The organism is Streptomonospora halophila (genome assembly GCF_039542725.1).
Taxonomy (GTDB): domain Bacteria; phylum Actinomycetota; class Actinomycetes; order Streptosporangiales; family Streptosporangiaceae; genus Streptomonospora; species Streptomonospora halophila.
In genome coordinates, this window is the sequence record NZ_BAABIK010000011.1 from 114,559 (window position 1) to 171,319 (window position 56,761).

Consider the following 56,761-nt stretch of genomic DNA (forward strand, 5'->3'; position numbering starts at 1 on the left):
AAGACACCTCGCAGGACGGCGACGAAGCCGCCCCCGCCCGGCGTCGGCGCACGGTGCCGCTGCTGATCGCCGTCCCCCTGGTCGTCGTGGCACTGGTCGGCGGCTACCTGCTCGGACGGCCCGCGTACCCGGTCGACGGATCCGCCGACGCGGGATTCCTGCGTGACATGAGCGTGCACCATTCGCAGGCCGTGGACATGTCGCTGATCGTGCTGGAGGAGGCCGACGACCGCGTGCTGCGGACCCTGGCCACCGACATCCTCCGCACACAGCAGGAGCAGATCGGCCGAATGCAGGGCTGGCTGGTCGAGTGGGGCCTGCCCGCACGCGGTGCGCAGCCGTCCATGGCCTGGATGGAGGGCCACGGCAGCCACAGCGGGCACGGCGGCAGCGGGGGCGGTGACGGCGGCGAGGGCTCGGCGCGGATGGCAGGCATGGCCACGGAGGCGGAGATGGACGAGCTCCGCGCGGCGGAGGGCGAGGAGGCCGAGGTCCTCTTCCTGCAGCTGATGATCGACCACCACGAGGGCGGCGTCGACATGGCCCAGGCGGAGGCCGACCTGGGCGGCGAGCAGATGGTCGTGGACTTCGCCCAGGGCATGGTCGAGGCGCAGAACAGCGAGATCGAGCTGATGGAGCGCATGCTGCGCGACCGCGGCGTCGATCCCGAGTAACAGCGGGAGCGGCCCCGCTCCGTATCCGGATCCCCGGATCCGACCGCGTTGCGGCGGGTCCGGGTGATGTGTCCCTCTCCGAACCCGGTCGACTTACGACGCTCTGTAGAACTACAGTTTGTAGTACTACGGGCCGTCTACATAAGGACCCTTGGAGAGGCGGGCATGGACGCTCTGGATCTCGCACGGTGGCAGTTCGGCATCACGACCGTCTACCACTTCCTGTTCGTGCCGCTGACGATCGGGCTGTCGGTGATCGTCGCCTCGCTGCAGACCGCCTGGCACCGCACCGGCAGGTACCGGTACCTGCGGGCCACGAAGTTCTTCGGCAAGCTGTTCCTGATCAACTTCGCCATGGGCGTGGTCACCGGCATCGTGCAGGAGTTCCAGTTCGGGATGAACTGGAGCGAGTACTCCCGCTTCGTCGGCGACGTCTTCGGCGCCCCACTGGCGATGGAGGCGCTGCTGGCGTTCTTCCTGGAGTCCACGTTCATCGGCCTGTGGATCTTCGGCTGGGACCGGCTGCCGCGCCGGGTCCACCTGGCCTGCATCTGGGCCGCGGCCGTCGGAACCAACATGTCGGCCTACTTCATCCTCGCGGCCAACGCCTGGATGCGGCACCCGGTCGGCTTCACCCGCGACGAGGAGACCGGCCGCGCCCAGCTCACCGACATCTGGGCGGTACTGGGCAACACCCAGGCGTGGTCCACCTACCTGCACGTGGTCTCCGCCGCGTTCATCACCGCGGGGATGTTCGTCGCCGCGGTCAGCGCCTACAAGCTCTGGACCTCACGGCCGAGCGGGCCGGGCGGGGGCACCGACGGCGAGGCCCCGGCCCCCGGGGCGAACACCCCCGCCGGCCGCGAGCGGGAGCTGTTCCGGACCACGCTGCGGGCCGGCATGGTCGTCACCCTGATCGCGGGCGTGCTGGCGGTCTACTCCGGCGACCACCAGGCCAAGCTCGCAGCCGCCTACGAGCCGATGAAGCTGGCCGCGGCCGAGGCGCACTGGGAGACCGAGGAGGGCGCCCCCTTCTCGACCTTCGCCGTCGGCGACACCGACGAGCGGCTCAACGTCGTCGACGTCAACGTGCCGCACGTGCTGAGCTTCCTGGCCACCGGAAAGATCGACGGCACCGTCGAGGGCATGAACGACCTGCAGGAGCGGTACGAGCAGACCTACGGAGAGGGGAACTACATCCCCAACGTCTTCGTCCTGTACTGGTCCTTCCGGCTGATGATCGGCCTCGGGCTGTTCGGTGTCGGCGTCTCCGCGCTGGGCCTGTGGCTGACCCGGCGCCGCCGCCTGCCCCGGACCCGCTGGTTCTACTACGCGGCGGTCCTCGCGCTGCCCGCCGCCCTGGCCGCCAACATCCTGGGCTGGGTCCTCACCGAGATGGGCCGCCAGCCCTGGACCGTGCACGGCGAACTGCTCACCGCCGCCAGCGTCTCCCCCGGCGTCAGCCTGGGCACCGTCGCGTTCTCGCTCGCCGCCTTCACCGGGATCTACGCCGTGCTCGCGGTGGTCGAGGCCGGGCTGCTGTGGCGCTACGTCAAGGCCGGCCCGTCCCACGTCATCCCCGACCGCGACGACGAGGACGAGCAGACCGCCGACTCCCCCGTGCCGGCCTTCGTCTACTAGGAGCCGACGACCATGGAACTGCCCGACATCTGGTTCATCGCCATCGCGGTCCTGTGGACCGGCTACTTCGTCCTCGAAGGCTTCGACTTCGGCGTGGGCGTCCTGCTGCCCCTCATCGGCCGGGATGACACCGACCGGCGGGTGATGATCAACGCGATCGGCCCCGTGTGGGACGGCAACGAGGTGTGGCTGATCACGGCCGCCGGCGCGATGTTCGCCGCGTTCCCCGCCTGGTACGCCTCGGCGTTCAGCGGCTTCTACCTGCCGCTGCTGATCGTGCTGCTGGCGCTGATCGCGCGCGGCGTCGCCTTCGAGTACCGGGGCAAGGGCGACACCGACCGCTGGCGCGCCTGGTGGGACCGCGCGATCGTCTTCGGCAGCACGGCGCCGGCGGTGCTGTGGGGGGTGTTCTTCGCCAACCTCGTGCGCGGTGTGCCGATGGACGCCGACGGCATCGTGACCGCGGGGATCACCGACCTGCTCAACCCCTACGCACTGTTGGGCGGGCTGACGACGCTGGCGGTGTTCACCCTGCACGGCGCGGTGTTCCTGACTCTCAAGACCTCCGGGCCGGTGCGGGCCCGCGCCCGCGCGGCCGCACTGCGCGCGGCGGCCGTCGCGGTGCCCGCGGGCGCGGGGTTCCTGGCGTGGACGCAGTACGCCTACGGCGCCGCCTGGACGCTGCCGGTCGCCGCCGCGGCCGCGGCGGCGCTGGTGGCCGGCGCGTTCCTGGCCGCCGCGGGGCGCGAGGGCTGGTCGTTCACGGCGACCGCCGTCGCGATCGGCGCGGCGACGGTCACGCTGTTCGGGTCGCTCTACCCGGCGGTGCTGCCCTCGACCACCGACGCGGCCTACGACCTGACGGTGGCCAACGCCTCCTCGGCCCCCTACACGCTCACCGTCCTCTCGTGGGTGGCGGTGGTCTTCCTGCCGCTCGTCCTGGCCTACCAGGCGTGGAGCTACTGGGTCTTCCGCAAGCGGGTGAGCCGGGAGCAGATCGACCCCGCCCCCGCCTATGGTGGCCGTGAGCCGGCACGCGCGGGCGGCGGGGAACGCCCGGACGCCGGGACGCCGTCCGCCCCGGCGCCGAGCCCGTCCGGCGACTGACGACCCGGGAGGACGTGGTCCATGAAGCCCCTCGACCCCCGCCTGGTGCGCACCGCAAGCGCCGTTCGGGTGCACCTGGCCGTCACAGTGGCCACCGGGGCCGCGGTGACCGGGTTGATCCTGGTCCAGGCGTGGCTGCTGGCTCGGGTTATCACCGGTGCGGCGTCGGGGGCGGGCACGGCCGAGCTGGGCTGGGCGATCGGCGCGGTCGCCGCCGTGGCCGTGGCACGGGCGGCCATGGCCTACGGCGCGGAGACCGCCGCCCTGCGTTCGGCGGCGAAGGCGAAGTCGCAGCTGCGCCGGCGGCTGGTGGCGCACGTGACCGGCACCGCCGGTGCGGACGGCCCCCGGGAGGGCAGGGGGGATGACGACTCCCGCGGGCCCGCGCAGGGCTCGGGGGTGGAAGCGGTCTGGTTGTCAGGGCAGACCGGTTCCGAAGAGGGGACGAGCACCCCACGCGCCGGTGAGTTGGTCACGCTCGCCACTCGTGGCCTCGATGCGCTGGATGACTACTTCGCCCGGTATCTCCCGCAACTGGCGCTGGCGGCGCTCGTCCCCGCCGCCGTCCTCGTCGTCGTGGCGAGCGCGGACTGGATCTCGGCGGCCGTCATCGCGGTGACGCTGCCGCTGATCCCGCTGTTCATGGCGCTGGTCGGCCTGCACACGCAGGCGCGCACCCAACGGCAGTGGCAGCTGCTCAACCGGCTCGGCGGCCACTTCCTGGACGTGGTGGAAGGGCTGCCGACTCTGGCGATCTTCCGCCGGGCCAAGGCGCAGGCCGCCATCATCCGCCGCATCACCGACGAGCACCGGCGCACCACCATGTCCACGCTGCGCGTGGCCTTCCTGTCGGCGTTCGTGCTGGAGCTGCTCTCGACCCTGGCCGTGGCCCTCGTCGCGGTCGAGATCGGCATCCGGCTGATGTACGGCATGCTCGACTACCAGACCGCGCTGCTCGTGCTGATCCTCGCTCCGGAGGCCTACCTCCCGCTGCGCGAGGTCGGCTCGCGCTTCCACGCGAGCATGGAGGGGGTTGCGGCGGCAGAGCAGGTGTTCACCGAGCTGGAGAGGCGACGAGCGAGCGGAGTGGACGACGGCGACACCGAAGGCGACACCCGGCGTCCGCGCAGCCGAGCGAGGAGCCGAACGCTCCAAGAAAACACCGAGCTGGAGAGGCGACGAGCGAGCGGAGTGGACGACGGCGACACCGAAGGCGACACCCGGCGTCCGCGCAGCCGAGCGGACGCCGCACCCGCAGGTCGCCGCGATGCGGCGTGGATCCGGCTGGAGGACGTCCGGCTCGTCTATCCCGGCCGCGAGACTCCCGCGCTCGACGGTGCGAGCCTGCTGATCGAGCCGGGCCGGTCGGTGCTGCTGGTGGGGCCGAGCGGGTCCGGCAAAAGCTCCCTGCTCTCGCTGCTGCTGCGGTTCACCGAGCCCGAGTCGGGCCGGATCGTGGTACGCGGCGCCGATGACCGCCCGGGTGCCGGCGGCGCCGAGCACACGCCCGACGGCTCCGCCGCCGACGGCGCGGAGTGGACCCCGTTGCAGAGCATTCCCGCCGACGCGTGGCGCAGGCGCATCGCGTGGGTCCCGCAGTCGCCCTACCTCTTCGACGACACGGTCGCCGGCAACATCCGCCTGGGTTCGCCCGAGGCGGGCATCGACGAGGTCCGGCTGGCCGCTGAGCGCGCCGAGGCCGACGAGTTCGTCCGCGCGCTGCCCGAGGGCTACGAGACCCGCCTGGGAGAGCGCGGCGCCCGCCTGTCCGCCGGGCAGCGGCAGCGCATCGCCGTGGCGCGCGCGTTCCTTCGCGACGCCCCGATCGTGCTGCTGGACGAGCCCACCGCCCACCTCGACCCCGACAACGCAGCGGCGGTGCGTACAGCGGTGACGCGGCTGCTCTCCGGCCGCACGGGCGTGGTCGTCGCCCATGACACCCGCTGGGCCGACGCCGTCGACGAGGTGGTTTCGGTGCGGGAAGGACGCGTCGAATCGGGGGTGGCCTCGTGAGCGGCGACAGCATCCCGCAGTCCCCCGCCGGGGCCGCGGCGCAGGCCGGGCACGACGCCCGTCCGGCCGCTCCCGGCCGGGACCCGCTGTGGCGGATGATCGCGCTGGCGCGGCCGCGCAGCAGCCGCTTCGTGCTCGGGGTGGTGCTGGGCGCGCTCGCGACCGGGTCGGGGGTGGCCCTGCTCGGCGTCGCCGCGTGGCTGATCGCGCGGGCGGCCGAACACCCGCCGATCACGGCGCTGAGCATCGCCGTCGTCGCCACCCGGGCGCTGGGCATCTCCCGTGGCGTCACGCGCTACCTGGAGCGCCTGGTGACCCACGACGCCGCGTTCCGGACGCTGGCCGACGTGCGGGTGCGGGTCTACCAGCGGCTGGCCCGCACCGAGCCGGTCCGGCGGTTCCGCTCGGGCGACCTGGTGTCGCGCCTGGTCAGCGACACCGACGCCACCCAGGACCTCCTCGTCCGCGGGTTGACGCCGCCGCTGGCGGCGGTGCTGACCGGCGGCTCGGCGGTGGTCTTCTGCACGGTGCTGCTGGTGCCGGGCGGCCTGGCGCTGGGCGCGGGGCTCGTGCTGGCAGGCCTGGCCGTGCCGCTGTTCGCGGCGGCGCTGGGGCGGCGCCCCGGGCAGCGCCAGGCCGCGGCCCGCGGCGAGCTGGCCACGGCTCTGGTGGACACCCTTTACGGAGCGCCGGACCTGGTGGCCTACGGGGCGATGGACCGTGCGGTGGCCCGGGTGAACGACGCGGACGAGGAGCTGACGCGGATCGCGCGGCGCGACGCGGCGGTCCTCGGCTTCGGGGCGGGCGCCGTATCGCTGATCACCGGCCTGACGGTGTGGGGCACACTGCTGCTCGGCGTCGCGGCCGTGGAGGGCGGCTCGTTCAGCGCCGTCTCGCTGGCCGTGCTGGTGCTGACGGCCCTGGCGGCGTTCGAGATCGTGGCGCCGCTCCCCGCTGTCGCTGCGCGGCTCGGGTCGATCCGCGCGGGCGGCGAGCGGCTGTTCGGCATCCTGGACACCCCGCCCGAGGTCGCACCGCCCCCGGAGCCGGGGCGCCGGCTGCCGTCGGCGGAGGGCTCGGGCGGCACGGACGGGTCGGACGGTTCCGACAGCGGCGGCGCGGTGGAGGGACTGCGCGTTCGCTCCCTCAGTGTCCGGTACGGACCGCAGGAGCCGTGGGCGCTGAAGGGCGTCGACCTCGGCGTCGCACCGGGAAGCACCGTCGCGGTCGTCGGACCCAGCGGCGCAGGGAAGAGCACCCTGGCGGCCGTGCTGCTGCGGTTCCGCGACCCCGACGACGGCACAGTGGAGCTGGACGGCGCCGACATCACCCGCTACGACGCCGACGAGGTCCGCGGGGCCGTCACCGGCGTGCCCCAGGACCCGCACATCTTCGCGAGTACCGTGCGGGAGAACCTGCGGCTGGCCGCACCGGCCTCGGACGACGACCGGTTGTGGGAGGCGCTGGAGCGCGTCCGGCTGGCCGGCGATGTGCGGGCGATGCCCCGGGGGCTCGACACCGAGGTGGGTTCGCACGGGATGCGGCTGAGCGGCGGCATGCGGCAGCGGCTCGCGCTCGCGCGGGCGCTACTGGCGGCGCCGCGGGTGCTCGTCCTGGACGAGCCCACGGCGCACCTGGACCCCGATACGCGCGACGCTGTCACCGACGACCTGCTGACGGCGGCCGAGGGGTACTCCACGCTGCTGATCACCCACGATCTGGCGGGCCTGGAGCGGGTGGACACCGTCTACGTGGTCGCCGAAGGCGAGGTCGTCCAGGTCGGCACACACGAGGAGCTGGCGGACCAGGACGGCTGGTACGCGCGCGCCCTGCGCGTGTAGGGCGTCGGGCGCGGCGCGCCGACCGGCGCCGGGGCGACGGACGCGCCGACCGCAGTGCGCGTCGGCGGTGCGTCGCGGCACGTCGGGGTCTCGAAGACGGGGGCGGTGTACCGGCCACCGGCCGCCCGCGACGGGCTTCCTCCAGGCCGGTGATCTTCACCCCTAACAGCGCCGCGCCCCACAGGCCGAGGCGGCGTGCGCACCGGCCCGGCGTGCGAGTGGGCTCGCCGCCGAGCCCGCTCGCCCCTTTCCACGCGTGGACGAGCGGGCTGCGGGCGTTGTCCACAGGCGGTGAATCCGGCTGGAGCCGCGGTGCCCGGCGCTTCGAGCATGGAGGTCGGTCGGGCGTCCATAAGGGATGTCCTCGGCTCCATCGGAGGTGCACCATGGGCATGACCGCCCGCGTCCTGTTCACTGTCCTCGTCTGCACAGTGCTCGCCGTCGGCATCGGGCCTGTGCCACCGCCGCCGGCCGGCGGCGCGGTCAAGGGGGTCGGAATGCACGAGCTGGCGGGCTTTACCGTCGGACACCTGCCCGAGGGCGTCGGCGGCCAGGTCTCCGACTTCCACACCGAGTGGGGCGGCGTGGCGTTCTCCTCGCGGGTGTGGGAGCGCGAACTCCCCGACGGCGGCTACACCGTCGACCTGAAGCTCAACGTCCTGCGGGGCGAGCGGCTCGGCGACCTCCCGTCGGTGCGGGCCTTCCTCTCCGAGTACCACGAGCGCGATGCGGCCGCCTGGGACCTGCGCCCGTTCCGCCACGGCGCGGCGGCCGGGCACCGGACCGACGGCCTGGTGTTCTGGCTGGTGGAGCCCGGGCTCGTGGTGGAGGTGCGTCTGGATCCGGCCCGGTTCGGCGAATCCGAGCTCACCGCGACCGCGCTCGGTGTGCGACGGGTGGAGCAGGCGAAGCGCAGCGGCTGACCTCAGCCGAGCGGACGCGGCCGACCAGGCCGGTCGGGCGCCGTGCGCGCCGCCGGGTCGTCGCCGCACGCGCCGTTGCCGCGGCGGGGCCGCGCCCTCACCACATCGTCCAGTCCACCCAGTCGTCCATCGGCCGCCGATAGCGCACCCGCAGCGCCCCGCCCTTGAGGCTGCCGGTGATCCGGAAGTGCGGTGCCGGCGGAGCGGGTATGTCGGGCACGGCCGAATCGCAACTGCCGAACCAGGACGTGTCCACGGCGGCGACGGCGGTGGCCGCGTCCGGGAGAATGATCTTGATAAAGCCCCAGGGGCCGTGCAGCACGATATCGACGGTGTCGACGAGCAGGTTCGCCTCGGAGAAGTCCAGGCGGGTGTCGCCGTAGGGATTTCCGATCTCGACCCGCTGGGGCACGCGCCAGTTTCCGTTCCGGACCACGGTTCCCGCCGTCGAACGGATCACCAGCGGTGTGGAGGGGCCGGTCGGCGCCGGCGCGCCGGCGCCGACCCGCGGTGCGGGCACCGGCGCGGGCGGCGCCACCCCCGCCACGGGGAGATCGGCCGTGATGGGCGCGAGATCGGCGTAGGTGCGGGCACGGTAGGTCAGATCGAGGCGTTCGTGCAGTTCGTCGAGCGTGATGCGGCCTTCGGCGACCGCGTCGCGCAGGAGGCGCGCCACCTCGTCGCGGTCGTCGTCCGACGCCCGCATCAACCGCGCATCGCTTTCCGGCTCCACTCCGCTCCCGTCGCCGTGCCCGATCGGGGCGCCGTCCGAGGCCGTGCGCGCCGCGCCGTTTCCGTGCCCTCAGCGTGCGCGAAAGTCCTGTCCGGTCGACCCGATATCACTTATAGCGGCAAATCATCCCAGAGGCCTATAGAGGGACGGAATCATCTCAAGGTAAGCAAAACAAGACCCTGAGAAAGGTGCTCAGGATTCCGCTGTCCATGCGATGATTGTTCGTCGATTGATCGGTGGGTGCGACGCGAGGACATCTCCCATGCCCGGCCCGGGCGCAGCCCGGCGGTCGGTGCCGCGGACAGCATGCCCGCGCCGCCGATGTGCCATGCGGATCGGTTCTTCGCATGCGGCCGCCCGCGCGCCCGGCCGGGAGCCCGAGTGTTCGGCCCCGCAGTGACGCCTGCCCGGCGGCGGCACGGCCTCCGGGCCGGAGGAGCCGGCCCACCGGACACGTCGGCTGAGGCCCCTGCCGGGGTAGGACGGGCCCCGGCAGGGCCCTGAGCCCTGCCTCCGCCTCCGGTGTCCGGTGCGCGCCCGGCGCCTGTCAGGCGGCGCCTGAGGACGTACGGGCGACCGGACGGCGACCGGACGCCGCGAGGCCCCCTCGTGCCGCAGCCCGCAGCGAGGCGGCACAGGCGAGCCGGCGGCGCTCGCTCGGCCGAGCGCGCACGGCCGCCGCCTTCGCGGGCGGCCGCCTTCGAGACCCCGCGCAGAGCCGTACCCGGTGGACGCGAGCCCGCGTGCGGGGCGCGCTTGCAGTCGACGGCACGGGAACGAAGCGCCGCCGGCGATCGGCGCGGCGGCTGACGAGCGGTCCGCGCGGCTCGGGGATTCGCCCCGGAGAGGCAGGCGGTCTCAAAGGCCCGGCTCCTCCGTCCCGCCTTTAACGGACACCCCTGACACCGCTCCCGCCCCGAGGACGGACCCGCCTTGTTCGGCTTGTCTCCGGGCGTTTCCGGATCAACCGCCCCGTTTTCGGTCATCCCGAATGACGCTTTCCGGACCCCACACGTCCCCGCTGATCCGGCCCTCACCACCCGCATAGGCACCATCCCGCCCACCGACTCGAAAACATCTCCGAAACGGGCGCCGTGACCTGCCTATTCATCGGCGACCACGATGCGCCGGAACCCGACCGACATCCGCTTTCCCGCCGCGTTTGCCCAAATTCCGCCGCGAGCATGTCTGTTAACGAACGCGCTGGTCGGCGGCCGATCCGCCCCGAAAACCCCTCCCCACCCGACCTCGACACAGCACCTCAGGAACGCGACCGGAGGAATACGCAGACGTGCCGAAGCTCGCCATTTCCCCGACCTTCCTCTCCGAATTCTCCCGACTCGACCATGCGATCCAGACCGCGGCGCTCACGGCCGTGCAGGCGTACATGACGGGCGACGACGCCCGGACCGAGACCGTGGCCGACGCATCCGACCCCCGGGTACGACTGCTGCACGTCGGCCAGGAGTGGAGCGGGGTGGTCGCGCCCGGCGCCGAGGGCTCCGCGTGGCTGATCGCGATCCGCCGGCACGACGACGCGGCCGCGCTGGCGCGGGACCTGCCCGCGGCGGAGCTTCCGTCGGCGTCCCGGGCCGGGTCGTCCCAGGTCGCAGCGCCCGACGACGGCACGATCGAGCTCGTCGAACCCGGCTCGGACGACTCCCCCGCGCTCACCGGGCCGCCCCGCGTGTCGGGCCCCGAGGAGCTCTCCGCCGTCCTCGACAAGTCCTTCGCCGACTGGCAGATCACCCTGTACCCGCGCCAGCACCGCATCGTCGACGCCCGCTTCGCCGGATCGGCGCAGGTCACCGGCGGTCCGGGCACCGGCAAGACGGTGCTCGCGCTGCACCGCGCCGCACACCTCGCCCACCGCGACGCGGCCCGGTACCCCGACGACGAGCGGCGCAGCATCCTGGTCACCACGTTCAACCGGGTGCTGGCCCAGATCCTGTCCCAGCAGCTCGACCGCGTCCTACCCGACCGCGCGCTGCGCGACCGGGTCGAGGTCGCCACCGTCGACAGCCTCGCCCGCTCCCTGGTCCAGGAGCGCAGCGGGCGCAGCCCCGAGACGCTCGGCCGCGAGGAGCTGAGCGAGCGCTGGCGCGACGCCGCCCGCGCCGACGGCCTGCCGTACTCCGGCAGGTTCCTCGTCGACGAGTGGGAGCAGGTGATCCTGGCGCAGAACCTCACCCGCCTGCCCGACTACATCCGCTGCGAGCGCAGCGGCCGCATGCTGCACCTGGCGCCCGAGCACCGCACCCGGGTGTGGGAGACCGTCCAGCGCTACACCGGCGCGATGGAGGTCGCCAACGAGTGGTCCTACCCGCAGGTCGCCTTGGAGGCCGCGCGCGTGCTCGGGCGCTCGGGCCCCCGCTACCGCCACGTCGTCGTCGACGAGGCCCAGGACCTGCACCCGACCCAGTGGCGGATGCTGCGCGCCGCGGTGCCCGCAGGTCCCGACGACCTGTTCATCGTGGGCGACCCGCACCAGCGCATCTACGACAACCGGGTGTCCCTGGCCTCGCTGGGGGTGAACGTGCGCGGCCGCAGCCACCGGCTGCGCGTGAGCTACCGCGTCTCCCAGGAGATCCTCAGCTGGGCGATGCCGATCCTGGGCCGCCAGCCGGCGCTGGGCATGGACGACAACGCCGACACCCTCGCCGGATAAAGTCGGAGGCCAAGCGGTCTTAGGAAGACAAAACAGGCAGTCAACTCCTTGGCTCACAGAACGACATGGCTACGATCCGACTGGGTGCGGGTGTGGCTCGAAGCCGGCGTCGCTCCCAGCTCGATCGCGGTGGCGGGCCGCAACCAGTGGGTGGTCCGGCACATCGCCAAGGAACTGCAGGCCCGCGGCGTTCCCACCGCTCCCCTGGACTCCGCCGAGGACGTCCGCGCGGTCCGGGTCGGCACGATGCACCGGCTCAAAGGCCAGGAGTTCCGGTGCCTGGCGATCGTCGGCATGAGCGAGCCGCTGCTGCCGCCCAAGGCCGCGGTCGACTCCGCCGAGGGCGACCCGGTCGCGCTGGAGCAGGTCTACCAGCAGGAGCGCAACCTGCTGTTCGTGGCCGGCACCCGCGCACGCGACGCCCTCTACGTCTCCTACGCCGGTGCGCCCAGCCGGCTCCTGCCGCAGGTGGAGGGCGCCGCCCCGCACGCCGGGGCGGCGGAGGCCGCCGGGGCGCTGTCCGGAGTCTGACGGGCTGAGCCGGCCCGGTCGGCGCGGCAGTGCGGTGGGGCGGTCCGCGGACCGCCCCACCGTCCGTTCACCAGCGGGGCGCCGGCCGCCGACCGCCACCGGGCCCGACGATGGCCGGCACCGTCGCCCCGGCCCTGCGCTCAGGGCTTCACCCGCTCATCGAGGCCGGTGATGTCCACCGTCTGGGCCTGGGCCAGCGGCTGGTCGGCCTCAAGGTCGGTGACGGTCATCGACGGCAGAAGCAGCGGGGGCGGGAAGTCCGGCGTGAACTCCAGCGGGATGCCCAGTATCCGCACCTTCATCCGGGTGACGTGCATGACGACGTCGCCCGACATGGTCATCGCGAGAATGTCGAGCGAGGTGGTGGTGCCGTCGTGCTCGCTCCACTGCCGCGCACCGCTGAACTCCGCGGTGTCCATGGTCAGCTTGAGGTAGCGCACGGTTCCGCCCTTCACGGGGTACTCCACCACGCCCTCGAAGGCCGCACCCTCCATGCTCAGCTCGTCGGCGCTCAGCCCGGAGGTCGCGGTGTGGGCGAGCCACCGCCCGTCGCCCTCGTGCACCTGGAACTCGGGCGCCTCGCCGTTCTCCTTGGCCTGCCGGCAGGCTTCGAGCAGAGCCCGGTACTCCTGCTCGCTCATGGAGGACGGCCCCTCGTGGACCTCGCATTCCGCGGCGGTCGGGGGCTCCTCCTCGCTCTCCTGCCCGGAACCGCCCTGCCCGTCCTGCTCGCCGGTGCCCGGACCGCCGTCGGATCCGCCGTCCGCGCCGCCCGAAGGCGACGGCGCGGGCGTGGGCGCGGGAGTCGGACCGGCGGAGGGGTCCTCGGGGGCGGGGGTCTCCTCACCGCCGCCGAACCAGTCGTCCCAGGGCCAGGTGACGGTCGCGGGCACAGGGACCGCGATGGCCAGCGCCGCGGCGACCGCGGCCAGGGAGTGCAGCCGGTCGCCGCCCGAGGGGCCGCCGGAGCCGCTGCTCCCCCCGGAGGCGGGGTCGTCCCGGCCCACCGAGCCCGGGCCGTGCCCGCTGTGCCGACGCGGGTGCCCGGCGGAGTCTTTGCCGGGCGGGCCCTCCGGCGACGTGAGGTAGGTGGCGCCGCCGACTCCCGCACCGCCCCGAGCGGTCCCGCCCGCGTCCTCGGCGTCCTCGGCGGGACCGCGCACCACATCCGCTTCGCCGCGCCCGGCGGCGCGCTCACGCTCCGGTGCGCCGGCGTCGGCCGGCTGCTCGTCCCCGCCGCGCGCCGCGGCCTCGTCACCGGCCGCGGCCTCGTCCTCGACCGCACCGCCGGAAGGCGGGACGTCGGTCCGCTCCTCACTGGCGGGCCCGCGCCGGCGGCCGCGCCGGCCCGCGCGCGCCGTGCGCTCGCGGTGGGGCACCCAGGCCGCGGCCAGCGCACCGCCGACCAGGCCGAAGAGCATCCCGAATCCGAACCCGCCGAAGTTCGAGGTGACGAAGGAGACGAGCGAGAGCAGCACCGCCGCGACGCCGTAGAAGACCCGCTGCGGCGGCTGGAGCCACACCAGTACGCCGACGGCCATCAGCAGCAGTCCGGCGAAGTACCCGGAGATGCCCGCGATGCCCTGCTGCACGATCAGGTCGAGGGGGTTCAGGGCGGGCGCCGCGACGATCACGATGCCGGCGAGGAGGACCAGCAGGCCGCCCCAGAATGGGCGGCTCCTGCGCCACACCCGAAACGCCGAGCGCGCGGTCGTCCACCCGCTGGAGGTGCCGTAAGGGGTCATCGAATCAGTAGCACTCGTGGTTGCCGGGCTTCACGCTCAGCTTCAGGCCGGTGAGGCTGAAGGTGCCCGCGTTGACCGACCATGCGGTCTGGCGGAGCCCGTCGATGGTGATGGTGTCGGCCTGCTGACCGAAGACGCCGGGCTCGCCGCTCTCGCCGCTGGCGTTCTCGACCGTGCTCGCGTCGCGGCCGATCTCCATCTCGGTGAACTCGGCGTCGCCGGACAGCTGCTGGACGTCGATCACCATGTTTTCGGCGACGGCCGGCTTGTCGCCTTGGCCGGCCCGGACCAGCAGGGTCACCTTCCCGACCCCGGTGTCCATCAGCACGGACTGGCAGAGGTTGCTCAGCTCGGCGTGGTCGATGACCGAGATGGCGACCGGGTGCTCGGTGCCGTCGGCGGAGGTCGCGGTGTCGGCGAACTGGGCGAAGCCGGACCCCTTGAGCTGGTCGGCGGAGACCTTGAAGCTCTCGCCCGAGACGGCGAACGACGCGGCGAGGGTGCCTTGGGCGGTCAGGCCGACGAGGACTCCCGCGGCGCCCAGCGCCGGGATGAAGGCGAGCGCGAACCGCTTCCAGGCGGTGCCTCCGGAGGCGCGGGGGGCCTCCGCTTGCGTCTCCTCTGCCATTGCACTTCCTCCTTTACGGACACCGATACCGGAGCCCGTGACGGGGCGAGGGGGTTGTGGGAGGTAGGCGGCGGTGTGTTACCCAGGACACCTTACCGGCCGGTAGGTGAGGAACATTACAATAGTCGATGTCACATTTCCAACCGCCCGACTCGCGCGCGCTTTCCGCCGCGAGGACGGCTTCAGCAGCATGGACGGTTCAGGAAGGCGAGGCCGTGGCAACGGACGACAAGAGCACTGAGCCCGGGGACGGCGCGGCCACCACCCCCGGAGCCGACGGGTTCGAGGACGACTTCGACTACGACGTCGTCGTGATCGGCTCGGGATTCGGAGGCGCAGTAAGCGCCATGAGACTGACCGAAAAGGGCTACCGTGTCGGCGTGCTGGAAGCGGGCCGCCGCTTCACGCCCGAAACGCTGCCCGAGACCTCGTGGGACGTCCGCAACTTCCTCTGGGCCCCCGCCCTGGGCATGTACGGCATCCAGCGCATCCACCTGCTGCGCGACGTGATGATCCTCGCCGGCGCCGGCGTCGGCGGCGGGTCGCTTAACTACGCGAACACGCTCTACACCCCCCTCGACGACTTCTACGACGACCCCCAGTGGCGCGACATCACCGACTGGCGCTCGGAACTGGCCCCCTACTACGACCAGGCCCGCCGCATGCTGGGAGTGCGCACCAACCCGACCATGACCCCCTCTGACGTGCACCTGAAGAAGGTCGCCGAGGACATGGGCGTGGGCGACAGCTTCCACCTGGCGCCCGTCGGCGTCTACTTCGGCGATAGCGAGGACGGCGACGGCCGCCACACCGCCGCCCCGGGCGCCGTCGGCGGCGACCCCTACTTCGGCGGCGCGGGTCCCCGGCGCCGCGCGTGCATCGAGTGCGGCTCGTGCATGACCGGCTGCCGCCACGGCGCCAAGAACACCCTCACCGAGAACTACCTCTACTTCGCCGAGCGCGACGGCGCGGTGATCCACCCCCTGACCACGGTCGAGCGCCTGCGCGAGCTGCCCGCCGAGGGCGGCCGGGGCGCGGGCTACGCCGTGGACGCGCTGTCCACCGGCGCGCCGCGCAAGCGCAAGTACGCCCGCACGTTCACCGCCCGCCAGGTGGTGGTGGCCGCGGGCACCTACGGCACCCAGACCCTGCTGCACCGCATGCGCGACACCGGCATGCTGCCGCGGATCTCCGCGCGGCTGGGCTCGCTGACGCGCACCAACTCCGAGTCGCTGGCGGGTGCGATGAGCAAGAGCACCACGCCGGTCGAGGACTTCTCCCGGGGCGTGGCCATCACCTCGTCGATGCACCCCGACGCCCGCACCCACGTCGAGCCGGTCCGCTACGGCAAGGGCTCCAACGCCATGGGCCTGCTCGCCACGATCCAGGTCCCCGGAGGCGGCCGCGTGCCCCGGTGGCTGCGCTTCCTGGGGCTGGCCGCGCGCCACCCCTACGTCCTGGCGCGCAGCCTCTCGGTTCGCCGGTTCTCCGAGCGCACCATCATCGGCCTGGTGATGCAGTCCCTGGACAACTCGCTGACGACGTTCACCAAGCGCGGCCTGCTCGGCCGCCGGGTCCTGACCTCGCGCCAGGGCCACGGCGAGCCCAACCCCACGTGGATCCCGCAGGGCCAGGAGGTGATGACCCGGCTGGCAGACGAGATCGACGGGCACCCCGGCGGCACTGTCGGCGAGGTGTTCGACATCCCGCTGACGGCGCACTTCCTCGGCGGCTGCCCGATCGCCTCCTCGCCCGAGGACGGGGTCATCGACCCCTACCACCGGCTCTACGGCCACCCCGGAGTGCACGTGGTCGACGGGTCGGCCGTTTCGGCGAACCTGGGCGTCAACCCGTCGCTGACCATCACCGCCCAGGCCGAGCGGGCGATGTCGCTGTGGCCCAACAGGGGCGGGGAGGACCCCCGGCCTTCGCCCGGCGAGGACTACCGGCGCGTCGCCCCCGTGTTCCCGCACAGCCCGGCCGTGCCCGCAGGGGCCGGCGGCGAGCTGCGCTTCACCGCGCCGCTGCCGCTGAGCGTGGTCGAGCAGCGCGGACCCGACTCCGAGCCGGCGGAGGAAGCCGACCGTGTCTGACCGGGCGGGCCGCCGCGGCGGCCCGCCCGTCCGCCCGCTCCACGCGGGCCCGGTCGCCGGGAACGCGGCCGCCCCTGCCCCCAAACGCGAAGGAGGCGCCCGTGCCCCCGCTCCGCCACGCCGTCGACCGGGCGCGGATCGTGGAGACGCCCGACGGCGCCGAACTGCGGGCGCACATCCGCGGACCGGCCGACGCGCCGGTGACCGCGGTCCTGGCCCACGGCTGGGCGCTGGCGTCGGACACCTGGCGGCCGCAGGCCGCCCGGCTGGCCGCCGAGCCCGGCGTCGCCGTGCGCACGGTCCGCTGGGACCAGCGCGGCCACGGCGGCTCCACGCTGGGTTCGCGCCCGCTGAACAGCGCCGTGCTCGGCGACGACCTGATGCGCGTGCTGGAGGCCTGCGCCCCGGAGGGGCCGGTGGTGCTGGGCGGCCACTCGATGGGCGGGCGCGCGGTCATCGCGCTGGCCGCCGCCCACCCCGGCTTCGCGGCCGAGCGGGTCTCGGGCGTCCTGCTGGCGGCGACCGGAGCGGGCCGGCTGGAGGCGACCGGCCCCGGCCGACCGCTCGGCGCGCGGGCGGGGGCCGCCGCCCGCCGGTCCGCGATGCGCGCGCTGCGGCTGGCGCCCGAGGCGGTCGACCGGCTGCGCCGGCTGCTGCCGCCGCACACCGGCGCCTACCGCGCCGCGGTGCGGCGGACCGCCTTCGGAACCGCCGCTGATCCGCTGCACGTACGCGAGTGCGCCGAGCTGATCCACGGCACGCCGACGCGGGTGGTGGCCGGGTTCTACGCGTCGCTCGCCGACCAGGACCTCTCCGCGGGGCTCGGCGCGCTCGGCGGCCTGCCGGTGCGTGTGCTGGCGGGCGGCCGCGACCGGCTGGTGGGGCCGCGCCACCCCCGCGAGCTCGCCCGCGCTCTGCCGCATGCGCGCCTGCGCGTGCTGGCGGGCTGCGGCCACATGCTCCCGCTGGAGGCACCCGAAGCGGTCGGCGAGGAGCTGGCGGCGCTGTGCCGTGCGGCGGCCGGTCCGCGGGAGGGCTGAGTCAGGCCGAGCGCCGCCCGGCGCCGCCGGGCGCGCCCCGGTCCGGCGCCTCGTCCGGCGGTACCTCGCCGGCCGCGCCGGCGTCCGTGACGGCCGTTGCGCCGCCGGCGCCCTTGCGCTCGTTGATGTGCTCCAGCACCTCGGCGAAGTGCTCGCCCATCACCTCGTGCAGGCTGCGGGCCATCGCGTCGGCGAGCATGGCGTCGACCGCGGTCTGGGCCAGCGGGCGCAGCCGGCGCACCAGCGCCGCGGTCTCGGCGATCTCGTCGCCCTGCAGGAGGCCCTGCGGCGCGTGCTCGGCCAGGATGTGGTCGGCCACCGCGCGCACGAGCTCGCCGGCGAGGGCGCCCACACGCTCCTTGAGCCGCTCGGAGATGTCCAGCACGGTGCTCAGCTCCATGCCGGCGGCGACCAGCTCGGCGCCGGCGTTGAGCAGCCTCGGGCTGGGTACGCGGAAGCGCAGCCCTTCGCGCTCCAGCAGGCCCAGTCGCAGGGAACGCGTGATGTTGGGGGCGTTCACCTGCCCGGGGAACATCTCGCGCAACTCGCGCATGGTGACGTAGCCGGCAATCTCGTCCGACCACGGGTCTCCCACCGCCGACTCGAAGCCGAGGATGTCGGTGAGGTCGCCGCCGCGCTCCCAGACGGTGACGAGCTCGCTGATGTTGGCGAAGGTGTAGCCGCGCTTGAGCAGCTGGCCGATCAGCCGCAGCCGCGCCAGGTGAGCCTCGGTGTAGATGCCCACGCGCCCTTCGCGGCGCGGCGGAGAGAGCAGCCCGCGGTCCTGGTACACCCGGACGTTTCGCACCGTGGTACCCGCGAGCCGCGCCAACTCGTCGATGCGGTATTCGGCCATGGCCCAAGCCTATGGCGTCGCGGCCCGGCCGGCGGTTCACCGCGAGCGCGGGCGGGCGTCCGCGGCCGGGCCGGCACCGCGCTCCGCTCCGCATTCGACTACCGGTTGAATTGTGACAATGGCCGTTGTAATGTTTCGGCATCCACGGTGTGGACGAGATCACATCCGCCCCTCAGGGCGCGGCCCGGCGCCCGCCGGCGGGACCACCGGATCCGCCGCCCGCAGCCGCCGGGCCGCCGCCGGATGAGGACGAGGAGGACCGACGTGACCGTTGAGCCGCAGACCCGCACGACCGACCGCGAAGACATCGCCAGGCGCCTGCTGCGCTCGTCGGCCAAGGCGTCCTTCGACCCCCTCGTGGAGATCGACTGGGACGCCCCCGTCGACCCGGACCGCTACGCCATACGGCCCGAGCGCCTGTCCCTCTACGGCACCGAGCTGTGGGAGACCCTCACCGAGGAGCAGCGCAAGGAGCTCAGCCGGCAGGAGATCGCCAGCGTCGCCAGCATCGGGATCTGGTTCGAGACGATCCTGATGCAGATGCTGGTGCGCCACGCCTACGACCGGGACCCCACCACCCACCACGTCCAGTACGCCTACACCGAGATCGCCGACGAGTGCCGCCACTCCGTCATGTTCGCCAAGCTGCTGGACAAGCTCGACGCGCCCTTCTACCGGCTCGACCCGTTCACCCACCTCCTCGGCAAGGTCTTCAAGACCGTCTCCAACGGGCCGCTGACCTTCAGCGCCGCCCTGTTCGTCGAGGAGATCCTGGACCAGCTGCAGCGGGAGATCATGGCCGACGAGGCGCTGGAACCGCTCACCCGAGCGGTCTCGCGCATCCACGTGGTGGAGGAGGCCCGCCACATGCGCTACGCCCGCGAGGAGTTCGCCCGCGACTGGAACCGACGCGGCGCCCTCGTGCAGCACTACAGCCGCCTGGTGCTGGGAGCGGTCGCCTACTACTCCGCGACCCGGCTGATCAGCCCCGAGGTCTACGAGCGCATCGGCCTGGACCCCCGCGCGGCCCGCAAGGCGGCCCGGCGCAACCCGCACTGGACCGACACCAAGACCTGGGCCGCCCGCAAGGTCGTGGCCACCCTCGACCGCGCCGGCGCCATCTCCGGTCCCGGCAGGTACCTCTGGCGCAAGGCCGGACTCCTGGGCCGTCGCGGCGCGGCCCCCTCGACCGCCGGCCCGGAAGCTCAACGCGCCTGAGCGTCCGGGCCGGCTTCCCCGCCGGCCCCGGCCGAACCGCGCGCCGCCGGGCCGCGGCCCGGCCGGGCGCCATTCCGCTCCACCGGCCGGAAAGGATCGGCTGACGTGACCGACGACCAGGACGTGACCGAGGCTTCGGAGGCGGCGCCTCCCCATTACCGGGTCGCCGTCATCGGCACCGGCTTCGCCGGGATCGGCATGGCGGTCCGCCTGAAGCAGGCCGGACTCGACGACATCGTGCTCCTGGAACGCGCCGGCGACGTCGGCGGCACCTGGCGCGACAACGACTACCCCGGCGCCGCCTGCGACGTCCCCTCCCACCTCTACTCCTTCTCCTTCGCCCCGAACCCGGACTGGAGCCGCAGCTTCTCGCCGCAGCCCGAGATCTGGGACTACCTGCGCCGGGTGGCCAAGGACTACGACGTGGTGCGCCACATCCGGTTCGGCCACGACGTGGAGGAGGCCCGGTGGGAGCCCGGGCACGGCCGGTGGCGGGTGCGCACCAGCGGCGGCACCGTCACCGCGCAGTTCCTGGTGAGCGGCTGCGGCCCGCTCGCCGACCCCGCCTATCCCGCCATTCCCGGGCTCGACACCTTCCGCGGATCCGTCTTCCACTCGGCCACCTGGGACCACGGGCGCGACCTCGCCGGCCGGCGGGTCGCCGTCGTGGGCACCGGCGCGTCGGCGATCCAGTTCATCCCCGAGATCCAGCCGGCCGTGAGCGGAATGCGGGTGTTCCAGCGCACCCCGCCCTGGGTGATCCCGCGCCACGACCGCGACATCACCGCGGTGGAGCGGCGGCTCTACAACGCCGTGCCGCTGCTCCAGCGCCTGGCCCGCACCTGCATCTACTGGGGGCGGGAGACCTACGTCCTCGGGTTCGCCAAGAACCTGCGGCTGCTCGGGATCGTCGAGAAGCTCGCCCTGGCCAACCTCCGCCGCGGGGTCACCGACCCCGATCTGCGGCGGAAGCTGGTACCCGACTACACCATCGGGTGCAAGCGCATCCTCATGTCCAACGACTACTATCCGGCGCTGGACGCCCCCAACGTCGACGTGGTCACCGAGCCCATCGCCGCGATCGAGCCCGACGCCGTGGTCACGCGCGACGGCGCCCGCCACGAGGTGGACACGCTCATCTTCGGCACCGGCTTCCAGGTCACCGACAGCCCCATCTCGCACCGCATCCGCGACGCCGAGGGAGTGCTGCTCGCCGACCGCTGGCGCCGGGGTACGGACATGCAGGCGCACCGGGGCACCACCGTCGCCGGCTACCCCAACCTGTTCGTGCTGGCCGGACCCAACACGGGACTGGGCCACACCTCCCAGCTCTTCATGCTTGAGGCCCAGATCGGCTACACGATGGCCGCGCTGCGCTATGCCCACGACCACGGCGTCGAGCGGCTGGAGCCGCGCGCCGACGCGCAGGAGGCCTACACCCGGTGGGTCCAGGACAAGATGCGGGGCACCGTCTGGGTCGCGGGCGGCTGCGACAGCTGGTACCTCAACGACCAGGGCCGCAACACCACGCTGTGGCCCGGCTTCACCTGGGACTACAGGCTGCGCACCAGCCGTTTCGACCCCGCCGGCTACCGCCTGCGGCCCGCACCCGGCCCCGCGCGCACGCGGCGGCGCGCACGCTCCCGGCCGGGCGGGGCCGTGCGCCGGCGCGGCGCCGGATCGGGGCGGCAGTGAGCGGCACGAGCGCACCGGAAGCGGGAAGGTAGGCCGCCGTGAGCGGGATGGGCGACGACGAGGAGGAGTACCACGGGTCGGCGACCCTGGTCGCGGGCGGCGTCGAGGCCGAGGTCGAGGCGCACCTCGCCGGGCGCTTCGACCCGCTGGTGGGCGCCTACCGGTGGGTCGGCCGCGTCTCCGCCGACCCGGCGGCCGACGCCGCCTACCGGTCCGGCGACACCCGGGTCCTGCTGCGCACGCCCGGGGGACACGAGGGCGCGGGCACGCTGACCGAGACCAACGTCTGGGGCGGGTACCGCGTCGTGGGCACCGGGGCGCCGCCGTTCGCCGTGCCCGAGGTCGCGCCCGACGAGGACTGAGGCCCCACAGCCGTCCGAGGGCGCGTCGACACCAGGGGACCGTCCGCTGCCGGCGCGCACCGAAGCGCCCTGCGCCCTCCATCGGGCGCGGGGCGCGCGGTGGCGCGCACCGGGGCCGAGTGCGGCCGCCGCCGGCCTGTTACCAGGGGTCCTCCTGGCGGAAGAACGCCGCGCTGGCCCGGTGGGTCTCCAGGTCGGCGTAGCCGGGCTTGATCACCCGGTCGATGAGCGCCAGGCGCTCGTCGTGGCCGATGAAGGCCGACTTCATCGCGTTGACCGTGAACCAGCGCAGCGTCTCGGCGGTGTAGCCGAACTCCGCGCTGATCCGCGCCAGCTCCTCGCTGAGGCAGGTGCTGTCCAGCAGCCGGTTGTCGGTGTTCACGGTGACGCGGAACCGCAGTCGGCGCAGCGTGTCGACCGGGTGCTCGGCCAGCGACGGCAGCACCCCGGCGCGGACGTTGGAGGTCGGGCACAGCTCCAGCGGGATGCGCTTGTCGCGGATGTAGGCGGCGAGCTCGCCCAGTTTGGCCGAGCCGTCGTCGGCGAGGGCGATGTCGTCGACGATCCGCACTCCCTGGCCGAGCCGGTCGGCGCCGCACCACTGGATCGCCTCCCAGATGGAGGACGGCCCGAAACCCTCGCCGGCGTGCAGTGTGAGGTGGAAGTTGGCCCGCTTGACGTGCTCGCAGGCGGAGATGTGGCGGGTGGGCGGGAAGCCGGCCTCGGGTCCGGCGATGTCGAAGCCCACCACGCCGCGGTGCCGGTAGCGCACCGCCAGGTCGGCGATCTCCAGGGAGTCGGCGGCCTGGCGCATCGCCGTGAGGAGCAGCCGCACATCCGTGTGCGCGCCGAACAGCCGCGCTTTGGCTTGGCCGACCCGCAGCCCCTCCAGAACCGCGTCGACGACCTGCTCGCGGGTCAGCCCGCCCTCGGTGTGCTGCTCGGGCGCGAGCTTGACCTCGGCGTAGACGACGCCGTCGTCGGCGAGGTCCTGGGCGCACTCGGCGGCCGCGCGGGTCAGGGACTCGGTGTCCTGCAGCAGGGCAAGAACCGGGTCGAGCCGGCGGGCCCGCTCCTCGGGGGTGGGCGCGGCGGCGGCGAACCAGTCGCGCAGGCGGGCGGGGTCGCCGGCGGGCGGTTCGGCGCCGGAGCGCGCGGCCATCTCCAGCACGGTCTGCGGGCGCAGGCCCCCGACGAGGTGGTCGTGCAGCAGCACCTTGGGTAGGCGCCGGATCGTCTCGTATCCGAGTGGTGTCATCTTCCTCCTTGGTGTCCGCCGTGTTCGGGCGCTGAGGGCGGTCACCGCCCTCATGTGGGTAAATTGCCCGGAAGTCTAGACGACCACCCGTCGGCGCGGGTCGGAGGGGGCGGGTGATGCCCGTCCCACCCGCGCTCCGCCCGAGGCGGGGCACGGGCCGGCCGCCGGTCCGAGGCGCCGCGCGCCGGACGCCGCCGGATGCCGCGCGCCGAGGACGGACGCGCCGGGCTCCGCCCGGCGGTCGGCCGCCGCCTCAGGCGCCGGCGAACGGCTGGTTCGCGGGCGGCCCCGCCGGGGGCAGCACGTGCTCGGAGACCTCGGAGTGCACCTGCTGGAGCCGGGCGCGCGCGGCGCGGCGCAGGCGGCCCAGGCACTCGACCGCCGCCGACTCGTCGCCGACGAACCCGCCCTTGACCACGGCGGGCACGCCGTCCAGCGGTCCGCCGTTCAGCGTGCCGTGCACGGCGAGCGGCAGCACCTCCCCGGCCACGACGAACCCGTGCACGCCCAGCGCGTCGAACACGCTGGAGGTGACGTCGCCGCCGGTGAGGAACAGCCCGCTGGGCAGGGCGTGGGTGCCGGCCTGCTCCCCGACCTCCTCCACCACCTCGGCGAGCAGTTCGGCGAGGCGGGCGGGAAGGGCCCGCTCGGACCGGCGGGACTCGGCGGCCGGGCCGGGGTCGAGCAGCCGCAGCGCCACGACGTCGGGGAAGACCGCAGAGGTCAGCCGGTCGACGAGCTGCCCTGCGACGTCGGCGGCGTGGCTCCGGTCGCCGCCGCCCAGGCGGACGGGGTCGGCGTCGACGAACCGTGCGGGACCCGAGCGGGCGAGGGCGTCGAACTGGCGCCGGGTCAGTCCCGTGGTGCTGCCGGCCACGGCCAGCAGCGGTCCCGGCGCCCCGGCCTGGCCGCGCAGCCGCAGCGCATAGGCCAGCAGTGCGCCACTGGGGCCGGGGTCGGCGGCCACCCACACCGTTCCGTCCTCGCGGTGCACCTCCGCGGCGGCCTGCGCCAGGCCCTCGATGCGCTGCTCGTCCGCGGCGTCGCAGAGCAGCACCGGCTCGTCGCCGGAGCGCAGTTCGGCGACGAGCATGCTCTCGGTGACCTGGCGGGCGGGCAGCCGCCGCACTCCTAGAGTGCTCTGGCGGGCCAGGATCGCCGCGACGTCGCCGGTGTCCATCGGGCAGAAGGGGTCGCGGGCCAGGTCGGTGGCCTCCAGCGGCTGCCCGCCGAGCAGCTGCACACCGTCGACGGTGGTGCACCCGCCGGTGGGGAACGCGGGCACGACCAGCGCGCGCACGGCCCAGCGGGCGGCCACACGCTCGCGCACGGCGCGCCAGGCCGCCTCCAGTTCGGCGCCCACGTTTCCGCGCAGGGTGCTGTCGAAGCGCTTGACGACCAGGCCGACCGGCCAGATCGCCTCGACGACGTCGGTCACCAGGTCCGCGGCCTGCTCCGGCGACGCGTGCCGGCTGTCGAGGTTGGCCACCACGACGTCGTACTCCTCGGCGACGGCGCTCACGTGCTCCGGGGTGACGGTGGCGGCCCGCATCCCGGCGCGTGCGAACCGGGCGCCGGTGGCGTTGGCGCCGGTGAGGTCGTCGGCGACGACGAGTACCTGGGCCACGGCTTCCTCCCCTTCGTGCTGCACTGTGCCGGTCGCGGCGGCACCGCCCGCGGGTCTACGAGCCTCTCATCCCCGGCGCCGGAGCAGCACGGTTCCGGCCAGGGCGGAGGCGGCGCACAGCGCGATGACGTAGGCGACCACGCCGGTCCAGCCGACGGCGTCGTAGAAGAGCCCGCCCAGCCAGCCGAAAGTGCTGGAGCCCAGATAGTAGGCGAGTGTGTACAGCGCCGCCGCCTGGGCGCGCGCGGTCGTGGCCCGATGGCCCACCCACGCCGAGGCGGTGGCGTGCGCGGAGAAGAAGGCGAAGGTGAACACCAGCAGCCCGGCGGCGACCGCCCAGAGCGCGGGGACGAGCAGGAGGGCGGCGGATGCGGCCATCCCGGCGACACCGCACAGCAGGACGGCCCGCCGGCCCAGCCGCTCGCCCAGCCGTCCGGCGGCGGCCGAGCCCGCGGTGCCCGAGAGGTAGGCGACGAACAGGAACGCCACGAGCGTCTGCGACAGGCCGAAGGGCGGGCCGGTCATCCGGAAGCCGAGGTAGTTGTAGACGGTAACGAAGGCGCCCATGAGGAACAGCGCCTGGCAGTACAGCGCGATCAGGCCGGGGTCGCCGACGGCGGAGCGCACGCGCCGCGCCAGGCCCGGGCCGGACGATCCGCCGCGCCGGGGGGTGAATCCGCGGGTGCGCGGGATCGCGGCGGCGAACACGAGCAGCGCGGCCAGCGCGAGCAGCGAGTCGGCGGCCACGCCCCAGCGCCATCCGCCGAGGTCGGCGACCGCGCCGGCCACCAGGCGCCCACTCATCCCGCCGACCGTGTTGCCCGCGATGTAGATCCCGGCCACGCGGGAGAGGTGGGCGGCGTGGACCTCCTCGGCGAGGTAGGCCATGGCCACGGCCGGCACCCCGCCCAGCGCCGCGCCCTGCAGGCCGCGCAGGACGAGCAGGGTCCACATGTCCGGCGCGAAGGGCGCCGCCAGTCCGAGCGCCGTGGACACGGTCAGCGAGAGCGCCATGACCCGTACACGGCCGATGCGGTCGGCGATGCCGCTCCAGACCAGCACGAACGCCGCCAGGCCGCCGGTGGCGAAGGAGACGCTCAGCGCCACGTTGGAGGCGGACGCCGCGAAGCTGTCGGCCAGGCCGGGAAGCACCGCCTGGACCGCGTAGAGCTGCGCGAACGTGGCGACCCCGGCGGCGGACATCGCCGCGACGATGCGCCGGTATCCGCCGCTGCCGGCCCGGTGGCCGACGTGTCCCCCTATCGCAGTCCCCTCATCCACCCATCCGACGTTAGTCGCGGCACCCCAGTTCGATCGCGCGAGGGTGCCGCTGCGTGTGCGTGCATCCGCGCACGGCGACCGGACTCCGAAGGCGCTAGCGCCCGCCCGAGCCGCGGGAGGCGAATGCGGTGACCAGGGCCAACGCGGCGCCGACGAGCAGGACGCCGGCGAACAGCCCGCTCAGCGCCGGGAATCCGAGGTCGGACGTCCCCGCGACGACGGGTGCCGCGAGGCTGGAGCCGATGTAGAGCCAGAAGCCGTACATGGCGCCGACCGCGGCGGCCTGCTCGCCGGCGGCGGCCTGGGAGCCCTGCATCGCGGCGGGCAGGGCCACGGCCGTGGCCAGCACGTAGCCCGCGATCAGCAGGGTGAACAGGCCGACCGAGCCGACGAGCGGCACCGACAGCCCGGCGGCCGCGACGAGGAGGGCGGAGGCCGCCAGGCCCGCCGCGAGCCGGTGCAGCACCGAGAGCCTCGACAGCAGCGGTGTCACCAGGGGCGCGAGCAGGATGGCGGGCAGCCCGCCGGCGCGGAGCGCGAGCAGGGCGCCGTCGTCGGCGGCCACGCCGAGCGGGTCGGCGAGCCGGATCGCCGCGTACAGCCCCACGAAGCCGAAGAGCACAGTGATGGCGATCCCGTAGAAGGGCAGCAGGTGCGGCCGGACCGCGGCCAGGGCCAGACCGCGGTAGGCGGCGGCGGGCGAGACCGCCTGCTCCGGCCGGTCGGGCACCAGCAGGAAGCGGGCGAGCACGGCCACGGCGGCGGTGGCCGCGCCCGAGATGAGGAACACCGCCGGCCAGTCCCAGCGGGCGGTGATGAGCTGGGCCGCGACCTGCGCGACGACCGCGGCGGCGAGGAACGAGCTGGTCAGCGTGGTGAACGCGAAGGCTCTGCGGTGGGGCGGGATGGTGCGGGTCAGGTAGGCGATCGCTGTAGGCGCGAAGGCCGCGGCGGCGCACCCCTGGAGGGCGCGGGCCGCGACGACGGTCTCGACCGTGGGCATGAAGGCCGTGACGCAGGCGAACAGAGCGGTGGCGCCCACTCCGGTGACGATGAGCCGGCGGTAGCCGACGCGCGGTCCGAGAGGGCCGACGACCAGGAACCCCAGTGCGTAGGCGGCGCCGAACGCGGTGACCGCCCAGCTGGCCCGGTCGACCGTGGATCCGGTGGAGTCGGCGATCGGGGAGAGCAGCGGAAGAGCCAGGTAGAGCTGGCCGATGACCACGAGGGCGGCCGCGGAGATGACCAGGATCTGCGCGGTCGGGCGCGGCGCGGAGGCCCGCTTCGGGGCAGGCTCAGCGGCTGCGCGATCGGAGGTCTGCTTGAGCATGTCACTCACGAAACCAACCAACCGTTTGGGTGTCAAGTTCGATACGCTGGCGGCATGTCACCTAGGGACAGCGCGGCCACCCGCCGCAAGCTGCTGGAAGCCGGGCGCGAGGAGTTCGCCGAGCACGGGATCGCCGGCGGGCGCATCGACCGCATCGCCGAGCGCGCGGGCGTGAACAAGGAGCGCGTCTACGGCCACTTCGGCAGCAAGGAGAAGCTGTTCCAGGCGGTGCTGGAGGCGGTCAAGGCCGAGCACGCCGCCTCGCTCCCGCGGCCGGGCGAGGACGTCGGCGAGTGGGTGGGGCGGCTCTACGACGCCCACGCTGCCAACGGCACGATGGTGCGCCTGCTGATGTGGGAGGCGCTGTACTTCGAGGACCGCCCCCTGCCCGAGGACGGCGCCCGCTCCGACGTCTACGCCGCCAAGGTGCTCGCCCTGGCCGGCAGTTTGGGCGTCGAGCCCGACAGCGCGGCCGCGATGAGCCTGCTCTCGCTGATCGGGATGGGCGCGTGGCCGTTCGCCATGCCGCATCTGGCGCGCCTGGTGGTGGGCCCCCGAATGCTCACCGCCCAGGGCTCGGCCGACCTGCGCGCCCACATCGTGGCCATGGCGAATGCAGCGGTGCGCGGCGTCGAGCACACGCCTGCCGCCGGGGGCGGCACCGGCGACGGGCACGAGAGTGAAGGCGAAGGCGAAAGCCAACAGGCCTGACAGGCCTGGCCGGAGCCGCCCGCTGGACGACTCCGGCCACCTCGAACCAACGCAATGGTTGGTTCGACGTTCCGCGGCCCGTCAGGACGGCCGCACCGCCGCCACCCGGCCGGTGCGGGCGCTGCGGCGCGCGGCCTCGATGATCTCCAGGCCGTGGACGACCTCGTGCAGCTCGACCGGCAGCGGTTCGCCCTCGCCGACCGCGTCGCGCACGGCCGCGTAAAACGCCGGGTAGGCGCCGCGCTCGCTGCGGACCGGGTGGGACTCCTCGACGGTGCCCAGCCGGCCCCACGCCGACTCCGGCTCGACGCCCCAGTCGGGCGCGTCGGGCCGTTCACCGCTCTCCAGGCGCTCCTCCTGGGAGTCCAGCCCGTCGACGGTGAACGCCGCGCGGTCGCCCAGTACCCGAAAGCGCGGCCCGAGCTGGGCGGCGAGGGCGCTCATCCACAGGTGCGAGCGCACGCCGCCGGTGTGGGTCAGCGCGAGGAAGGCGTCGTCGTCGGCCGCCGCGCCGCGCCGGGCGTCCAGTTCGGCGTAGACCGACTCCACCGGCCCGAACAGGTTGACCGCCTGGTCGATCAGGTGCGGGCCGAGGTCGTAGAGGATTCCGGCGCCGGCGTCGGGGTCGCCGTTGTCGCGCCAGGTGCCCCTGGCCTCGGGGCGCCACCGCTCGAACCGCGACTCGAAGCGGTGCACCCGGCCGAGCGCACCCTCCTCCACCAGCTTCCACAAGGTCAAGAAGTCGGAGTCCCAGCGCCGGTTCTGGTAGACGGTCAGCACCTGGCCCAGCCGCCGCGCGTCCTCGGCCAGCTCGTGCCCCTCGGCCGCGGTCAGCGCGAACGGCTTGTCCACCACCGCGGCGAACCCGGCCTCCATCGCCGCGCGCGCGAGCGGCACGTGCGTCTCGTTGGGCGTGGTGACCACCACGAGGTCGATGTCGCCGGTGCGCTTCCACAGCTCGTCGGCCGAGGAGATCGCCTCGGCCCCTGGATAGCGCTCCCGCACGGCCGCCTGGCGTTCGGGGTTCCCGGTCACCACCGCCGCGAGCCGCAGTCCCGGGGTGGCGTCGACGAGCGGCGCGTGGAACACCTCGCCGCCCTTGCCGTACCCGATGACGGCGACCTGCAGTTCTCGTTCAGCGTCGTTCGCAGAGGTCATCCCCCCACGGTAGCCATGCGCCGCCGCGCGGTGCCCGAGGGCGGTGTCGAATCCGCCCGCGCGGTGCGCCGCCACCAGCCCCTGCTTCACCCTACGAATGCCACCATGGCGCATCACGCCGGAACAGCCATGAAAACGAATGGCCACTCACATTCGGTAATCGCCAGACACCCTACGTGCCTCTGGGCTAGAGTCACGCCGACCGGAGATCTATGGAACGGGGACCGCGTACGGATGTCCGTGCTTACCGAGAGACAGGACCGCGGCTACCGTGGAGAGATGGACAAGCACCTGGGTTTCGGCAGTGTCTCCACGACCGATGGCACACTGGTCGTGCCTCCCGAGGTGCGGCGACAACTCGGCCTGGACAAGCCCGATGCCGTGGTGGAGTTCGTCGTACGCGAGGGGGAGGTCGTCCTTCTACCGAAGGTCGCTGTCCACCCGAACGACGTGTGGTTCTGGGAGGAAGGACAGCAGCAGGCTGAGCAGGAGGCGGATGAGGAACTCGCCGCCGGAGAGGTCAACCCTCCTATGACAGGCGAGGAGTTCCTTGCCCACCTGGAGGACGTGACTGGTGAGAAGGCCGGCGAGGAGTCGTGAAGTTTACAAGCCTTAAAACCTTCGACCGCGAGCTCCGGCAGCTTCCCAAAGAGCATCAGCGGTTGTTCCTGGCCGCGGTTCACAAGGATTTCCTTCCCGCGGTGGCCGCCGGGGCGTTCTCCGGAAATCCGCCATGGCCGACACGGCTTCGCCTCCACAAGGTTGGAGGGTACGACGTCTATTCGTTGACGTGGAGCTTCGCTTCACCGGACGGGCGGGCCACTTTCCACATCCAGAAGGACGAGGCTGGAGACCCGCTCTTGGTCTGGCGTCGCATCGGCGACCACTCCATTTACAAGGACCCGTGACCCGCGTGTGGGCCGCCCCGGGCGGGACGGCCCACACCGCGGTTGCGCGTTACCGGTTCTCGCCCGGTCCCCGCCCGGTTACGCCGCCAGCGGCTGCGGGGCCTTCGCCGGGTCGAGGGCCAGTTCGAGCACCTCGCGGACGTCGCCGACCGGGTGGACGGTGAGCTGTTCGCGGATGTCCTCGGGGACGTCGTCGAGATCCGGCTCGTTGCGGGCCGGGATCAGCACCGTGGTGATCCCCGCGCGGTGCGCCGCCAAGAGCTTCTGCTTCACGCCCCCGATCGGCAGCACCCGCCCGGTCAGCGAGACCTCGCCGGTCATGGCCACGTCGGAGCGCGCGGGGCGGCCCGACAGGAGCGAGGCCAGGGCGGTGGTCATGGTGACACCGGCGCTGGGCCCGTCCTTGGGGATCGCGCCCGCGGGGACGTGCAGGTGGACGCCCCGCTCCTTGAGGTCGCCGACCGGCAGTTCCAGCTCAGCGCCGCGCGAGCGCAGGTAGGACAGCGCGATCTGGGCGGACTCCTTCATCACGTCGCCCAGCTGGCCGGTCAGGGTCAGCCCGCCGGCCCCGGACTCGGGGTCGGCCAGGGACGCCTCGACGAAGAGCACGTCGCCGCCGGCGCCGGTGACCGCCAGGCCGGTGGTCACTCCCGGGACCGAGGTGCGGTCGGCGGTCTCGGGGGTGTGCTTGGGCCGCCCGATGAAGCCGGGCAGGTCGTCGGCGCCGACCGACACCGGCAGCTCGCGCTCGCCCAGCGCCAGGCCCGAGGCCACCTTGCGCAGAACCCGGGCGACCGTGCGCTCCAGCTCGCGCACGCCCGCCTCGCGCGTGTACTCGGCGGCGATCCGGCGCAGCGCGCCGTCGGCGAACTCCACCTCGCCGGACTCCAGCCCGGCCCGCTCCAGCTGGCGCGGGAGCAGGTGGTCGCGCGCGATGGTCACCTTCTCGTCCTCGGTGTAGCCGTCGAGCTGCACCAGCTCCATCCGGTCCAGCAGCGGGCCGGGGATGGTCTCCAGGGCGTTGGCGGTGGCCAGGAAGACGACGTCGGACAGGTCGAGGTCCACCTCCAGGTAGTGGTCGCGGAAGGTGTGGTTCTGCGCGGGGTCGAGGACCTCCAGCAGCGCCGAGGTGGGGTCGCCGCGGAAGTCGCTGCCGACCTTGTCGATCTCGTCGAGCAGCACGACCGGGTTCATCGAGCCCGACTCCTTGATCGCGCGGACGATGCGCCCCGGCAGCGCACCGACGTAGGTGCGCCGGTGGCCGCGGATCTCGGCCTCGTCGCGCACACCGCCCAGGGCGACCCGCGTGAACTCGCGGCCCATCGATCGGGCCACGGACTCGCCCAGCGAAGTCTTGCCCACGCCTGGCGGGCCGACCAGCGCCAGCACGGCACCGCTGCGCCGCCCGCCGACCACGCCCAGGCCCTTGTCCTCGCGCCGCTTGCGCACCGCCAGGTACTCGACGATGCGCTCCTTGACGTCGTCGAGGCCGGCGTGGTCGGCGTCGAGGATCTCCCGGGCGCCGGCGATGTCGTAGGCGTCCTCGGTACGGGTGTTCCAGGGCATGTCCAGGATCGTGTCGAGCCAGGTGCGGATCCAGCCGGACTCCGGCGAGGAGTCGCCCGCCCGCTCCAGCTTGTCGACCTCCTCCAGCGCGGCCTTGCGGACGTGGTCGGGCAGTTCGGCCGACTCCACGCGCTCGCGGTAGTCGTCCTCCTCGCTGCCCGGCCGGCCGGAGAGCTCGTTGAGCTCCTTGCGGATGGCCTCCATCTGGCGCCGCAGCAGGAACTCGCGCTGCTGCTTGTCGACGCCCTCCTGCACGTCCTGGTCGATGGTCTCGGCGACGTCGAGCTCGGCCAGGTATTCGCGGGTCCAGTCGCCGAGCAGCCGCAGCCGCTCCGACACGTCGTAGGTCTCCAGGAGCTGGAGCTTCTGCGCGGTCTTGAGGAACGGGGAGTAGCCGCCGCGGTCGGCCAGGCTGCCCGGGTCCTCCAGCTGTTGGATGCCGTCCAGGATCTGCCAGGCGCCGCGCTTCTGCAGGTAGGTGGTCAGCAGGGACTTGTACTCGCGCGCCTGCTCATGGACCTTGCCGGGGTGGCCGCCCTCCGGCGGCTCCTCGCTGTGGACCTCGGCCGAGACCCACAGGGCGGCGCCGGGCCCGGTGGTCCCGCTGCCGACACGGGCCCGCGCCGTACCCCGAACGACCGCGGCCGGTTCCCCCTCGGGGGTGCGGCCGACCTGCTCGATCACGGCGATGGTGCCGACCGCGGCGTAGTTGCCGTCGATGCGGGGGACGATCAGCACCCGCGGCTTGCTCGCGGACCGGACTCCGGGACCCTTCGCAGCGCCGTCGCCGCCGGCGCGCGCGGCGTCGACCGCGGCACGCACCTCGGAGTCGCCGATGTCCACCGGCACGACCATTCCGGGGAGGACGACCTCTTCGTCGAGGGGAAGCACGGGGAACGTCGCGTTGGACTGCGCTTCAGTCATCAGACCCTCCTTGTTGAGTCACTATCACTCAATAAACGAGAGTCCGCTTTTGTTCCCCCTGTTGTGTTCGCCGTGAGCGATCGGCTGTACGCCCTGCCCAGGGAGCCTTCCGAGGGTCGGGCCGCACCTGCTGCGCCGCGCCTCGTCCCGTTTCACCGCACCAGTCCGGCGCGGTAGGCGATCACGACGAGTTGGGCGCGGTCGCGGGCGTGCAGCTTGACCATTGCGCGGCTGACGTGCGTGCGCGCGGTGGCGGGGCTGACGACGAGCCGATCGGCGATCTCGCCGTTGGACAGGCCCTCACCGACCAGGGCCAGGACCTCGCGCTCCCGCTCGGTCAGCTCGCCGAGGTCGGGGCGCGGCCCGCCCGCGGGCGCGCGCGAGGTGAACGAGGCGATGACGCTGCGCGTGACCGAGGGCGAGAGCAGCGACTCCCCCGCCGCGGCGAGCCGGATGGCGCGCAGCAGCTCGCCGGGGTCGCTGTCCTTGATCAGGAACCCGGCGGCACCGGCGCGCAGCGCGTCGAAGACGTACTCGTCGAGCTCGAACGTCGTCAGCACGACCACACGGGTGCACGCCAGCGAGTCGTCGGCGGCGATCTCGCGCAGCGCCGCGATGCCGTCCATCCCGGGCATGCGCACGTCCATCAGCACGACATCGGGGCGCTCGCGGCGCACCAGGTCGACGGCCGCGCGGCCGTCGGCGGCCTCGCCGGCGGGCTCCATGTCGTCCTCGGCCTCGATCAGCACGCGCAGGCCCATGCGCACCAGGGCCTGGTCGTCGGCGACGGCGACGCGGACGGCGCTCACCGCTCCCCCGCGGGCAGCTCGGCGCGCACCCGGAACCCGCCGTCGGCGCGCGGCCCGGCCTCCAGGCGTCCGCCGACGGCGCGGGCACGCTCGCGCATGCCCGCGATGCCGCTGCCCTCCTCGTAGGCCTGGCCGGGGCGCGCGGGCCCGCTGTCGGTGATCTCCACGGTCAACTCCTCGGGGTGGTAGCCGATGGAAACGGCCGCCGCGCCGCCGCCGTGCCGGACGGCGTTGGTCAGCGCCTCCTGGACGATGCGGAACGCGGCGTGGTCGACGGCGGCCGGGAGTGCGGTGCGCTCCCCTTCGATGCGCACCCGCACCCGGTCGCCCGCAGGATCGATACCCGCTGCGAGCTCGTCGATTCGGTCCAGGCCGGGAACCGGTTCGCGCGCGGATCCGGAGGGCCCGCCGACGGGTGCGTCCTCCCCGGACGGCTCGTCCGGCGTTTCCGCGCCGCGGTCGTCCGCGCCGTCGCTGCGGAACACCGCCAGGGTCCCGCGCAGCTCCTCCAGCGCGTCCTTGCTGGTCTGGCGGATCGCCTGGAGCGCGGGTTCGGCCTGCTGCGGGCGCTTGCCGAGCACGTGCAGGGCCACGCCCGCCTGCATGTTGATGACCGAGAGACTGTGGCCGACCACGTCGTGCACCTCGCGGGCGATGCGCAGCCGCTCCTCGTAGACCGAGCGGCGCACCTCGTCGTCGCGTTCGCGCCGGCTGCTCTCGCGGCGCGAACGCACGATCACGCCCACCGCGGCGGGCGCCAGGAGCAGGGCCAGCAGGATCGCCAGCGAGCCGACGGTGTCGGGCTCGAACAGCCCGAGGTAGGGGCGGTCGGCGCGCTCGGCCAGGAAGAGGGGGACCGCGAGGGCGGTCCAGGGCGTCCACTGCCGCAGCGGCAGGCGCACCGCCATCGTGTAGACGAGCACCGCCGGCCCGATCCGCAGCATGCCGCCCTGCTGGTCCAGGGCGTAGAACACGGCTGTCGCGACCATGGCGAAGGCGAAGGCCGTGCGGGGGCGGAAGCGGCGGAGGGCCAGGGCCGCGACGACCACCGCGACGCACACGTAGGCCGCCGGCGGCAGTGCGGCGAACTCGGGGCCGGAGCCCTGGGCCCACGGCGGCCGCCCGTCCGACAGCGGACCGCCCGGAGCCCAAGGCGGTCCGGAACCGGACTGCGGCCACGGCCCCCGGGCTTGGGCGGCGCCCAGCGACACCACGCCCACGAACAGGGCGATCGGCACGTCCAGCGCGAGGACGCGGGCGATACGTTGGCTCACGCCCATGACGGTAGTCGGCCCCGCCGCCCGGGTCGTCAGCGCCGCGTCGTATCCGCACTGGTGCGGCGAGCGCAGACCGGAGCCGCTCGGTGCGGGACCGCCGGGACCGCGGGACCGCGCCGGACGCGCGCGGACCCGCGCTCGTCCCGCGGCGCCTCAGCCCTTCCCGGCGGAGCGCTCGGCGAACACCGGGTCGTCCAGGTCGCGGCCGCGCGTCTCGCGCGAGGCCGCCACCGCCCCCACCGTCAGCACGCAGGCCGCGGCGACGTACACCGACACCGGAACGGAGGTGCCGAAGGTCGACAGCAGCCACGTGGCGATCAGCGGCGCGAGCCCGCCGGCGACGATCGACGCGAGCTGGTAGCCGATGGAGGCGCCGGAGTAGCGCGTCCGAGTGCCGAACAGCTCGGAGAAGAACGCCGCCTGGGGCCCGTACATCGCCGCGTGCAGCACCAGGCCGACCCCCGCGGCGGCCAGCACCATCCCGAACCCGCCGGCGTCGATGATCGGGAAGAACGCGAACGCCCACAGCCCGGTCCCGATCGCGCCGAAGGCGATGACGGGGCGGCGGCCGAAGCGGTCGGAGAGGGTGCCCCAGATCGGGATGGCCACGAGCTGCACCGCCGCGGCCGCGAGCAGGGCGTTGAGGACGGTGCCGCGTTCGACTCCGGCCTCCTGCACCGCGTAGACGAGGATGAACGCGGTGATCACGTAGTAGGAGATGTTCTCGGCGAGGCGCACCCCCATGGCCACCAGGATCTCCCGCCAGTGCCGGCGCACGACCTCGACGACGGGGGCGCGCTCGCCCGCGTCCCGCCCCGCGCGCGCCTGCGCGGCGCGGGCGGCCGCGGCCTGGAACACCGGCGACTCCTCGACGGCGAGCCGGACGTAGAGGCCCACGATGACCAGAATCCCCGACAGCAGGAACGGGATGCGCCAGCCCCAGGCCTCGAAGGCGGAGTCGGCCATGGTGGCGGCCAGCACCGCGAGCACGGCGGTCGCCAGCAGGTTGCCGCAGGGCACGCCCGCCTGCGGCCACGACGCCCAGAACCCGCGGTGCTTGGGGCTGCCGTGCTCGGACACCAGCAGGACGGCGCCGCCCCATTCGCCGCCGAGGGCGAAGCCCTGGATCAGCCGCAGGGTGATCAGGAGCAGCGGAGCGGCCGTTCCGATGGTCGCGTAGGCGGGCAGCAGGCCGATGGCGAAGGTGGCCCCGCCCATCATCAGCAGACTGATGACCAGCAGCTTCTTACGGCCGACGCGGTCGCCGAAGTGGCCGAAGACCAGGCCGCCCAGGGGGCGTGCGACGAACCCGATCGCGTAGGTGCCGAAGGCGAGCAGCACTCCGGTGAGGGGGTCGGACTCGGGGAAGAACACGGCCCCGAAGACCAGGGCCGCCGCCGAGCCGTAGAGGAAGAAGTCGTACCACTCCACTGTGGTGCCGATGAGGCTGGAGGTCACGACCTTCGCGAACGATCCGCGAGGCGCCGCGGCCGGGGCGTCGGAGGGGGAGTTTGGCACAGCCATGTGATCGTCTTCCGCTCGGTATGGGGGTGCGTCGTCGCAGCGTAGGAGCGGGCGTGTGATGGGGGCCATATCCGCCGGGCACCGATACCGGGGGCGGGGTGTGTGGCCGCGGCACACACCCCGCCCCCGGCCGGGAGGGCGGCGGCCACGCGGTCGACGGCCGAGGCGTCGGGCCCGCCTGCTGCCGGGGGTGCCGGCCGCGGCCCCGGGAGGTTATGGTCGTCGGCTACATACCGGGAGGCGCTCGTGTGGGCGCGACGGCCATCCGCCGCCGGGGAGGAGGAACCCTAGATTGGCGCCATGACGACCCGCGAATCCCCCCGGGCGGCCCCGTCCGCGCCCGAGCCGCTGCCCGCCGACACCGCCGCGGCCGCCCGGGGCCCCGACCTGCGCGGCCGCACCGCCGTCGTCACCGGCGCGGCCGGCGGGATCGGCCGGGCGTGCGCCGAGCGGCTGAGCGCCGCCGGCGCCGCGGTGCTCCTGGCCGACCGCGATGCGGACGGGCTGCGCGCCCTGGAGGAGGCCGGTACCGGCACCGCCGTGCCCGTCGACCTGACCGACCTCGACGCGGCGGCCGAGGTCGCGCGCGGCGCCGACATCCTGGTCAACAACGCCGGAGTGCAGACCGTCGCGCCGATCGAGGAGTTCCCGCCCGACCGCTTCGCGCTGATCCTGCGGCTGATGCTGGAGGCGCCGTTCCACCTGGTGCGGGCGGCGCTGCCGCACATGTACGCCCAGGGCTGGGGGCGTATCGTGAACGTCTCCTCGGTGCACGGACTGCGCGCCTCCCCCTACAAGTCGGCCTACGTCGCGGCCAAGCACGGCCTGGAGGGCTTCTCCAAGGTCGCCGCGATCGAGGGCGCCGCCCGCGGCGTCACCTCCAACTGCATCAACCCCGGCTACGTGCGCACTCCCCTGGTCGAGCGCCAGATCGCCGAGCAGGCGCGCGCGCACGCGATCCCCGAGGACGAGGTGGTCGGCTCGGTGCTGCTGGCCCGCAGCCCGCTCAAGCGGCTGATCGAGCCGTCCGAGGTGGCGGCGATGGCCGCGTACCTGTGCGGCCCCGAGGCGTCCTATGTCAACGGGGCCTCCCTGGCGATGGACGGAGCATGGAGCGCGAGCTGAGCGAGCACACGGATCGAGACCGTTACCGGGAGCAGACCCGGCCCCGGGCGCAGGCGGTGCCGGACCCGACCGCCGCCGAGGCGGGCGGAGGCGGCGCGCAGGCGCAGTTCCTGCGGCTGCTGCTGCGGGACGCGCCCGCCGTGGAGTACGAGCGCCCGCTCGTGCGGGCCCGCGCGGCGGGCGGCGGCGCCGAGGAGCTGGCCGACCTGGAGGAGGCCAAGGTGCTGGCGCTGCGCGTGCGCACGGTGCTCTCCGACCGGCGGCGCCGGGAGTCCGAGCTGAGCGCCCTGTTCGAGACCGCCAACGACCTGGCGGGCATGCGCGACCTCGACCAGGTGCTGCGGGCGATCGTCGACCGCGCCCGCAACCTGCTGGGCACCGACACCGCCTACCTGACCCTGCGCGACACCGCCGTGGAGGACGGCGACACGGTCATGCGGGTGACCTCCGGCTCGGTCTCGGCGCGCTTCCAGCAGCTGCGGCTGGGGCCGAGCGAGGGCCTGGGCGGGCTCGTCGCCGAGACGGCGCTGCCCTATGTCACCGCCAACTACTTCGCCGACAGCCGGTTCGAGCACACCGACACCATCGACGCCGGCGTGCTCGACGAGGGCCTGGTGGCGATCCTGGGCGTGCCGCTGCAGCTCAACGGGCGCGTCATCGGCGTGCTCTTCGCCGCCAACCGGCGCGAGCGCCCCTTCTCCCACGCGGAGGTGGCCCTGCTCGGGTCGTTGGCCACCCACGCCTCGATCGCCATCGACAGCGCCAACCTGTTGGAGAAGACCCGCGCGGCGCTGGAGGAGCTGAACGAGGTCAACCAGCGCCTGACCGACCACAGCCGCGCGGTCGAGCGCGCCGCCGACGCCCACGACCGGCTCACCGACCTGGTGCTGCGCGGCGGCGGCATCGAGGAGGTCGAGGCCGCTGTCAGCGCGGTGCTGGGCGGAGCCGTCACCGTCTACGACGCCTCGCGGCACGCCGAGCGCCTCGCTCCCGAGCTGGCCCAGGCGGCGGGCGCATCCCGCTCCAGCGGGCGCGCGGTGCGCTCCGGCAGCGGGTGGGTGGCCGCCGCCGTGGCCGGCGGGGAGCCGCTGGGCGCGGTGGTGCTGGAGGGGGTCGACCTCGGCGCCGCCGATCAGCGCATCCTGGAGCGCGCGGCGATGGTGATCGCGCTGCTGCTGGTGATGCGCCGGTCGGCCAGCGAGGCGGAGAACCGCGTGCGCGGCGACCTGCTGGACGCCGTGCTGGACGCGCCCGGACGCGACCCCGACACGCTGCGCCGCCGCGCCGAGCGGCTGGGCGCCGACCTGGACGCCGAGCACGCCGTCGTGGTGGCCGAGGCTCCCGGCGCCCATCCCGGACGGCTGCGTTCGGCGGCGATGCACCTGGCCGAGACCTCCGGCGGCCTGGCGGGCGCCCGGGCGGGCACGACCGTGCTGGTGCTGCCCGGTCCGCGGCCGGCGGAGGCGGGACGCAGGGCCGCCGGCGCGCTGGCCGCCGCGGTCAACACCGCGGTCACCGCCGGCGTATCCGGGCCGACCTCGGGACTGGCCGACTACGCGGCCCGCTTCTCGGAGGCGCGCCGGTGCCTGCGGACCCTGGTGGCCCTGGGCCGCTCGGGCGAGGTCGCCGCACCGGAGGACCTGGGGTTCTTCGGCGTGCTGCTGGGCGGCGACCGCGACGTGGCCGGGTTCGTCGACTCGGTCCTGGGACCGCTGCTGGACTACGACCGCCGCCGCGAGACGGCGCTGGTGGAGACGCTGCGCGCCTACTTCGCGCACGGGGGCAGCATGTCGCGGGCCAAGGACGCGCTGCACGTGCACGTCAACACGGTCGCTCAGCGCCTGGAGCGCGTCGGCCGACTCATCGGTCCCGACTGGCACGAGCCCGGCCGGGCCCTGGAGATCCAACTGGCGCTGCGGCTGCACGCGCTGCTGCGGGGCGGGCTGGCCGAGGCCGAGGAAGCCGAGCGCGGCGGACCGTGACGCGCCCGCGTCCACTCCTGCCCGCTCGGGTCCGCAGGCGGGAAGCGTGTTCGCGGGAGCCGGACGCCCCCGTTCGGACGGCCCGCGCGGGCACTCCGCCGCCCCCGGGCGTAGGCGCTCTGGTGCCCGGCGCGTAGCGCGATCCCCGCCGCTGGGGCGACGCGCGGCGGGGGTCGGTCCACGCAGGCTTGGGGCATGGCACAACCACTGACAGCGGCGGCCGGACTGGCCGATGCGACGGCCCTGTTCGCCGGACCCGCCGCGAGATTCCACGCCCACCCGCCGTTCCCGATGATGGGAGTCGCAATGCTGCTCGTCCTGCTTCTGCTGGGCCTGGCCGCCTACCTGCTGATCTCGCGGTCGAAGGGCCGCCGGCCGCCGTGGGCCGCCGCGCCCGAGCCGCCCGAGTACGCCGCCCGCAAGGTGCTCGCCGAGCGCTTCGCCCGCGGCGACATCACCGTCGACGAGTTCCTGGAGCGCGCCAGCGTCCTGAACTGGACGCCCGGAGCGCAGGAGGGCGGCCGCAAGTGAGACTCCGCCCGGGCCCGCAACGCAAAGCGGTGCTGAGCCTGCACGTGATCGCTTCGGTGGGCTGGCTCGGCGTGCACGCCGGCGTCCTGACGCTGGTGGCCGCCGGGCTGGCCGCCGACGGCGCGGCGCGGGCCGGCGCGCTCTACGGTTCCGCCGCGACGCTGGGCGGGTTGCTCGTCCCGGTACTGAGCCTGACAGCGGTGGCCACCGGCCTGGTCTGCGCGCTGGGTACGCAGTGGGGACTGTTCCGCCACTACTGGGTGGCCGCCAAGCTCGCGCTGACCGCGGTGCTGGTGGCCGGCAGCAACCTGCAGCTGATGCCCGCGACGGCCGGACTGGCCGAGGCGACGCGCGGAGGCACCGTGCTGCCCCCGTTCGCCGACCGCCTCAGCCTCGTCATCGCGCTCTCGGTGGCCCTGTCGGTGCTCGTGGCCGCCAGCCTGCTGTCGACGGTCAAGCCCTTCGGCCGCATCCGGCCCCGCAGGCGCTCCCGCGAGGAGGACGGGTCCGGGGCCCCGCGCGGGTCCGCGCGCGCCGCGCAGCGCGCCTCCCGCTGAATTCGGGCGCCGCCCGGGCGGCGAAGCGACAGCCGCGCGGCGCCGTGGCATCCTCGTCCGGGCGAGCCAGACGCGGGAGGATCCTTGGCCGGCATGTGGCACGGCGACCTTTACGCCGATTTCGAAGGCACCGACGGGCCGGGAAGCGGCACGGACGACATCGACGCCCTGGTCCGCGCCACCTCCCCGGCGGCCGGGGAGGACCGCGCCGGCCCTGGGGGCGCCGCTGCGGCGCCCGCAGCGCGCGGCGTCCCCTTCGACGTGGTCACCGGCGTGGTCGAGACTCCCGTGGGCTTCCTGTTCTGCGCGATGACCGAGACGGGGCTCGCGGCGTGCTCGTTCGCCCCCGAGGAGGCCGTGGTCGAGCGGCTGGAACGGGCGGTCTCGGCCAACATCGGCCCGCACGACGCCCACCTGGACCCGGTGCGCCGCGAGATCGGCGCCTACTTCGCGGGGCGGCTGAGCACGTTCACCGTCCCACTGGACCTGCGGTTGACCGGCGACTTCGGGCGCGTGGTGCTGCGGTCGCTGCTGGACGTCCCCTACGGCTCCACCATCGCACCGGGCGACCTGGCCGCGCGGATCGGCCGGCCCAACGCGCGCCGCGCCGTCGCGAGCACGCTCGCCGAGAACCCGCTGTGCCTGTTCCTGCCCTGCCACCGCGTGGTCGGCGACGACTACCCGAACGATCCGGGGCCGTACGCGGGCGGCACGGCGGCCAAGCGGGGTCTGCTGGCGCTGGAGGCCGAGCACGCCGACGCGTGAGCGCCGCCACCGGCCCGGCGCGTCAGCGCGTTGCCCGGTGCGGTCAGCGTGCGGCCCGGCGGCCGAATCGGGCGACGAGCTCGCCGGTCAGGCCCTTCGACGCGGACTCGACCATTCCCAGCACGTTGCTGAAGCCGTCCTCTCCGCCGTAGTAAGGGTCGGGGACCTCGGGGTTGGCTGCGCCGCCGAGCTTGGGCGAGAAGCCGCGGAAGAGCCGCAGCCGGTCGCCCGCCGACGCGGGGTCGGGGGCCAGCTGCACCAGCTCGTCGAAGTTGTCCAGGTCCATCGCCAGGATCAGGTCGCGCTCGGCGAACCAGGCGGGGTCGAACCTGCGCGCCGTGTGGTCGGTTGCGTAGCCGTGCACTCGCAGTGCGGCGGCCGCACGCGGGTCCATGCCCATTCCGATGTGCCAGCCGCCGGTGCCGGAGCTGTCGACGGCCACCGCGCCGCCGAGGCCGGCGCGCGCGAGGTCGGCGGTGAGGACCTTCTCGGCCATCGGCGACCGGCAGATGTTGCCCAGGCACACCAGCGCGATCCGGTAGGGCCCCGTCGGGTCGAGGGGATCAGGCAGGCTCATGATCACCACGGTAGCCCAGGCCGGGCGCGCCCGTCCGGCGGGCGGCCGGACCCGGCATCGGCGGAATCACCCCTTGGGCAGGCGCACCACGGTGACGAAGAAGTCGTCGATCTGGCGGACGACCCTTATGAACTGGTCGAAGTCGACCGGCTTGGCGACGTAGGCGTTGGCGTGCAGCCGGTAGCTGCGCAGTATGTCCTCCTCCGCCTCGGAGGTGGTCAGCACCACGATCGGGATGTGGGAGAGCGCCTCGTCCTTCTTGACCTCCTCCAGCACCTCCCGGCCGTCCTTGCGGGGCAGGTTGAGGTCGAGCAGGATCAGGTGCGGCATCGGGGCGCCGGCGTGCTCGCCCTCGCGCCGGAGGAAGCGCAGCGCCTCGACGCCGTCGGAGACCACGTGCAGGCGGTTGCCCACCTTGTGCTCCGCGAAGGCCTCCTTGGTCATCAGGACGTCGCCGGGATCGTCCTCGACCAGCAGCACCTCAATGGCTTGCACCAAGTTGTCCTCGCTCAATCTCGTCCGACCTGTCCCGAATCGGCCCCGGGCGCGCCCGGGGCGGTGTCGTCTCCTTCCGACTGGGGCGCCGGGTCTTCGCCGCCCTCCTCGGCGGGGCCGGCGGCGCCCGCCCCGGCCTCGGCGGGCTCCGCCTCCTGCGCGCCCCGGTCCTCGCGGGCGCCGGGGGCGCCGTGCGGATCGCGCGCCCCCTCGACCTCCGCGGCCGGCTCGGGCCCGGCCGGCTCCGCTGCGCCCGCGGGCCGCTCCTGCTCGGCCGCCTCGTCCGCGGCGCCGTCGCCGACGGGCAGCGACCAGCAGATGCGTGTGCCCCGCAAGGGCTCGGCGTCATCCTCGCCGTCGCCGTCGCCGAAGGACGTGTCCAGCCACATCCGGCCGCCGTGGAAGTCCACGATCTTCTTGCACATCGCCAGGCCGATCCCGGTGCCGCCGTACCTGTCGCGGGTGTGCAGCCGCTGGAAGATCACGAACACGCGCTCGGCGTACTGCGGCTCGATGCCGATGCCGTTGTCGGCGCAGCAGAACACCCACTCGTCGCCCTGTTGCCCGGCCCCGATGTGCACCCGCGGCGGGTCCTCGCCGCGGAACTTGACGGCGTTGCCGATCAGGTTGAAGAACACCTGGGTGAGCAGCGTGCGGTCGCCGCGGACCGTGGGCAGTCCGTCGGAGGTGACCAGCGCATCGGCCTCCTCCAGCCGGGTCTCCAGGCTGCTGAGCGCGTCGGCGAGCGCCTCGTTCAGGTCGACGGGCTGGTCGTCCTTGGTGCGGCCCACGCGCGAGAACGCCAGCAGGTCGTTGATGAGCGTCTGCATCCGCTTCGCGCCCTCGACCGCGTAGTCGATGTAGGCGTCGGCGCGCTCGTCCAGCCGGCCCTGGTAGCGGCGCTGGAGGAGCTGGCAGAAGCTGGCGACCTTGCGGAGCGGCTCCTGCAGGTCGTGTGAGGCGACGTAGGCGAACTGCTCAAGCTCCAGGTTGGAGCGGCGCAGCTCGTCGGTCTGGCGCTCCAGCAGCTCCGACTGCTCCTGGAGGGTCCGGCGGGCGGTGCCGACCTCGTCCAGGTCGCGGACGATGCGTTCGCGCATGGCGTCGACGTCGCGGCCGACGCGCTCGATCTCGGGCGGACCGTGCAGCTCGATGCGGTGGGCGTAATAGCCCTCGGACACTTGTATGAGGTGGCGGCCCAGCTCGTCCAGCGGCCGCAGGACCCAGTTCTGCAGCATGACCCACAGGAAGCAGCACAGCACCACGACCACCGCTCCGACCAGCACGAGCAGGGCCATGACCTGCTGGGTGGCCAGGGTGAGCCCGTCGCGCGCCTGGCTCAGCTCGTCGTCGATGCGCTGCTCGGTGCGGGCGCCGGCGGCGCGCAGGTCGTCGAAGCGGTCGCGGCCCATCTGGTAGTCGGCCGAGGTGATCTCCTGGCCGCCGTGCACCTTCTCCAGGGTGGGCTCGGCGAAGTCGTCCTGCCAGGCCTCTCCGGCCGCGATCAGCCGGTGGATGTAGCCGTCGACCTGGCTGTTCTGCTGGGCCACGGCGCGCAACTGCGGCAGGCTCTCAGCGAGGTCCTGCTTGCCCTGCTGGTACGGGGCCAGGAACTCGATGTCGTTGGTCAGTGCGTAGCCGCGAATGCCGTTGTCCATGTTCAGGTAGGCCGACATGGTCTGGCGCACGGCGCTCTGCGCCGGTGTGAGCTCGTCGACCTGGCGGTCCAGGGCGTCGCGGGCGTTGAACGCGGCGAGGGTGATCGTCGACACCGACGCGACCAGCACCACCGCCACGGAGGCGAGCAGGACGGTCACGCGGCGGCGCAGGGGCCACCTTCTCAAGTCCGGTCCTCGTGCGTGATGAGCAGCATGGCGACGTCGTCCTGCAGCGGGCCGCCGTTGTAGCGCTCGGCCTCGTCGACCAGGTGCTCGGGCAGGTCGACGATGGAGGTGCCGCGTTCCAGCACGTCGCCGACCATGCGGCGCAACCCGCCGACCTCCAGGCGGCCGGGCGGCTTGCCGTCGTAGGCGTCGACCAGGCCGTCGGTGTAGAGCATCAGCGTGGCGCCGCGGGGAAGCCGGAAGCCGTCGATCTCGGTCTCGTGCTCGGGGAACACGCCCAGCGGCGGCCGGGGGGCGACGGCGACCTCCTCGACGGCGCCGCCGTGCAGGACCAGCGGCGGCGGGTGGCCGAACAGCCGGATCCGGGCGTCCTCGCTGCCGGTGTCCAGGCTGGTCTGGCACAGCGTGGCGTACATCTCCTCCTGCGCCCGCTCGCTGACGAGGATCTCCTCCAGCGCGGGCAGCACCTCCGCCTCGGCGACGCCGCCCATGACCAGGGCGCGCCAGGCGATGCGCAGGCTCACGCCCAGCGCGGCCTCGTCGGGGCCGTGGCCGCTGACGTCGCCGACGATGACGTGGGTGGTCCCGTCCTTCTGCACGGCGTCGTAGAAGTCGCCGCCGACCAGGGCGCGCTTGCGGCCGGGCCGGTAGAAGGAGCGGTGGCTCAGCGGGGAGCTGTCCAGCAGCACCTGGGGCAGCAGGCCGCGCTCCAGGCGCATGTTCTCGCGGGCGTACAGCTCGGCCTCGCGCAGCTGGCGGGCGTTCTCGTCGGCGCGCTGGCGCTCGACGGAGTAGCGCAGGCTGCGCGCCAGCAGGGAGCCGTCGACCTGCCCCTTGACCAGGTAGTCCTGCGCGCCGGCGGCCACGGCCGCGATGCCCTCGTGCTCGTCGTTGAATCCGGTCAGCACGACGACGGCGGCCGCGGAGGCGGTGGTGAGGACCTCGCGCAGCAGGCTCATGCCGCGGGCGTCGGGGAGGTTGAGGTCGAGCAGCACGCATCCGCGAAAGCCGACGAGGTGCTCGCGCGCCTCGTCGAGCGTGCGCACCCAGGTGATGCGGGTGTCGAGTGCGGCGTCGGCGAGGAGCTCCTCGACCAGGAACGCGTCTTGGGTGTCGTCCTCGACGAGCAGGACGTCGACCGCCTCCGCGGTCGAGGGGGACCGCCGCTCCATGACGGCCTCAGCCGCGCGGCCGGGGTCGGCCGGCCACGCTTGCTCGGTATCGGTCATGGTCACGGGCTCGGGTCCGGGGTTGCTGGTATCCACACATCGCCTCTACGTCGACCGGTGCGCGGTGCGCGTCGTCAGCCGTTGCGGCAGTCAAACGATAATCGCCTGCACGTCTTGTCGCTAGCGGGATTGCACGGGAGGGATTCAACGGCGGCTGGGGACACCGCGCCTTCGGTGCGCTCGATCGCACCTGCGTGCCCATCCAGGCTACCCGCCTTCCGCCAGCCTGCTTTCTCGACACTGTGTCATCTCACTCTTGAAGGCCTCCCCCACGTGCTGACATCATGTCAGTATCCCAATCGGGATAAACGCCAACAAAGGAGGGCATGTGCCCACTGCGGAAGGCCGCCGCCCCAGTGAGGACCCCGACTTCCGCGCCCGCACCGCCGCCCGCGAGGACGCACGCACGCCGTTCTCCGAGCTGCTCAAGCGGGCCACCTGGTCGGCGCACGAAGACGCCGAGCAGCACGGCTTCACCCGCGCCCTGCTGGACGGCCGGCTGCCCCGCGAGGGGTACGCGGCGATGGTCGCGCAGCACTACTTCGCCTACGTCGCGCTGGAGCGGGTCGGCCGCTCGCTGGCCGGCGACCCCGTCGCCGGCGCGGTCGTCCACCCCGGCCTGTTCCGCGTGCCCGCGCTGGAGCGCGACCTGGAAGCCCTCTACGGAGGCGACTGGCGCGAGCGCATCGCCCCCACAGCGGCCACCCGCGCCTACACCGCGCGCATCGAGCGCACGGCCGGCGACCCCGCCGGTTACGTGGCCCACCACTACACCCGCTACCTCGGAGACCTCTCCGGCGGGCAGTTCATCCGCAAGGTCGCGGCCGGCGCCTACGGGCTCGACGAACGCGGCGGGACCGCCTTCTACCACTTCTCGGAGCTGGGCAGCCTGCCGCGGTTCAAGGCCGGCTACCGCGCGCGGCTGGACGCACTGGAGCTGGACGAGGCCGCGCGCGACCACGTCGTAAGCGAGACGCGGCTGGCCTACCGGCTCAACGTCGCGGTACTGGCCGATCTCGGCCACATTTTCGCCGCCGACACGGCGGCCTGAACCCGGGCGCGCGCTCCGCCGGCCGCGGCACCCGTGCCGGGCGCCGCCGGGGGACCTACGGCGCCGCCGCCGGCGGGCGCGCCGCCGCCCGCCCGACCGCGGCCCTGGTGCCGGTGTACTGCCGTGTGCCGCCACCGCGGCGCTTACCGGGCGCCGCCGCCGCGTGACACCATGGGCGCATGCCCAAGATCTCGGCGCCCACCATCGCAGCGCACCGCGCGCAGACCCGCGAGCGCATCCTGGAGGCGGTCGCCGCCCTCACGCGCGTGCAGGGCATCGACGAGATCTCCATGACCGACGTGGCGGCCGAGGCGGGCATCACGCGCACGGCGCTGTACAACTACTTCCCCGACAAGCCCGCGCTGCTGCTGGCCTTCACCGAGCAGGCCACCACCGGGTTCGTCGACCGCTACCACCGCGAGCTGCCCGCGGGCGCCGGCGCGGCCGAGCGGCTGGAGACCTTCGTGCGGCTCCAGGTCGAGGCCCTGGCCGAGCACCCCCACCCCGCGGCCGCTGAGCTCGGCGCCAGCCTGGGCCCCGACGCCTACCAGGCCCTCGCCGAGCACGTCGCGCCGATGCAGCGGCTGCTCACCGGCATCCTGCGCCAGGGCGTCGACGACGGCGAGTTCGCGGCGGCGCCGGTGGAGCCCGTGGCCCGCCTGGTGCTGGCGATGCTGGGCGCCCAGCGGGCGCCCCTCATGCACGGCGAGACCACCCCCGGCGACGCCGGGCGCCTGGTGGCGGCCTTCACGCTGCGCGCGCTCGGCGCCCGCGCAACCGACGCCGCCGGTCACTCCGCGTCACCCTCGCTCACCTGAGGTCATACCGGCGCGACCGGAACCGGCAGCGGCCGCTCCTCGGCTGCGCACCCGCAGCGGAGCTGGGGCAAAATCGGGCACCGCCCAGCCAGCCCCCGCTCCGGAGGAGCCCCCGGTGTCCCTGCTCCTGATCCTGGCCGGCGCCCTCCTGGTCGCCGTCGCGATGTTCAACCGCGTGCCCCGGTTCCAGGCCCGCGCAGCACCCCAGCTGGTACGAGCGCGGCTGACCGAGGCCGGTCGGGCGACGCTCACCGCGGTAGGCGGCAGCGCGCTGATCGTCGCCTTCTTCCTGGCGCTGTCGGGGATGTGACCGCGGCGCCGGCTCAGCCCAGCACCGTGCGCAGCCGGCGCGCCGCCAGCCGCGCGGCGCTGGTGGCCGCCAGGGCCGTGGCCACCGCCGCCGAGGCCGCCGCGGCCTCCAGCGCCGCACTGCGGCACTCGGCGTCGCGCTGAGCGGCCGCGCGCTGCTCGGGGCTGAAGCGGCCCCCGCAGTCGCGCGGGTCCAGTTCCAGCCGGCGCCAGCGGACCGGCCACTCGGCCGGCGGCCGCTCGGGGTGGCCGCGCAGGGCGACCGCCGAGGGCGTGGCGGCGTAGGAGGTGCGGGGCTTGAGCGGGGCCGGATCCGGTTCGCCCGAATCCAGTTCGATCGGCGCGGGGCCGGTGTAGCGCAGCGTGCCGGGGGCGTTGGCCAGCAGCTCGGCCAGCAGTTGGGCACAGGCGCGGGCGTCGCCCAGCGCGGTGTGCTGTCCGGTGGGCCAATGACCGCTGAGCGTGTGGCAGGCGCGCGGTAGCGAGTAGCGGGGCAGGTCGAGCTGGGAGCGCAGCGACAGCAGCGTGCACAGGCCCGGCAGGCCGCCCGGAAGACCGGCCGGAAGCAGCTCCGAGGCGAGGAAGCGGCCCTCGAAGTCGAGCTTGTGCCCCACCAGCACCGCGCCGGAGAACAGGCCGCGCAGCGCGTCCACCAGCTCGGCGGCCTTGGGCGCGCCGATGACGTCGCTGGCGCCGATGCCGTGGAACTCCTGCCCGGTGACGGCGGAGCCGGGGTCGACCAGCGTGGTGAACTCCCGCAGCAGGGTGCCGTCGCCGCGCATGCGCACCACCGCGATCTCGCAGATGCGCGCGCCCTCACCGGGGTAGAGCCCGGTGGTCTCGACATCGACGACCGCGTACTCCAGATCGCGCGCGCCGCGGGCCGCGCCGCGGCGGCGGGTCAGGGCACCCATCCGGACCATCCGCCCGGCGTCGGGTTCGGCGTCCAGCACGTCGTCCACACCCCGTCCGATCCTCATCGCGGCACCTCCCGCGGCCAGACACTACGACACGCTCGGGAAGACCGCTGCCGCGAACGGCGTTGAACCAGCGGCCCGGACCCGCCACCCCCTGGGCTCCGGCCGTGACGTATGAGCGCCCCCGACCGAGGAGTTCCCCATGCAGCAGAGCCCGCAGCCGCAGTACGTCCCGCTGGTCGAGGTGGTCCGGTCCGGATTCGCCGAGGGCGTGCACTTCGGCACGGCGGTGGGGCTCACCGCCCGCGGTGAGATCGGCTACGTCCGCGGCGGGGCCGAGGCCCCGATGCTCCCGCGCTCGTCCGCCAAGCCCTTCCAGGCCGCGGCCGTGCTGCGCGCCGGCGCCGACCTGGGACCCGCGCAGACCGCGATCGCCGCGGGGAGCCACAGCGGGGAGCCGCGCCACGTCGAGACGGTGGAGGGGATGCTGGCCGGCGCCGGCCTCGACGCCGGCGCGCTGCGCTGCCCGGCCGACTGGCCCCTGGACCGCGGCGAGCGCGAACGGCTGCTCATGGACGGCGGTGCGCCCTCGCCGCTGCTCATGAACTGCTCGGGCAAGCACGCGGCCATGCTCGCAGCCTGCGTCGCGCGCGGGTGGAGCACCGGGGACTACCTGGAACCGGACCACCCGGTGCAGGAGCTGGTGCGCAGGGAGGTCGAGGAGATGTGCGGCGAGCCGGTCGCCCACACCACCGTCGACGGGTGCGGCGCGCCGCAGCTGGCGGTCTCCCTGCTGGGCCTGGCGCGCGGCCTGCGGGAGATGACCCTGGCACCGGAGGGTTCGCCCGAGGCCGCGGTGCTGGAGGCCATGCGGAACCGGCCCGAGTACGTCGCCGGCGAGGGGCGCACCGACACCCTGCTGATGCGCGGCCTCCCGGGCGCGGTGGCCAAGATGGGGGCCGAGGGCGTGCTCGTCGTGGCCGCACCCGCCGGCGAGGTGGCGGCGGTGAAGCTGAGCGACGGCGACCCGCTGTTCCGCGCGCGCACCCTGGCGGCGCTGGAGGCCCTCGCGGCGGTCGGCGCCGACGTCTCCCCCGTTCGCGACCTGGCCGCTGCGGAGGTCCGCGGCGGCGGCAGGGCGGTGGGCCGCCTTCGCCCCGTCGCCGACGAGGCGCTCGCCTGACCCGTCCCTCCCCGGCGGTCCCGGCGGCGGGCGCCGGTGCGGACGCCGGGGACGGCGCGACCGCGGTACCGGCCCTGTCCGCGCGGTGGGCGGAATCGGAAGGCACTGGGCTATGTTTCGACCAGACGGGGCCGTGCGGCGGCCCCGAAGCGGCGGCCCACCGGTTCGCCGGTTCCACGCGCGTGACCACCACCGACGAAGGGCGGCACATGGGCGACATCCGCAGCGTCGCGATCGCCGGAGCGGGCATGGCCGGGCTGCACGCGGCCGAGTCCCTGCGCGAAGCCGGCTTCGAGGGGCGGATCACGATGATCGGCGAGGAGCCGCACCGCCCCTACTCGCGCCCGCCGCTGTCCAAGGAGTTCCTGACGGGCAAGGGCGCCGGTGCGGGCATCGACCTGCGCGAGGACTCCGCGTTCGACGGCCTGGGGCTGGACCTGCGGCTGGGCCGGTCCGCGCGGCGGCTGCGCCCGCGCGAGCGCGCCGTCGAGCTCGACGACGGCTCGCAGGTGGCCGCCGACGGCCTGGTGATCGCCACGGGCTCCCGCGCCCGCCGCCCCGGCACCGCGCTGGAGGGGGTGCACGTGCTGCGCACCGTCGAGGACGCCGAGGCCGTGCGCGACTCCTTCAAGGCCGCCGAGCGCGTCGTCGTCGTGGGAGCCGGGTTCGTCGGCGCCGAGGTCGCCTCCAGCGCCCGCGCGGCCGGGCTCGAGGTCGTGCTGCTGGAGGCCGAACCCACCCCGCTCACCCGCGTCGTCGACCCCCGGGTCGCCGGCGTGTTCGCCGAGCTGCACCGCGACCACGGCGTCGACCTCCGGCTGGGCGTGGGCGTGACCGGGTTCGAGGGGCGCGGGCGCGTCGAGCGGGTACGGCTCGGCGACGGCAGCGCGGTCGAGGCGTCGCTGGTCGTGGCGGGCCTGGGCGCCCTGCCCAACACCGGCTGGCTGGAGGGCTCGGGCGTCGAACTGGCCGGGGGCACCGGCGGAGTGCTCTGCGACGAGTACTGCCGCACCGCCCTGCCCGGGGTGTATGCGGCGGGCGACATCGCCGCCTGGCCGCACCCGCGCTACGGCGGCCTGATGCGCCTGGAGCACTGGACCAACGCAGGCGAGCAGGCGGCCGCCGCTGCGCGCAACCTGCTGGCGGGCGGCGGCACGCCCTACACCCCGGTCCCCTACTTCTGGTCCGACCAGTACGGGATGAAGATCCAGCTGCTGGGCCAGGCCGCGCCCGCCGACACCGCCGAGATCGTGCACGGCTCGGCCGAGGACCGCAAGTTCGTCGCCCTCCTCGGCCGCGCCGGGATGCTCGTGGGCATCCTGGGCCTGCGCTCCACGCCGAAGGTGATGCGCCTGCGCCGGCTCCTGGCCGAGCCCACCACCTGGGAGGACGCGCTGGCCGAGGTCAGCCCTCGATCGTGATGGCCTGCTTGGGGCACATGCGGGCGGCCTCCTCGACCTCGGCCCGCAGGTCCTCCGGGGGCTCCTCCTGCAGCACGTAGAGGAAGTCGTCCTCACGCACCTCGAAGACCTCCGGCACCACACCCATGCACACCGCGTTGCTCTCGCACCGGTCGAAGTCGACGTTGACCCGCATGGTTCTCCTCGCTCTGCGCCGTGGGGCCGCTGCTTGCGCGTCCGAGCCTAATCCCGCACCGAGCGGCCGCGGACCCGCGGGCGGATGGCGCGCCCCCCGCCACTGGAGACGCTTCCCAGACGCTTTCAGCCCCCTCTCAGGCGTCGGCGAAGGCGTCGGTGGCCTCGATGAGGTGGTGCAGGATGCCGGGTTCGCTGAAGGCGTGGCCGGCGTCGTCGACCAGGTGGAACTGCGCCTCGGGCCAGGCCCGGTGCAGGTCGTGTGCGGTCTTGACCGGGGTGCACACGTCGTAGCGGCCCTGCACGATCACGCCGGGGATGCCGCTCAGCCGGTCGGCGCCGTCGATCAGCTGGCCGGGGGTGAAGAAGCCGCCGTGGGCGAAGTAGTGGTTCTCGATGCGGGCGAAGGCCAGCGCGTACTCCGCCTCGGCGTGCTGGGCGCGCACGCGCTCGTCGGGCAGCAGGGTGATGGTCGAGCCCTCCCACAAGCTCCAGGCGCGGGCCGCGGCCAGGCGCACATCGGGGTCGGGCGAGGACAGCCGGTGCGCGTAGGCCCCGATGAGGTCGTCGCGCTCCTCCTCGGGGATGGGCGCGAGGTAGTGCTCCCACAGGTCGGGGAAGAGGTAGCTGGCGCCGTTCTGGTAGAACCAGCGGAGCTCCTCGTTGCGCAGGGTGAAGATCCCCCGCAGGACCAGTTCGCTGACCCGCCGGGGGTGCTCCTCGGCGTAGGCCAGCGCCAGCGCGCTGCCCCACGAACCGCCGAACACCTGCCAGCGGTCCACGCCCATCATCGTCCGCAGGCGCTCCAGGTCCTCCACCAGCGCCCAGGTGGTGTTGGTCTTGAGGTCCACGTCCATGCCGGCGGCGTGGGGGGTGCTGCGGCCGCAGTTGCGCTGGTCGAAGAGCAGCACGCGGTAGCGCTCGGGGTCGAACAGGCGCCGGTGGTCGGGTGAGCAGCCCGCACCCGGTCCCCCGTGCAGGAACACCGCAGGCTTGCCCGCCGGGTTCCCGCACAGCTCCCAGTAGATCCGGTGTCCATCGCCCACGTCGAGCATGCCGGAGTCGTAGGGTTCGATGGACGGGTACAGCGTGCGCATGGGTTAGGCGTCCTTCGTCGCAGATGTGGCCGCGGACAATCCTAGAACCGGGACGACCGGGCGCAGTGCCGCGCGTCCGCCGCGGGAGGACGTTTCCCGGCACTCGGGCGCAGCGCCGGAAGCCCGGCCACGCCGAGGGTTTCGCACGCCGCGGCGGATTTGCGCGCCAAGATCGTTCCAGCGCACGGCATCGTCCCCGCTGCCCGCCCCGCGCCTGCGCCTCCCGCGCTGCCGGGCGCGCCGCGGCCGCCGGGCGTCCCCGCGGCGGAGCCCGGCTCCAGAGTGTGTCCAGGGTCACATGAAACGCCGCGAACCTGCGCGGACACCGGCTTCGGGCCGTGCGCGCCGAGGCGCACCACACCCGGCGGCTCCGAAAGGGCCGCGGCCGGTGCGCGGGGCGGCGCCCCGGAACACTCCGGCACCCCGCACGCCGCCCACCCGCGTTAGTGTTCTGAGTGGGTCCGCAGGTGAGACGGAAGTAGGGACACAGAAGGCATGCCCAACACCAATGACACGCGCGTCGCCAGCTACCAGCCGCTGATCGCGCCCAAGGACCTCCTCGCCGAGCTCCCGATGGGACCGGAGCGCGCCGCGCTGGTCGAGGACGCCCGCGGCGAGGTCAAGCGCGTGCTCGACGGCGCCGACGACCGCCTGCTGGTCATCGTTGGGCCCTGCTCCGTGCACGACCCCGAGGCCGCGCTGGACTACGCCGAGCGGCTCAAGGCGCTGACGCCGTCCCTGAGCGAGGACCTCTGCCTGGTCATGCGCGTCTACTTCGAGAAGCCGCGCACCACGCTGGGCTGGAAGGGGCTCATCAACGACCCCGGGCTGGACGAGAGCTACGACGTGCACCGCGGCCTGCGCACCGCGCGCAAGCTACTGCTCGACATCGGCTCGATCGGCGTGCCGGCCGGCACCGAGTTCCTCGACCCCATCACCCCGCAGTACATCGCCGACGCGGTGGCCTGGGGCGCGATCGGCGCCCGGACCACCGAGAGCCAGGTCCACCGCCAGCTCGGCAGCGGCCTGAGCATGCCGGTGGGCTTCAAGAACGGCACCGACGGCGACGTGCAGGTGGCGGTGGACGCCTGCGGCGCCTCCGCGGCCTCGCATACCTTCTTCGGAATCGACCCCTCGGGCGCGGGCTCGGTCGTGGTCACCGCGGGCAACCCCGACTGCCACGTCATCCTGCGCGGCGGACGCAGCGGCCCCAACTACGACGCGGCCGGCGTCGCGCCCGCGCTGGAGGTCGTCGAGCGCTCCGGACTGCCGCGGCGGCTGATGATCGACGCCAGCCACGCCAACAGCGGCAAGGACCACACCCGCCAGCCGGGGGTGGCCGACGCCATCGCGGCGCAGGTCGCCGACGGTCAGCGCGGCATCATCGGCGTGATGCTGGAGAGCTTCATCGAGGAGGGCGCCCAGAAGCTGGGCGACCCCGCGGAGCTCTCCTACGGGCGCTCCATCACCGACACGTGCATGAGCTGGTCGACCACCGAGGACGTGCTGGGCCGGCTCGCCGAGGCGGTACGCAAGCGCCGCTCGGTCTAAGCACCGGAGCCCGCTGCCCCGCCCGCGGCCGAGGGCGCCCGGACTCGCCGCGGGCCGCGCGCCGCGGACGCCTTTCGGGGGCGCCGCCGGAGGGACCCGGCTCTCGGGTGCCGCCGGCGCCCCCGGCTCCGCGGCGGTCGGCGTCTCCGCTGGCAGGTGCGGTGAAGTGGGCGTTTCGTGTCCCCTTGGCTGTTCGCGCGAAAGCCGCACTGCTAGCCTGGAACCGGTCGTTGAATCCGTACGGGAGAGAGTCCGTGCAGCCGGCACGGGCCGCCGAAGGAGCAATTCCTCCCCAGAGAACCTCTCAGGCGCGCCGGACCGTACGGTCGAGACCACTCTGGAAAGCAGGGGCGTTCGAGCCCCTCGCCGAAGGTGCAAGCCGCGTTCGCGCGGCGAAGCTCTCAGGCATCATGACAGAGGGGGAGGATGGCAACGCCTGTCACGAAACGACGTCCATCCTCTCGGGAGTGAGAATGACTGCGCCGGACGACGGATCGGCACTGCGGACAACGCCGCTGCACGCCGTCCACGAGCGGGCCGGGGCCACCCTGGTCGGCTTCGCGGGCTGGGAGATGCCGCTGCGCTACGGCGGCGAGCGCGCCGAGCACGCGGCCGTGCGCGAGACGGCCGGACTCTTCGACCTCTCCCACATGGGCGAGATCCACATCACCGGCCCCCAGGCCGCCGACATGCTGGACTACGCCCTCGTGGGCCATCTGTCCAAGGTCGCGCCGGGCCGCGCCCGCTACACCATGATCACCGCGGCCGACGGCGGCGTCCTCGACGACCTCATCGTGTACCGGCTCGCCGACGACGAGTACCTGGTGGTGGCCAACGCTGCCAACACCGGGACCGTGCTCGCCGCCCTCAGCGAGCGCGCGGCGGGCTTCGGCGCCCTCGTCGAGGACCGTTCCGCCGACTACGCGCTGATCGCCGTGCAGGGCCCGGCCGCCGTCGACATCCTGGCGCCGCTCACCGACGCCGACCTGAGCACCATCAAGTACTTCGCGGGATACTCCCACCAGGTCGCCGGGCACCCGGTGCTCCTGGCCCGCACCGGCTACACCGGCGAGGACGGCTTCGAGATCTTCCTCAGCCCCGGCGACGACGCGCCCGCCGTGTGGGACGCCCTGCTCAAGGCGGGCGAGCCGCACGGCCTGCTCCCGGCCGGGCTCTCCGCCCGGGACACGCTGCGCCTCGAAGCCGGCATGCCCCTCTACGGCAACGAACTGGACGCCCGGACCACCCCCTTCGAGGCCAACCTCGGCCGGGTCGTCAAACTGGACAAGCCCGGCGACTTCGTGGGCCGCGACGCGCTGCAGAGCGTCGCCGACTCCGGCCCGCGCCGCCGCCTGGTCGGCCTGGTGGCCCGCGGCCGCCGTCCGCTGCGCAAGGACAACACGGTCCTGCTGGACGGCGAGCCCGTGGGCGTGGTCACCAGCGGGGCGCCCTCGCCCACGCTGGGCAAGCCCGTCGCCATGGCCTACATGGACAGCGGGGCCGACCCGTCCTCCGGCGAGACCGCCGTGGACGTGCGCGGCCGCGCCGAGGCCGTCGACGTCGTCGACCTGCCGCTCTACCGCCGGGAGCGCTGACCCCGGCGGCGGCCGAAGCGCGCGCACAGCGTGCGCGGCCGCAGGCCGAAGCGGCAGAATTCGACTGGGTGGAACCGCCGACGGTCCACGCCGAACCGGTCGGGCGGCCACACGCGAAGGCGCCGCGCCCTACCCGGTCCCAGACCCGGACAACGACGACCTCCTGGAGATTTGAATTGAGCGTTCCCGCGGAGCTGAACTACACGAGCGACCACGAGTGGGTGGCGGTCAGCGACGGTGTCGCCACAGTCGGCATCACCGCATTCGCCGCCGAGGCGCTCGGCGACATCGTCTACGTCGAACCGCCGGAGACGGGCACCACCGTCGCCGCCGGTGAGACCTGCGGGGAGGTGGAGTCCACCAAGTCCGTCAGCGACCTGTACGCGCCGGTCAACGGCGAGGTCGTCGACGTGAACCAGGCTGCGGTGGACAACCCCGAGGTCATCGGGACCGATCCCTACGGCCAGGGGTGGCTCTTCAAGGTGGAGGTCACCGAGGAACCGTCCGAGCTGCTCTCTCCGGAGCAGTACACGCAGTTGACCGAAGGCGAAGGTTGATCACATGCCCTCTCAGCGGAATCTGCTCGACCAGTCCCTCGAACAGCTCGATCCGGAAGTCGCCGCAGCCGTCGGCGCCGAGCTCAACCGGCAGCGCGACACGCTGGAGATGATCGCCTCGGAGAACTTCGCTCCGCAGGCGGTGCTGGAGGCCCAGGGCACGGTCCTGACCAACAAGTACGCCGAGGGCTACCCCGGCAAGCGCTACTACGGGGGCTGCGAGCACGTCGACGTGGTCGAGCAGCTCGCGATCGACCGGGCGAAGGCGCTGTTCGGCGCCGAGCACGCCAACGTGCAGCCGCACTCAGGCGCCCAGGCCAACACGGCCGTCTACTTCTCGCTGCTCAAGCCGGGCGACACGATCCTGGGCCTGGACCTCGCGCACGGCGGCCACCTGACCCACGGCATGAAGCTGAACTACTCCGGCAAGATCCTCAACGCGGTCGCCTACCACGTCCGCCCCGAGGACGGCACCGTCGACTACGACGAGGTCGAGAAGCTGGCCAAGGAGCACCGGCCGAAGATGATCGTCGCCGGCTGGTCGGCCTATCCGCGCCAGCTGGACTTCGCGCGGTTCCGCAAGATCGCCGACGACGTCGACGCCCTGTTCATGGTCGACATGGCGCACTTCGCCGGCCTGGTGGCGGCCGGGCTGCACCCCAGTCCGGTGCCCCACGCCGACGTGGTCACCACCACCACGCACAAGACCCTGGGCGGTCCGCGCGGCGGGCTCATCCTCAGCAAGGAGGAGTTCGGCAAGAAGATCAACTCCGCCGTGTTCCCCGGCATGCAGGGCGGACCGCTGGAGCACGTGATCGCCGGCAAGGCGGTCTCGCTGAAGG

General features: G+C 73.7%; 48 protein-coding genes and 1 riboswitch (2 of these 49 running past the window's edge). Of the genes, 28 read left to right on the forward strand and 20 right to left on the reverse strand.

Features of this window, described 5'->3' with window-relative positions; genetic code table 11:
- The 6 genes from ABEA15_RS11555 to ABEA15_RS11580 all read left to right on the forward strand — a co-directional run.
- Positions 1-674: the 3' portion of a DUF305 domain-containing protein gene (locus ABEA15_RS11555; protein WP_345556628.1), read on the forward strand. Its footprint begins 19 nt before the window's first position; only the last 674 of its 693 coding nucleotides appear in the window; its start codon lies beyond the left edge, outside the window; it ends in the stop codon at positions 672-674.
- A gap of 165 nt (positions 675-839) precedes the next feature.
- Entirely contained in the window at positions 840-2,315 is a 1,476-nt protein-coding gene (locus ABEA15_RS11560) for a cytochrome ubiquinol oxidase subunit I (RefSeq protein ID WP_345556629.1), read from the forward strand.
- 12 nt (positions 2,316-2,327) lie between these two features.
- Complete coding sequence (gene cydB / locus ABEA15_RS11565) at positions 2,328-3,422, forward strand: cytochrome d ubiquinol oxidase subunit II (RefSeq protein WP_345556630.1); 1,095 nt, start codon at positions 2,328-2,330, stop codon at positions 3,420-3,422.
- Between the two features lie 21 nt (positions 3,423-3,443).
- Positions 3,444-5,435 carry a thiol reductant ABC exporter subunit CydD gene (gene cydD, locus ABEA15_RS11570; protein WP_345556631.1) on the forward strand — a complete coding sequence of 664 codons (1,992 nt, stop codon included), beginning with the start codon at positions 3,444-3,446 and terminating at the stop codon, positions 5,433-5,435.
- Between the two features lie 95 nt (positions 5,436-5,530).
- On the forward strand, positions 5,531-7,276 hold the full coding sequence (gene cydC / locus ABEA15_RS11575; protein WP_345556659.1) for a thiol reductant ABC exporter subunit CydC: 1,746 nt from the start codon (positions 5,531-5,533) through the stop codon (positions 7,274-7,276).
- A 392-nt stretch (positions 7,277-7,668) separates the two neighbouring features.
- Entirely contained in the window at positions 7,669-8,199 is a 531-nt protein-coding gene (locus ABEA15_RS11580; protein WP_345556632.1) for a hypothetical protein, read from the forward strand.
- 97 nt (positions 8,200-8,296) lie between these two features.
- Here ABEA15_RS11580 and ABEA15_RS11585 read toward each other — a convergent pair whose 3' ends face one another.
- The 3 genes from ABEA15_RS11585 to ABEA15_RS11600 all read right to left on the reverse strand — a co-directional run bounded on the left by ABEA15_RS11585 (position 8,297) and on the right by ABEA15_RS11600 (position 14,504).
- Positions 8,297-8,932 (reverse strand): DUF1707 SHOCT-like domain-containing protein, encoded by a 636-nt coding sequence (locus ABEA15_RS11585; RefSeq protein WP_345556633.1) that lies wholly within the window; start codon positions 8,930-8,932, stop codon positions 8,297-8,299.
- A 3,339-nt stretch (positions 8,933-12,271) separates the two neighbouring features.
- Positions 12,272-13,876 (reverse strand): DUF6114 domain-containing protein, encoded by a 1,605-nt coding sequence (locus ABEA15_RS11595; RefSeq protein WP_345556634.1) that lies wholly within the window; start codon positions 13,874-13,876, stop codon positions 12,272-12,274.
- 4 nt (positions 13,877-13,880) lie between these two features.
- On the reverse strand, positions 13,881-14,504 hold the full coding sequence (locus ABEA15_RS11600) for a DUF6230 family protein (RefSeq protein WP_344142282.1): 624 nt from the start codon (positions 14,502-14,504) through the stop codon (positions 13,881-13,883).
- A gap of 347 nt (positions 14,505-14,851) precedes the next feature.
- On the opposite strand from ABEA15_RS11600, the gene ABEA15_RS11605 reads away from it, so the two are divergent.
- Together ABEA15_RS11605 and ABEA15_RS11610 are read left to right on the forward strand one after the other, a co-directional pair.
- Positions 14,852-16,597 carry a GMC oxidoreductase gene (locus ABEA15_RS11605; protein WP_386699612.1) on the forward strand — a complete coding sequence of 582 codons (1,746 nt, stop codon included), beginning with the start codon at positions 14,852-14,854 and terminating at the stop codon, positions 16,595-16,597.
- A gap of 101 nt (positions 16,598-16,698) precedes the next feature.
- On the forward strand, positions 16,699-17,637 hold the full coding sequence (locus ABEA15_RS11610) for an alpha/beta fold hydrolase (protein WP_345556636.1): 939 nt from the start codon (positions 16,699-16,701) through the stop codon (positions 17,635-17,637).
- A gap of 1 nt (position 17,638) precedes the next feature.
- Here ABEA15_RS11610 and ABEA15_RS11615 read toward each other — a convergent pair whose 3' ends face one another.
- Positions 17,639-18,493 carry a MerR family transcriptional regulator gene (locus ABEA15_RS11615; protein WP_344142285.1) on the reverse strand — a complete coding sequence of 285 codons (855 nt, stop codon included), beginning with the start codon at positions 18,491-18,493 and terminating at the stop codon, positions 17,639-17,641.
- A gap of 243 nt (positions 18,494-18,736) precedes the next feature.
- Between ABEA15_RS11615 and ABEA15_RS11620 the strand changes: the two genes are divergently transcribed.
- From ABEA15_RS11620 to ABEA15_RS11630, 3 genes are all read left to right on the forward strand, one after another.
- Entirely contained in the window at positions 18,737-19,711 is a 975-nt protein-coding gene (locus ABEA15_RS11620; RefSeq protein ID WP_345556637.1) for an AurF N-oxygenase family protein, read from the forward strand.
- Positions 19,712-19,909: 198 nt separating this feature from the next.
- Positions 19,910-21,406, forward strand: coding sequence for a flavin-containing monooxygenase (locus ABEA15_RS11625; protein ID WP_425579383.1), 1,497 nt, complete (start codon positions 19,910-19,912; stop codon positions 21,404-21,406).
- Positions 21,407-21,453: 47 nt separating this feature from the next.
- A complete protein-coding gene (locus tag ABEA15_RS11630; RefSeq protein ID WP_425579384.1) occupies positions 21,454-21,768 on the forward strand; it encodes a DUF4873 domain-containing protein in 315 nt (104 codons plus the stop codon).
- 139 nt (positions 21,769-21,907) lie between these two features.
- On the opposite strand, the gene ABEA15_RS11635 is transcribed toward ABEA15_RS11630, so the two are convergent.
- From ABEA15_RS11635 to ABEA15_RS11650, 4 genes are all read right to left on the reverse strand, one after another.
- Positions 21,908-23,026 carry an adenosine deaminase gene (locus ABEA15_RS11635; protein WP_345556639.1) on the reverse strand — a complete coding sequence of 373 codons (1,119 nt, stop codon included), beginning with the start codon at positions 23,024-23,026 and terminating at the stop codon, positions 21,908-21,910.
- 253 nt (positions 23,027-23,279) lie between these two features.
- Positions 23,280-24,653, reverse strand: a complete 1,374-nt coding sequence (locus ABEA15_RS11640) for a four-carbon acid sugar kinase family protein (RefSeq protein ID WP_345556640.1) — start codon at positions 24,651-24,653, stop codon at positions 23,280-23,282.
- Positions 24,654-24,719: 66 nt separating this feature from the next.
- Positions 24,720-25,856 carry an MFS transporter gene (locus tag ABEA15_RS11645; protein ID WP_345556661.1) on the reverse strand — a complete coding sequence of 379 codons (1,137 nt, stop codon included), beginning with the start codon at positions 25,854-25,856 and terminating at the stop codon, positions 24,720-24,722.
- Between the two features lie 172 nt (positions 25,857-26,028).
- The gene (locus tag ABEA15_RS11650; RefSeq protein WP_345556662.1) at positions 26,029-27,264 is read right to left on the reverse strand and encodes an MFS transporter; all 1,236 of its coding nucleotides are present in this window, start codon (positions 27,262-27,264) and stop codon (positions 26,029-26,031) included.
- Between the two features lie 54 nt (positions 27,265-27,318).
- On the opposite strand from ABEA15_RS11650, the gene ABEA15_RS11655 reads away from it, so the two are divergent.
- Positions 27,319-27,975 carry a TetR/AcrR family transcriptional regulator gene (locus ABEA15_RS11655; protein ID WP_345556641.1) on the forward strand — a complete coding sequence of 219 codons (657 nt, stop codon included), beginning with the start codon at positions 27,319-27,321 and terminating at the stop codon, positions 27,973-27,975.
- 81 nt (positions 27,976-28,056) lie between these two features.
- Here the strand turns inward: ABEA15_RS11655 and ABEA15_RS11660 are convergent, their stop codons facing one another.
- Positions 28,057-29,133, reverse strand: coding sequence for a Gfo/Idh/MocA family oxidoreductase (locus tag ABEA15_RS11660; RefSeq protein ID WP_345556642.1), 1,077 nt, complete (start codon positions 29,131-29,133; stop codon positions 28,057-28,059).
- A 279-nt stretch (positions 29,134-29,412) separates the two neighbouring features.
- Between ABEA15_RS11660 and ABEA15_RS11665 the strand changes: the two genes are divergently transcribed.
- Both ABEA15_RS11665 and ABEA15_RS11670 read left to right on the forward strand, forming a co-directional pair.
- Positions 29,413-29,733, forward strand: a complete 321-nt coding sequence (locus tag ABEA15_RS11665; RefSeq protein WP_345556643.1) for an AbrB/MazE/SpoVT family DNA-binding domain-containing protein — start codon at positions 29,413-29,415, stop codon at positions 29,731-29,733.
- Positions 29,730-30,041 carry a hypothetical protein gene (locus tag ABEA15_RS11670; RefSeq protein WP_345556644.1) on the forward strand — a complete coding sequence of 104 codons (312 nt, stop codon included), beginning with the start codon at positions 29,730-29,732 and terminating at the stop codon, positions 30,039-30,041. Before ABEA15_RS11665 ends, ABEA15_RS11670 begins: the two co-directional genes overlap by 4 nt.
- A gap of 78 nt (positions 30,042-30,119) precedes the next feature.
- On the opposite strand, the gene lon is transcribed toward ABEA15_RS11670, so the two are convergent.
- From lon to ABEA15_RS11690, 4 genes are all read right to left on the reverse strand, one after another.
- Positions 30,120-32,531 carry an endopeptidase La gene (gene lon / locus ABEA15_RS11675; RefSeq protein ID WP_345556645.1) on the reverse strand — a complete coding sequence of 804 codons (2,412 nt, stop codon included), beginning with the start codon at positions 32,529-32,531 and terminating at the stop codon, positions 30,120-30,122.
- Positions 32,532-32,683: 152 nt separating this feature from the next.
- Positions 32,684-33,340 (reverse strand): response regulator, encoded by a 657-nt coding sequence (locus ABEA15_RS11680; RefSeq protein WP_344142300.1) that lies wholly within the window; start codon positions 33,338-33,340, stop codon positions 32,684-32,686.
- Positions 33,337-34,614 (reverse strand): sensor histidine kinase, encoded by a 1,278-nt coding sequence (locus ABEA15_RS11685; protein ID WP_344142301.1) that lies wholly within the window; start codon positions 34,612-34,614, stop codon positions 33,337-33,339. Before ABEA15_RS11685 ends, ABEA15_RS11680 begins: the two co-directional genes overlap by 4 nt.
- A gap of 156 nt (positions 34,615-34,770) precedes the next feature.
- Positions 34,771-36,141 (reverse strand): MFS transporter, encoded by a 1,371-nt coding sequence (locus tag ABEA15_RS11690; RefSeq protein WP_345556646.1) that lies wholly within the window; start codon positions 36,139-36,141, stop codon positions 34,771-34,773.
- A 300-nt stretch (positions 36,142-36,441) separates the two neighbouring features.
- On the opposite strand from ABEA15_RS11690, the gene ABEA15_RS11695 reads away from it, so the two are divergent.
- The 5 genes from ABEA15_RS11695 to ABEA15_RS11715 all read left to right on the forward strand — a co-directional run bounded on the left by ABEA15_RS11695 (position 36,442) and on the right by ABEA15_RS11715 (position 41,101).
- On the forward strand, positions 36,442-37,266 hold the full coding sequence (locus tag ABEA15_RS11695) for a 3-hydroxybutyrate dehydrogenase (RefSeq protein WP_345556647.1): 825 nt from the start codon (positions 36,442-36,444) through the stop codon (positions 37,264-37,266).
- On the forward strand, positions 37,251-39,248 hold the full coding sequence (locus ABEA15_RS11700) for a helix-turn-helix domain-containing protein (RefSeq protein ID WP_345556648.1): 1,998 nt from the start codon (positions 37,251-37,253) through the stop codon (positions 39,246-39,248). Before ABEA15_RS11695 ends, ABEA15_RS11700 begins: the two co-directional genes overlap by 16 nt.
- A 195-nt stretch (positions 39,249-39,443) precedes the next feature.
- Positions 39,444-39,779, forward strand: coding sequence for an SHOCT domain-containing protein (locus ABEA15_RS11705; RefSeq protein ID WP_344142306.1), 336 nt, complete (start codon positions 39,444-39,446; stop codon positions 39,777-39,779).
- Positions 39,776-40,336 (forward strand): hypothetical protein, encoded by a 561-nt coding sequence (locus ABEA15_RS11710; RefSeq protein ID WP_345556649.1) that lies wholly within the window; start codon positions 39,776-39,778, stop codon positions 40,334-40,336. Before ABEA15_RS11705 ends, ABEA15_RS11710 begins: the two co-directional genes overlap by 4 nt.
- 93 nt (positions 40,337-40,429) lie before the next feature.
- Positions 40,430-41,101 carry a methylated-DNA--[protein]-cysteine S-methyltransferase gene (locus ABEA15_RS11715; RefSeq protein ID WP_344142308.1) on the forward strand — a complete coding sequence of 224 codons (672 nt, stop codon included), beginning with the start codon at positions 40,430-40,432 and terminating at the stop codon, positions 41,099-41,101.
- 43 nt (positions 41,102-41,144) lie between these two features.
- Here the strand turns inward: ABEA15_RS11715 and ABEA15_RS11720 are convergent, their stop codons facing one another.
- The 4 genes from ABEA15_RS11720 to ABEA15_RS11735 form a co-directional block, all read right to left on the reverse strand.
- On the reverse strand, positions 41,145-41,678 hold the full coding sequence (locus tag ABEA15_RS11720; protein ID WP_344142310.1) for a low molecular weight protein-tyrosine-phosphatase: 534 nt from the start codon (positions 41,676-41,678) through the stop codon (positions 41,145-41,147).
- A 66-nt stretch (positions 41,679-41,744) separates the two neighbouring features.
- Positions 41,745-42,158, reverse strand: a complete 414-nt coding sequence (locus ABEA15_RS11725) for a response regulator (protein WP_344142450.1) — start codon at positions 42,156-42,158, stop codon at positions 41,745-41,747.
- A 29-nt stretch (positions 42,159-42,187) separates the two neighbouring features.
- Positions 42,188-44,017, reverse strand: coding sequence for a sensor histidine kinase (locus ABEA15_RS11730; RefSeq protein ID WP_345556650.1), 1,830 nt, complete (start codon positions 44,015-44,017; stop codon positions 42,188-42,190).
- Positions 44,014-45,252 (reverse strand): PP2C family protein-serine/threonine phosphatase, encoded by a 1,239-nt coding sequence (locus ABEA15_RS11735; RefSeq protein WP_425579385.1) that lies wholly within the window; start codon positions 45,250-45,252, stop codon positions 44,014-44,016. Before ABEA15_RS11735 ends, ABEA15_RS11730 begins: the two co-directional genes overlap by 4 nt.
- A gap of 415 nt (positions 45,253-45,667) precedes the next feature.
- Between ABEA15_RS11735 and ABEA15_RS11740 the strand changes: the two genes are divergently transcribed.
- From ABEA15_RS11740 to ABEA15_RS11750, 3 genes are all read left to right on the forward strand, one after another.
- Positions 45,668-46,297 carry a biliverdin-producing heme oxygenase gene (locus tag ABEA15_RS11740; RefSeq protein ID WP_345556664.1) on the forward strand — a complete coding sequence of 210 codons (630 nt, stop codon included), beginning with the start codon at positions 45,668-45,670 and terminating at the stop codon, positions 46,295-46,297.
- Positions 46,298-46,476: 179 nt separating this feature from the next.
- Positions 46,477-47,115, forward strand: coding sequence for a TetR/AcrR family transcriptional regulator (locus ABEA15_RS11745; RefSeq protein WP_345556651.1), 639 nt, complete (start codon positions 46,477-46,479; stop codon positions 47,113-47,115).
- 115 nt (positions 47,116-47,230) lie between these two features.
- Positions 47,231-47,425 carry a hypothetical protein gene (locus tag ABEA15_RS11750; protein WP_344142313.1) on the forward strand — a complete coding sequence of 65 codons (195 nt, stop codon included), beginning with the start codon at positions 47,231-47,233 and terminating at the stop codon, positions 47,423-47,425.
- A gap of 13 nt (positions 47,426-47,438) precedes the next feature.
- On the opposite strand, the gene ABEA15_RS11755 is transcribed toward ABEA15_RS11750, so the two are convergent.
- A complete protein-coding gene (locus ABEA15_RS11755; RefSeq protein WP_344142314.1) occupies positions 47,439-48,404 on the reverse strand; it encodes a 3'-5' exonuclease in 966 nt (321 codons plus the stop codon).
- Between the two features lie 139 nt (positions 48,405-48,543).
- Here ABEA15_RS11755 and ABEA15_RS11760 point away from each other — a divergent pair, with 139 nt between their 5' ends.
- A complete protein-coding gene (locus ABEA15_RS11760) occupies positions 48,544-49,524 on the forward strand; it encodes an asparaginase (protein WP_344142316.1) in 981 nt (326 codons plus the stop codon).
- A gap of 209 nt (positions 49,525-49,733) precedes the next feature.
- Positions 49,734-50,945 carry an NAD(P)/FAD-dependent oxidoreductase gene (locus tag ABEA15_RS11765; RefSeq protein WP_345556665.1) on the forward strand — a complete coding sequence of 404 codons (1,212 nt, stop codon included), beginning with the start codon at positions 49,734-49,736 and terminating at the stop codon, positions 50,943-50,945.
- On the opposite strand, the gene ABEA15_RS11770 is transcribed toward ABEA15_RS11765, so the two are convergent.
- Entirely contained in the window at positions 50,929-51,120 is a 192-nt protein-coding gene (locus tag ABEA15_RS11770; protein ID WP_344142317.1) for a ferredoxin, read from the reverse strand. The two genes, ABEA15_RS11765 and ABEA15_RS11770, sit on opposite strands and share 17 nt — an antisense overlap.
- 136 nt (positions 51,121-51,256) lie before the next feature.
- Positions 51,257-52,216: a prolyl aminopeptidase gene (gene pip, locus ABEA15_RS11775; protein ID WP_345556652.1), complete on the reverse strand. Its 960-nt coding sequence runs from the start codon at positions 52,214-52,216 to the stop codon at positions 51,257-51,259.
- Between the two features lie 495 nt (positions 52,217-52,711).
- Here pip and ABEA15_RS11780 point away from each other — a divergent pair, with 495 nt between their 5' ends.
- The 4 genes from ABEA15_RS11780 to ABEA15_RS11795 all read left to right on the forward strand — a co-directional run.
- On the forward strand, positions 52,712-53,767 hold the full coding sequence (locus ABEA15_RS11780) for a 3-deoxy-7-phosphoheptulonate synthase (RefSeq protein ID WP_344142319.1): 1,056 nt from the start codon (positions 52,712-52,714) through the stop codon (positions 53,765-53,767).
- Between the two features lie 327 nt (positions 53,768-54,094).
- A riboswitch (glycine riboswitch) is annotated at positions 54,095-54,194 on the forward strand.
- A 46-nt stretch (positions 54,195-54,240) separates the two neighbouring features.
- Positions 54,241-55,362: a glycine cleavage system aminomethyltransferase GcvT gene (gene gcvT, locus ABEA15_RS11785; RefSeq protein WP_345556653.1), complete on the forward strand. Its 1,122-nt coding sequence runs from the start codon at positions 54,241-54,243 to the stop codon at positions 55,360-55,362.
- 176 nt (positions 55,363-55,538) lie between these two features.
- Complete coding sequence (gene gcvH / locus ABEA15_RS11790; protein WP_311544711.1) at positions 55,539-55,919, forward strand: glycine cleavage system protein GcvH; 381 nt, start codon at positions 55,539-55,541, stop codon at positions 55,917-55,919.
- A gap of 4 nt (positions 55,920-55,923) precedes the next feature.
- A protein-coding gene (locus tag ABEA15_RS11795) for a serine hydroxymethyltransferase (protein WP_345556654.1) crosses the window boundary here: on the forward strand, positions 55,924-56,761 show its 5' portion. It continues 434 nt past the right edge of the window; only the first 838 of its 1,272 coding nucleotides appear in the window; the start codon lies at positions 55,924-55,926; its stop codon lies beyond the right edge, outside the window.

Bases quoted from the DNA above. Each gene is read 5' to 3' on its own strand.
- ABEA15_RS11560 (WP_345556629.1), top strand. From the start codon at position 840: ATGGACGCTCTGGATCTCGCACGGTGGCAGTTCGGCATCACGACCGTC.
- cydB (WP_345556630.1), top strand. From the start codon at position 2,328: ATGGAACTGCCCGACATCTGGTTCATCGCCATCGCGGTCCTGTGGACC.
- cydD (WP_345556631.1), top strand. From the start codon at position 3,444: ATGAAGCCCCTCGACCCCCGCCTGGTGCGCACCGCAAGCGCCGTTCGG.
- cydC (WP_345556659.1), top strand. From the start codon at position 5,531: ATGATCGCGCTGGCGCGGCCGCGCAGCAGCCGCTTCGTGCTCGGGGTG.
- ABEA15_RS11580 (WP_345556632.1), top strand. From the start codon at position 7,669: ATGACCGCCCGCGTCCTGTTCACTGTCCTCGTCTGCACAGTGCTCGCC.
- ABEA15_RS11595 (WP_345556634.1), bottom strand. From the start codon at position 13,876: ATGACCCCTTACGGCACCTCCAGCGGGTGGACGACCGCGCGCTCGGCG.
- ABEA15_RS11600 (WP_344142282.1), bottom strand. From the start codon at position 14,504: ATGGCAGAGGAGACGCAAGCGGAGGCCCCCCGCGCCTCCGGAGGCACC.
- ABEA15_RS11605 (WP_386699612.1), top strand. From the start codon at position 14,852: ATGAGACTGACCGAAAAGGGCTACCGTGTCGGCGTGCTGGAAGCGGGC.
- ABEA15_RS11615 (WP_344142285.1), bottom strand. From the start codon at position 18,493: ATGGCCGAATACCGCATCGACGAGTTGGCGCGGCTCGCGGGTACCACG.
- ABEA15_RS11620 (WP_345556637.1), top strand. From the start codon at position 18,737: ATGAGGACGAGGAGGACCGACGTGACCGTTGAGCCGCAGACCCGCACG.
- ABEA15_RS11625 (WP_425579383.1), top strand. From the start codon at position 19,910: ATGGCGGTCCGCCTGAAGCAGGCCGGACTCGACGACATCGTGCTCCTG.
- ABEA15_RS11630 (WP_425579384.1), top strand. From the start codon at position 21,454: ATGGGCGACGACGAGGAGGAGTACCACGGGTCGGCGACCCTGGTCGCG.
- ABEA15_RS11635 (WP_345556639.1), bottom strand. From the start codon at position 23,026: ATGACACCACTCGGATACGAGACGATCCGGCGCCTACCCAAGGTGCTG.
- ABEA15_RS11645 (WP_345556661.1), bottom strand. From the start codon at position 25,856: ATGTCCGCCGCCGGGGTCGCCACGTTCGCGCAGCTCTACGCGGTCCAG.
- ABEA15_RS11650 (WP_345556662.1), bottom strand. From the start codon at position 27,264: ATGCTCAAGCAGACCTCCGATCGCGCAGCCGCTGAGCCTGCCCCGAAG.
- ABEA15_RS11655 (WP_345556641.1), top strand. From the start codon at position 27,319: ATGTCACCTAGGGACAGCGCGGCCACCCGCCGCAAGCTGCTGGAAGCC.
- ABEA15_RS11660 (WP_345556642.1), bottom strand. From the start codon at position 29,133: ATGACCTCTGCGAACGACGCTGAACGAGAACTGCAGGTCGCCGTCATC.
- ABEA15_RS11665 (WP_345556643.1), top strand. From the start codon at position 29,413: ATGGACAAGCACCTGGGTTTCGGCAGTGTCTCCACGACCGATGGCACA.
- lon (WP_345556645.1), bottom strand. From the start codon at position 32,531: ATGACTGAAGCGCAGTCCAACGCGACGTTCCCCGTGCTTCCCCTCGAC.
- ABEA15_RS11690 (WP_345556646.1), bottom strand. From the start codon at position 36,141: ATGGCTGTGCCAAACTCCCCCTCCGACGCCCCGGCCGCGGCGCCTCGC.
- ABEA15_RS11695 (WP_345556647.1), top strand. From the start codon at position 36,442: ATGACGACCCGCGAATCCCCCCGGGCGGCCCCGTCCGCGCCCGAGCCG.
- ABEA15_RS11700 (WP_345556648.1), top strand. From the start codon at position 37,251: ATGGAGCGCGAGCTGAGCGAGCACACGGATCGAGACCGTTACCGGGAG.
- ABEA15_RS11705 (WP_344142306.1), top strand. From the start codon at position 39,444: ATGGCACAACCACTGACAGCGGCGGCCGGACTGGCCGATGCGACGGCC.
- ABEA15_RS11715 (WP_344142308.1), top strand. From the start codon at position 40,430: ATGTGGCACGGCGACCTTTACGCCGATTTCGAAGGCACCGACGGGCCG.
- ABEA15_RS11720 (WP_344142310.1), bottom strand. From the start codon at position 41,678: ATGAGCCTGCCTGATCCCCTCGACCCGACGGGGCCCTACCGGATCGCG.
- ABEA15_RS11745 (WP_345556651.1), top strand. From the start codon at position 46,477: ATGCCCAAGATCTCGGCGCCCACCATCGCAGCGCACCGCGCGCAGACC.
- ABEA15_RS11755 (WP_344142314.1), bottom strand. From the start codon at position 48,404: ATGAGGATCGGACGGGGTGTGGACGACGTGCTGGACGCCGAACCCGAC.
- ABEA15_RS11760 (WP_344142316.1), top strand. From the start codon at position 48,544: ATGCAGCAGAGCCCGCAGCCGCAGTACGTCCCGCTGGTCGAGGTGGTC.
- ABEA15_RS11765 (WP_345556665.1), top strand. From the start codon at position 49,734: ATGGGCGACATCCGCAGCGTCGCGATCGCCGGAGCGGGCATGGCCGGG.
- ABEA15_RS11770 (WP_344142317.1), bottom strand. From the start codon at position 51,120: ATGCGGGTCAACGTCGACTTCGACCGGTGCGAGAGCAACGCGGTGTGC.
- pip (WP_345556652.1), bottom strand. From the start codon at position 52,216: ATGCGCACGCTGTACCCGTCCATCGAACCCTACGACTCCGGCATGCTC.
- ABEA15_RS11780 (WP_344142319.1), top strand. From the start codon at position 52,712: ATGCCCAACACCAATGACACGCGCGTCGCCAGCTACCAGCCGCTGATC.
- gcvT (WP_345556653.1), top strand. From the start codon at position 54,241: ATGACTGCGCCGGACGACGGATCGGCACTGCGGACAACGCCGCTGCAC.